Raw genomic sequence first — 57,671 nt, 5'->3', positions numbered from 1 at the left:
CCCAGTCACCATGCTTTCTGGCAAAATCTACATCCGTTGGTTCCAGATCAACTTTAAGTCGGGACAGAAATGCATGCCGGTATTCCTCCGCAACATGAGCTTGATAGAAGTTAACTGGAAGAATATAGGTCGATACAACCGGAGCCAATGCATCGTATTGCCCAAACCGTTTGAACAACTCAAGACACTGTTTCCTGATGGTGAGGAAATCAAATGCTTTCTGATCGTTGGTTTTAGTGGTAGAGGTTGCGCGCTGGTAGTAGGCATAGGAAATACCACCATCAACATATACTTTATTCGCTGTCAGCATCAGGTGAATAGCAAACGGGTGGTCCTCATAGAAGACACCCTGTGCAAATGTAATACCGTGCTCCAACAGGTGCACTCGCTTGGATATCAAGCGCCATGGAGGCGTATTCCAACAAGAAACTGCAGCAAACACCGAAACATCATCTGTCGGATTGATAATAGTGCCAGACAAATGCGAGGGCACAAGACTGGACGGGACAGCCGGATGTCCATCGTAGACAAACTCGAAATTGACCAGCAAAACATCTGGCACTTGCTGCTCAAGGATCCGACTAAGCCTGGACAGCACCGAAGGGAGAATCCAATCATCGCTGTCGACGAACCAGATATATTCACCTCTCGCCTGCGCTATCCCGAACGTGCGCGCCGCTCCCTGACCCGCATTTTCCTGACTGAAGACCCTAACCCGGTCATCTTTAGAAGCAAATGAGTTCAGAATGGACTGGGTGGAATCAGTGGAGCCATCATTAATAACAATGACTTCAAAGTCTGAGAAAGGCTGTTCAAGAATTGAAAAAAGGCACTTTTCGATACAATCTTGAGCATTGTACGCAGGAACGATAAATGAGATTTTCATAGAATGATTATTCAACTAAATAGTGCGGCAATTCGACGAACAATCTGGGAAGCCCGACTAACACCCGGCAGTAATTTCATCTTCCTTCTTATTACCGACTCTATTAGAACCTCACCCTGCCGGGGGTGAAGCCGTAGTGCGTCATTAGCCGCAACCATCAATTGTTTATTATTCGAATGCCGGGACAATACGGATGCCACTTGAGAACCATCAGACCAACCTCGAACAGCTCGAAAGAGAATTTCAGCGTCCTCCGTTGACAACATTGGGAAATTGCCAACAATTACCGCATAGGTCTCCTTCATAATTAGCTCATCATTTGTTGATGAGGTACCACTCAGACTGAAATGAACAATTGTCTTGTCGATATATAAACAACTGCAGCCGAGGCGAATGGAGCGATGAACCCATTCCGCATCTGCACATATGCGATAGTTGATATTATATGGACCGACTGAAGCATAGGCCGCAGACGTTACAAACATGGCATTATGACAAAAGGGAATACCACTCAGTAACGCACCAGGCCCAAACCGCTCGTCCTTTCTAAGCTCACCCTGACCGTCCAGCGCCACTAATAACGCAGGGCCAGCAACGATATCCGCATGCTCCGCCTGCCAGGCATCGTTAACTGCTCGAAATGCGCCTGCGGCGAACTGATCGTCGGAACCAATAACGCAGATCAGTTGCCCGGTGGCCCGTGCCACTCCCTTGTTGATTGCATCATAAATCCCTTTGTCCGGCTCACTAATAACTATGCAGTCTGCGACTGCATTGCGCTCGACCACCGCCAGCGTGTCGTCCGTAGAAACGCCGTCCACGATGACAATCTCAACGTTGGGCCATTGCTGCATGGTGATGGACTCAAGCGTGCGCTGGACAGTCGCAGCAGAGTTGTAAGTCGGGATGACAATGCTGAATCGAGTCGGAGTGTTCAATGCTGGCATTTCAGTTTTCTACTCGGCCATATTGATCACTGAAGCGTACGATGTCGTCCTCGCCAAGGTAATCGCCACTCTGTACTTCAATCAGAACAAGGTCGATCACGCCCGGATTCATCAATCGGTGTTTGTGACCAGCCCGGATGAACGTGGACTCATTGGAGTGGAGCATCAGCTCTTCGGTATCATTCACGACTGTCGCCGTACCGCTAACAACAATCCAGTGCTCGCTGCGGTGATGATGCATCTGCAGTGACAGCGATGCCTTGGGTTTTACAACAATACGCTTGATCTTGAAACGTTCGCCGCTCTCCAACGTAGTGTAAGTTCCCCACGGCCTGTGCACTGTGCGGTGCAGTAAGTGTAGATGATGCCCTTTAGCCTTGAGTTGCCCTACGATGTTTTTCACCTCCTGCGCGTGATCTTTGTGGGCAATGAGCAAGGCGTCAGGGGTGTCAACTACCAACAGGTCTTCGACACCAACCAGAGCAGTAAGACGATCTTCGTTGTTGACGTAATTGTTGCGCGAATCGTGTGAAAGCACTTCGCCCTCAAAACGGTTACCCGACTCATCCGAAGCGGTGAGGTCACTGACAGCAGTCCAGGAACCGATATCGCTCCAGCCGATGTCGCAAGGAATGGTCGCCACCTTGTCGGATCGCTCCATCAAGGCATAGTCAATGGAGATGTCCGGGACTTTGGCGAAGGCTTCGCCGTCGAGTGCAAGGCAACTGTAGCCAGCTGAGCTAGCCCGACGCGAGCTTTCCAGTGTGTGCGCAACTGCTTCCAGGACGTCTGGCGCGTGCTTCTCCAGTTCATCCAGCACAGTGCCGACGCGGAAACAGAACATGCCCGAGTTCCAGAAATAATTGCCGGCGGCAATGTAGGACTCTGCTGTCTTGAGGTCAGGTTTCTCAACGAAACGCTCGACCTTGAGGCCACCTTCAAGGCTTTCACCTTTGGCCGCTTCGATATAGCCGAAACCGGTTTCAGGATACTGCGGCTGGATTCCGAAAGTTACCAGCCAGCCTTGGGCAGCGAGCTCGACAGCCCTTTTGACTGCACCGGAGAAGGCCTGCTCGTCCTGAATCAAATGGTCAGCTGCCAGCACCAGCATGTGGGCATCCGGACCATGGATCTCTTTGAGCTGCAAGGCAGCAGCAGCAACGGCCGCCGCCGTATTACGACCGAAAGGTTCAAGAATGTAACTCTGCGCAAGGCCGCTGCTATTTATTGAGCGATACTCGTCTTCCGTTTTGAACAGAAGTTCGCGATTAGTGACTGTCAGCACTTCCACGACGCCGTCCAGGGCGGACGCTCGCAAGAAAGTCTTTTGGATTAGATTCTGCCCATCAGGCAATGTCATGAATGGCTTTGGATGAGCCTCACGGGAAACTGGCCACAAGCGGCTACCAACGCCACCGGATAGAATTACCGGGATCAATTCCATACTTGAATCCTTAATAGCCACTCTATGATTGCTGAATCATGGAGTTGGCACCAGTCATACTTATGATCGCCATCACCGCAAAGACGCAGCAAAAGCTCTTATACGTGCATGCTCAACGACTTGCCCAGCTACCATTCCATAGGTTTTAAGCGCAAGGACTGCACGTAGAATATCAGAGAATACTCGTCGAGGCTTGCGCCGTCACACGGCACAATAGGTGACATTTGATAGCATTTAACGACAGCGCAATCGTATTGCCTGAGCCGACAATCCATCCTTCTCAAACACTGACATCGTCACAAGCAATTTCGACACATCGCGTAGGAAACAATACCAAGGCTATGAGTGTTCGTTCTCACCCCTCTGAACGAACGCAACCAGACGCTGACCTGTTTTAACTGTATGAGCGGCTGGACGTCAGGAAAAGCACTAACGACAACCTGAATCCGGCGAGAAGCCTGGAAGCGCTACCGCCATTGGCAACACCTTTCCACCTAACCGTTTTTTAGCCTGGGCCGTCGCTTCGCAACGATAAAACCCAGAATCGGCCCCACGACCAACCCCACCAGCAGTGCCATTAGCACAAAAATGGAAACCGGAAGCTGTGGCAACGACCACCCCAAGAACACCAGCGCCACTGGCTGCTGATTTTCCAGGACAAAAAACAGAACCCCGAGAACGACCACGAGGATGAATAAGACACACAGTAACCGCTTAAAGTTCCGCACACGCCACCCCTGCAACAGACGCAATCAAACGTCGTGTTCTTCTTCCTCGTTCACCCGATCCCGCAACTCCTTGCCCGGCTTGAAATGCGGCACGAACTTGCCATCGAGACTGACCGACTGGCCGGTCTTGGGGTTGCGCCCTACCCGCGGTGCACGGTAGTGCAAAGAAAAGCTACCAAAGCCACGGATCTCGATGCGATCTCCAGTCGCCAGGCACTGAGACATCTGTTCAAGCATAGTCTTGATGGCCAGCTCGACATCCTTGGATGAGAGCAGCCCTTGATGGGTGACAATACGTTCGATCAGCTCCGACTTCGTCATATTTTTCCCTTCTTTATCAAGCAGCTAGATCATTGCTTCATTGTTTTTAGCATGACCTGAGGGATTTGAACAGGGTGGTTATTGACTTAATCAAGGTTTCTTGTATTGCCCCTTCAAGGAAAAAACATGGCACTTTGCCTGTAACCTTGCCAAAGCCAGCCAGCACAAGGGTTACAGCGGTAAACGCAACCTAGGACAGCGGCAAATCGCAGGCACAAAAAAGGGCGACCGAAGTCGCCCTTTTTTTGATCCAAGCAGAACTTAGTTCTGTTTGGCCATTGCCTGACGCAGCAGCGCGGCCATGGTGGTATCAGCAGCTTCCGGAGCAGTTTCTTTCAGGCTCTGGATAGCTTCTTTCTCTTCAGCGTCGTCTTTCGACTTGATGGAGAGGCTGATGACACGGCTCTTACGGTCAACGCTGATGATCTTGGCTTCGATCTCTTCGCCTTCCTTCAGGACGTTACGCGCGTCTTCAACGCGGTCACGGCTGATTTCGGAAGCTTTCAGAGTGGCTTCGATGTCGTCGGCCAGGGTGATGATAGCGCCCTTGGCGTCAACTTCTTTAACGATACCTTTGACGATAGCGCCTTTGTCGTTGACAGCAACGTAGTTGGAGAACGGATCGTCTTCCAGTTGCTTGATACCCAGGGAGATACGCTCACGCTCTGGATCTACGGACAGGATCACGGTGTCCAGCTCGTCACCCTTCTTGAAGCGACGTACGGCTTCTTCGCCCACTTCGTTCCAGGAGATGTCGGACAGGTGAACCAGACCGTCGATGCCGCCGTCCAGACCAATGAAGATACCGAAATCGGTGATCGACTTGATGGTGCCGGAGATCTTGTCGCCCTTGTTGAACTGGCCAGAGAAGTCTTCCCATGGGTTGGACTTGCACTGTTTGATGCCCAGGGAGATACGACGACGCTCTTCGTCGATGTCCAGAACCATGACTTCCACTTCGTCGCCGACTTGTACGACTTTCGAAGGGTGGATGTTCTTGTTGGTCCAGTCCATTTCGGAAACGTGTACCAGACCTTCCACGCCTTCTTCCAGCTCTGCGAAGCAGCCGTAGTCGGTCAGGTTGGTAACACGCGCCATGACGCGGGTGCTTTCTGGGTAACGAGCTTTGATAGCAACCCATGGGTCTTCACCCAGTTGCTTCAGGCCCAGGGATACACGGTTACGCTCGCGATCGTACTTCAGAACCTTGACATCGATCTCGTCACCAACGTTGACGATTTCCGATGGGTGCTTGATACGCTTCCAGGCCATGTCGGTGATGTGCAGCAAGCCATCAACGCCGCCCAGGTCAACGAATGCGCCGTAGTCGGTGAGGTTCTTGACGATACCTTTGACCTGCTGGCCTTCCTGCAGCGATTCCAGCAGAGCTTCGCGCTCGGCGCTGTTTTCGGCTTCCAGGACGCTGCGACGGGAAACGACAACGTTGTTGCGCTTCTGGTCCAGCTTGATAACCTTGAATTCCAGCTCTTTGCCTTCCAGGTGGGTGGTGTCGCGCACTGGGCGGACATCAACCAGGGAGCCCGGCAGGAACGCACGGATACCGTTAACGTCGACAGTGAAGCCGCCTTTAACCTTACCGTTGATAACGCCCTTGACCACTTCTTCGGCGGCGAAAGCTGCTTCCAGAACAATCCAGCACTCGGCGCGCTTGGCTTTTTCACGGGACAGTTTGGTTTCGCCAAAGCCGTCTTCGACCGCGTCCAGCGCAACGTGAACTTCGTCACCGACCTTGATGGTCAGCTCGCCAGCTTCGTTGTAGAACTGCTCGAGCGGGATGACGCCCTCGGACTTCAGGCCAGCGTGTACGGTAACCCAGTCGCCGTCGATGTCGACAACGATACCGGTGATGATCGCACCCGGCTGAAGATTGAGGGTTTTCAGGCTTTCTTCAAAGAGTTCTGCAAAGCTTTCGCTCATTTTAATTCCTGTAAATAAGGGCGAAACATACGCCCATCAGCCACATTCCAGACAATGTGGGTTTCGTTCATATAAAGGAAAGCTGACAGGACGTTGACTGGTGCCCCTGCCTGCTTCCCTGGTCATCAGGCGATATCGCGCAGGGCGAGCTCGCTCTTGATGCGTTCCAACACCTGCTCGATGGACAACTCCGTGGAATCCAGCTGAATCGCATCGGCCGCCGGTTTGAGCGGGGCCACTGCGCGCTGGGTGTCGCGCTCATCACGCGCACGAATCTCATCTAGCAGACTCGACAGACTAACATCTTCGCCTTTCGCCTTCAACTGCAAGTAACGACGGCGCGCCCGCTCCTCGGCGCTGGCGGTCAGAAAAACCTTCAAAGGCGCGTCAGGGAACACCACCGTGCCCATGTCGCGACCGTCGGCAATCAGCCCCGGTGCTTCCTGAAACGCCCGCTGGCGTTGCAGCAATGCGTCACGCACAGCGGGCAGCGAAGCAACTACGGAAGCCCCGGCACCTACCGTTTCAGTACGGATGACATTACTGACATCCTCACCTTCAAGAATAGTCTGTTGCAGCTTGCCCGGCTCCGCGGCGATGAACTGCACATCCAGGTGCGCAGCCAGCTTGACCAACAGTTCTTCGTTGGTCAGGTCAACGCCGTGATTGCCGGCAGCGAAGGCCAGCAAGCGATACAGCGCCCCCGAATCCAGCAGCTTCCAGCCGAGCTCACGCGCCAAAATACCAGCAACGGTGCCCTTACCCGAACCGCTTGGACCGTCGATGGTGATGACCGGTGCTTTCATGTTCACGACTTGCCCTCTTCTGCAACACGAATCCCGACTTCAGCGCACAGCGCCAGGAAGTTCGGGAAAGAAGTAGCGACGTTGGCGCAGTCGTGGATACGGATCGGTGCCGAAGCGCGCAGCGAGGCGACGCTGAACGCCATGGCGATACGGTGGTCGCCATGCCCGTGCACTTCACCACCACCGATCGGACCGCCGTCGATGATGATGCCGTCCGGGGTCGGTTCGCACTTCACACCCAGGGTCAGCAGGCCATCGGCCATGACCTGGATGCGGTCGGATTCCTTGACCCGCAGCTCTTCGGCGCCACGCAGTACGGTACGGCCTTCGGCGCAGGCTGCAGCAACGAACAGCACAGGGAACTCGTCGATAGCCAGTGGCACCAGATGTTCAGGGATCTCGATACCCTTGAGCCTCGCGCCACGCACGCGCAGGTCCGCTACAGGCTCACCGCCGACTTCACGCTGGTTTTCCAGGGTGATATCGCCGCCCATCAGCTTGAGGATATCAATCACGCCGGTACGGGTCGGGTTGATCCCGACATGCTCGAGCACCAGCTCCGAACCCTCGGCAATCGAAGCCGCAACCAGGAAGAACGCCGCCGAGGAGATGTCGGCTGGCACTTCGATATGGGTCGCGGTGAGCTTGCCGCCGGACTCCAGGGAGGCAGTCGGGCCGTCAACGTTAACGCTGTAGCCGAAACCACGCAGCATGCGCTCGGTATGGTCACGGGTTGGCGCCGGCTCGGTAACCGTGGTCTTGCCTTCGGCGTACAGACCTGCCAGCAGCAGGCAGGACTTAACCTGGGCACTGGCCATTGGCAGGGTGTAGGTCAGCGCCTTGAGCACATGGCCACCACGAATGGTCATCGGTGGACGGCCTTCAGCGGCAGTCTCGATCACCGCGCCCATTTCCCGCAGGGGATTGGCGACACGGTTCATCGGACGCTTGGACAGCGAGGCATCGCCGGTCAGCACGGTGTCGAACGGCTGCGCAGCAAGCAGGCCGGACAGCAGGCGCATCGAAGTACCGGAGTTACCCAGGTAGATCGGACCCGGCGGTGGCTGCAGACCATTGAGGCCAACGCCGTGAATGGTCACCCGACCATGGTGCGGGCCTTCGATGACCACACCCATGTCGCGGAAAGCCTGCAGGGTCGCCAGTGCGTCTTCACCCTCAAGGAAGCCTTCGACTTCAGTGGTGCCTTCGGCCAGGGAGCCCAGCATGATCGAGCGATGGGAAATCGATTTGTCGCCTGGTACGCGAATTCGGCCAGACAGTTGGCCACCAGGATTTGCCAGGAAAATCAGGTCGTTGGAGTTCATAGCGTCCACATAGGCCCGGCGGGCCAGGATTTTACTGAAATGCTCGCGGGCAACCCGGGCGCGTGTGAAAACGCCCAGCAATTGATGCCCATCCCCTGCATCGACCGCGTCGCGCAAGGCGTCGAGATCGCTGCGAAATGTATCGAGTGTGCGCAGAACAGCTTCGCGGTTGGCGAGAAATATGTCGTGCCACATGACCGGGTCGCTTCCGGCGATTCTTGTGAAATCGCGGAAACCTCCGGCAGCGTAACGGAAGATATCCAGGTTTTCATTGCGTTTGGCCAGGGAATCGACCAGGCCAAAGGCCAGCAAATGTGGCAGGTGGCTGGTCGCAGCCAGGACTTCGTCATGGCGTTCGACCTGCATGTGCTCGACATCGGCCTCCAGCGCACGCCAGAGCCGATCGACCAGCGCCAGAGCCTGCGGGTCGGTTTCAGCCAATGGCGTGAGAATTACTTTATGGCGTCGGAACAAGGCAGCATTGGAGGCTTCCACCCCGCTCTGCTCGGAACCGGCAATCGGGTGCCCGGGCACAAAGTACGCCAGCTGTTCGGCAAATGCCTCACGCGCCGCACGCACCACATTGCCCTTGGCGCTGCCGACGTCGGTGAGCACCGCACGCCCAAGGTCAAGTTGCGCCAGGCGAGCCAGGAGCTTTTCCATGGCCAGGATCGGCACGGCCAGCTGAATGACATCAGCGCCAATACAGGCAGCAGCCAGGTCCTCTTCACAGCGGTCGACCACCCCCAACTCCACCGCCAGCTTGCGCGACTGCGGATCCAGGTCGACACCGACCACCTCGCGGCACAAGCCGCTTTCGCGCAGGCCCTTGGCGAACGAGCCGCCAATGAGCCCGAGACCGACCACCACCAGACGACCGATAAGCGGCTCGACCTTGTTTACCACGACTTCAACCACGGAGCAGGACCCTATTCAAATCTGCATGCACGCCATTCATTGCCTCAGAGTACCGCTTTGGGATAAGACCCCAACACCTTGAGGGCCACGGCTTCCTGGCTGATTTGCTCCAGCACGGCCTTGATCAGCGGATCGCGATGATGGCCGATGAAATCGATGAAGAACACGTAGGTCCATTTACCGCTGCGCGACGGACGGGTCTCGATACGGGTCAGGTCGATACCGTTCTCGTGGAACGGCACCAGCAACTCGTGCAAGGCGCCCGGCTTGTTGCTCATGGAGACGATGATCGAAGTCTTGTCGTCGCCGGTCGGCGGCACTTCCTGGTTACCGATCATCAGGAAGCGCGTGGAGTTGTCCGGACGGTCTTCGATCTTCTCGGCCAAACGCGTGAGCCCATACAGACCTGCAGCCATGTCACCGGCGATAGCCGCCGAGTTCCACTCACCCTTGACCCGCTTGGCCGCCTCGGCATTGCTCGACACCGCAACGCGCTCGACGTTCGGGTAGTGGGCGTCCAGCCATTTGCGGCACTGCGCCAGGGACTGGGCGTGAGAGTAAATGCGGCTGATGCTGTCGGTCTTGGTGTTTTCACCCACCAGCAGGTGGTGGTGAATACGCAGCTCGACTTCGCCACAGATGACCATGTCGTGCTCAAGGAAGCTGTCGAGGGTGTGGTTGACCGCACCTTCGGTGGAGTTTTCCACCGGCACCACGCCGAAGTTGACGGCGCCGGCCGCCACTTCGCGGAACACCTCGTCGATGGCCGCCATCGGCTTGCTGATCACGGCGTGACCGAAGTGCTTCATCGCCGCGGCCTGGGTAAAGGTACCCTCAGGCCCCAGGTAGGCGATCTTGAGCGGCTGCTCAAGGGCCAGGCAGGAGGACATGATTTCGCGGAACAGACGGGCCATTTCTTCGTTGCCCAACGGCCCCTGGTTGCGCTGCATCACGCGCTTGAGCACCTGCGCCTCGCGCTCGGGCCGGTAGAACACCGGCGCCTCGCCTTCAGCCAGGGTCGCGGTCTTGACCCGCGCCACTTCCTGCGCGCAGCGGGCACGGTCACTGATCAGCTCGAGGATTTTCTCGTCGAGGCTGTCAATGCGCACCCGCAGCGCCTTGAGTTCCTGCTCCGACATCAGCCGTGCTCCTTCTCGAATTCCGCCATGTAGGCTACCAGCGCTTCCACGGCGTCCAGGCCCAGGGCGTTGTAGATCGAGGCACGCATGCCGCCCACCGAACGGTGGCCTTTGAGGTTGAGCAAGCCACGGGCATCAGCACCGGCGAGGAAGGCCTTGTCCAGGCGCTCGTCGGCCAGACGGAACGGCACATTCATCCACGAACGGGCATTGACGCTGATCGGGTTGCTGTAGAAGTCGCTGCTGTCGATAAAGCCGTACAGACGGTCTTTCTTGGCGCGATTGCGCTTCTCCATCGCCTCAACACCGCCCTGCTCCTTGAGCCACTCGAAGACCAGGCCCGAGAGATACCAGGAGTAGGTAGCCGGCGTGTTGTACATCGAACCGTTGTCGGCCGCGACCTTGTAGTCGAGCATGGTCGGGCAGCTGCTGCGGGCACGACCGATCAGGTCTTCACGCACGATCACCACCACCAGGCCGCTCGGGCCGATGTTTTTCTGGGCGCCGGCATAGATCAGGCCGAAGTCGGAGACGTCGACCGGACGCGAAAGGATGTCCGAAGACATGTCGACCACCAGCGGCACATCACCGGTCTGCGGCACCCAGTCGAACTGCAGACCACCGATGGTCTCGTTCGAGGCATAGTGCACATAGGCAGCGCCCGGCGTCAGGTTCCACTCGTTTTGACCGGGAATGCTCAGGTAATCGGAAGATTTGGCGTTGGCAGCAACGTTGATGTTGCCAAAGCGACGAGCTTCTTCAATGGCTTTCTTCGACCAGATACCGGTTTCGATATAGTCGGCAGTACCATTCTCAGGCAGCAGGTTCAGCGGAATTTCGGCGAACTGCTGGCTCGCACCCCCCTGCAGGAACAGCACCTTGTAGTTGGCGGGAATGGACATCAGGTCGCGCAGGTCCTGCTCGGCCTTCTCGGCAATGGCCACGTAGTCGTCGCTACGGTGACTCATCTCCATCACGGACAAACCCTTGCCATTCCAGTCCAGCATTTCGGCCTGGGCGCGCTGCAGGACAGCGTCGGGAAGCGCAGCAGGGCCTGCGCAGAAGTTAAAGGCTCGTTTGCTCACATCCACTCTCGCTCTGCTCATGATGTCCGTGGGGCCAGCCGGGCGGCGCGAAGACTGCACCACGCCGGCTACCCCACCAGGGTTACGCTACTGTATAGGTTATTCCTGCGGCGCCTCTTCGTCGCCAGCGGCCTGGGCCTCTGGTGATTCAACGGCGTCAGCATCGGCCTCGTAGTCCTCGTCGCCTTCCTCTTCGGATGGCTCCTGGACCCGCTCCAGACCCACCAGGGTCTCGTCGCTGGCCAGCTTGATCAGGGTCACGCCCTGGGTATTACGACCCAGGCTGGAGACCTCGCCGACACGGGTACGGACCAGGGTGCCCTGGTCGGAAATCAGCATGATTTCCTCGCCGTCCTGCACCTGCACGGCACCGACCAGGCGACCGTTACGCTCGTTGCTGACCATGGCGATAACGCCCTGGCCACCACGCTTGTACTCAGGGAACTCGCCGATTTCGGTACGCTTGCCATAACCACGCTCGGAGGCGGTGAGGATCTGGCTGCCCTCCTCCGGAATGATCATCGAGATCAGCTTCTGCCCTTCGGCCAGACGCATGCCGCGCACACCACGGGCGGTACGGCCCATGGCGCGGACGTCGGACTCTTTGAATCGAGTGACCTTGCCGGCGTCGGAGAACAGCATGACCTCACGCTCGCCATCGGTGATGGCCGCGGAAATCAGCACGTCGCCTTCGTCCAGTTCCAGCGCGATCAGACCGACGCTGCGCTGACGGCTGAAGGACTCCAGCGGGGTCTTCTTCACGGTACCGTTGGCGGTGGCCATGAAGATGAAGTGACCTTCGGTGTACTCCTCGACCGGCAACATGGTCGAGATGTACTCGCCTTCGTCCAGCGGCAGCAGGTTGACCAGCGGTCGACCTCGCGCAGCACGGGAGGCTTCGGGAATTTCGTAGGTCTTGAGCCAGTACACCTTGCCCTTGCTGGAGAACAGCAGCAGCGTGGTGTGGCTGTTGGCGACCAGCAGGTGCGAGATGTAGTCCTCGTCCTTGACGCCGGTAGCCGACTTGCCTTTACCGCCGCGACGCTGAGCCTGATAGGCAGCCAGCGGCTGGGTCTTGGCGTAGCCGCCGTGGGAGATGGTCACAACCCGGTCTTCTTCCGGAATCATGTCACCCAGGGTCAGGTCCAGGCGCGCATCGAGGATTTCGGTGCGGCGCACGTCGCCGTATTCGGCGCGGATCAGTTCCAGCTCTTCGCGGATCACTTCCATCAGGCGCTCGGCGCTGTTGAGGATGCGGATCAGCTCACCGATCTGGTTGAGGATCTCCTGGTACTCGGCCAGCAGCTTCTCGTGCTCAAGGCCGGTCAGGCGGTGCAGACGCAGGTCGAGAATGGCCTGGGCCTGTTCCGGCGACAGGAAGTACTTGCCGTCACGCAGGCCGTACTGCTCGTCGAGGTTTTCCGGACGGCAGGAGTCGGCACCGGCGCGCTCGACCATGACCTGCACGGCACTGGATTCCCACGGCGTGCTGATCAGCGCTTCCTTGGCTTCCGACGGGGTCGGCGAAGCCTTGATCAGGGCGATGACCGGGTCGATGTTGGACAGGGCAACCGCCTGACCTTCAAGGATGTGACCACGTTCACGGGCCTTGCGCAGCTCGAACACGGTGCGACGGGTAACCACTTCGCGACGGTGGCGAACGAACGCCTCGAGCAGGTCCTTGAGGTTCAGGACCCGCGGACGGCCGTCGATCAGGGCAACGATGTTGATGCCGAAAACCGCCTGCAGCTGGGTCTGGGCGTAGAGGTTGTTGAGGATGACCTCAGGTACCTCACCACGACGCAGCTCGATGACGATACGCATACCGTCTTTGTCGGACTCGTCGCGCAGCTCGGTAATGCCTTCGAGTTTCTTTTCCTTGACCAGCTCGGCGATCTTCTCGATCAAGCGCGCCTTGTTAAGCTGGTAAGGCAGCTCGGTAACGACGATCTGCTGGCGGCCACCGACCTTGTCGATATCTTCGATGGTGGAGCGCGCACGCATATAAATGCGGCCGCGGCCGGTACGGTAGGCTTCGATGATGCCCTGGCGGCCGTTGATGATCGCGGCGGTCGGGAAATCCGGGCCCGGGATGAACTCCATCAGTTCATCGACCGTAATGTCGGCGTTGTCGATCAGCGCCAGGCAGCCGTCGATGACTTCACCGAGGTTGTGCGGCGGAATGTTGGTCGCCATGCCCACGGCGATACCGCTGGAACCGTTGACCAGCAGGTTGGGGATCTTGGTCGGCATGACCGCCGGGATCTGCTCGGTGCCGTCGTAGTTGGGCACCCAGTCGACGGTTTCCTTGTGCAGGTCCGCCAGCAGTTCATGGGCCAGCTTGGTCATGCGCACTTCGGTGTATCGCATGGCTGCGGCGTTGTCGCCGTCCACCGAACCGAAGTTGCCCTGGCCGTCGACCAGCAGGTAACGCAGCGAGAACGGCTGGGCCATCCGGACGATGGTGTCGTAGACCGCGGTATCACCGTGCGGGTGGTACTTACCGATCACGTCACCGACCACACGGGCGGATTTCTTGTACGGTTTGTTCCAGTCGTTACCCAGTTCGCTCATCGCATACAGAACGCGGCGATGCACGGGCTTCAAGCCATCACGCGCATCGGGCAGTGCACGCCCGACAATGACGCTCATCGCGTAGTCGAGGTAGGACTGTCTCAGTTCGTCTTCGATATTGACCGGGAGGATTTCTTTGGCCAGTTCGCCCATGAGAAGCCTGATTCCTTTTTCTGGTGAAACCTCGTCACATCCATATGGGACGAACGAAGCTCGCCGCTGCAAAGTGACTCCTTGCAACGACTTACGACAAATCAACGAGTTAAGCCATGGATCTGCGCAGTAAAGACAGCCCTACGGGGCTACCTTGGAAACCGTCGGATGTTACCACAATCGCCCAGACGGTGGGAGTGGGCTGCGGCACTACTACCCTACTGCTCGTCAGTAACGCCCGCCAGCCGCTCCAGCAGGCCGCAAGCGCGAGCCAATGACTCAATGCAAACGCTTGCGACACATCAATTGTGCCATCTTCACCGTATCCGGACGCTCGACGATGCCTTTCTCGGTCACGATCACATCGATCAGATCGGCCGGTGTCACGTCGAATGCCGGATTGACCGCCTCGACCCCGGCACCCAGCGGCTTGCCGTCAACCTCCAGCAGCTCGCTGACGCTCCGCTCTTCGAGCTGGATGTCTTCGCCGCTTTCCAGGTTCATGTCGATACTCGAACTCGACGCCACCACCATGAAGCGCACGCCGTGGTGCATGGCATTGACGGCCAGCTGGTAAGTACCGATCTTGTTGGCTACATCACCATTGGCCGTGATCCGGTCCGCGCCGACGATGACCCAGGTGATGCCCTTGGTCTTCATCAGATGGGCAGCGGCGGCGTCGGCATTGACGGTTACCGGGATGCCTGCCTCGGCCAATTCCCAGGCGGTCAGGCGCGAACCCTGCAGCCATGGCCGGGTTTCGTCGACATAGACCCGCTCGACCATGCCTTCCAGATAGGCGGCGCGGATCACCCCCAAGGCGGTACCGAAACCGCCGGTGGCCAGGGCGCCGGTGTTGCAGTGGGTCAGCAAGGCCTGTTCGTTGCCCTGGTGTTTGCGAATCAGTTCGACACCCAGCTGGGCCATGGTCAGGTTGGCCTCGCGATCACTGTCATGGATGGCAACCGCTTCGGCGGCCATGATTGCCGCAACGTCATCGCCCGCCTTGAGCCGCAACAAGCGCTCACGCATGCGATTGAGCGCCCAGAACAGGTTGGCGCCGGTCGGGCGGGAGTTGAACAACAGCTCGAAATCCTCTTCCAGGGCCATTTCCCAGTCGTCGCCTTCGGCCAGGCGCTGACGCACCGCCATGGCCAGGCCATAGGCAGCACTGATACCAATGGCCGGCGCACCGCGCACCACCATCGAGCGAATGGCTTGGGCCACTGCGGCGACATCGGTGCAGGCTTGCCAGGTCTGTTCGAACGGCAAAACGCGCTGATCGAGCAGGTACAGGATGCCATCACGCCAATCGATGGCTTTCACCTTCTCTGCTGCCAGCAGTTGATCGCGCATGCCTCACCCCATCATTCGGACATCAAAAGCGTACGATTATAGCGAGCCCCTGGCGTAGACGCTCGGGTATACTTCGCCCTCAGCCCAAGTGTCTCAGGGAAATCCCGCCATGCCCAAACCCGCTACGCCGCTCGACCTGCTGCTCCTGCCTAGCTGGCTGGTGCCTGTCGAACCTGCCGGGGTGGTATTGAAGGATCATGGCCTGGGCATTCGCGACGGGCAGATTGTTTTCATCGGCCCCAGGGCCGAGGCCGAGCGCTTCGTCGCCACCGAAACCCGCGAGCTGCCAGGCTGCCTGCTCAGCCCAGGGCTGATCAACGCTCACGGCCACGCGGCGATGACCCTGTTCCGCGGCCTGGCCGACGACCTGCCGCTGATGACCTGGCTGGAAGAGCACATCTGGCCTGCCGAAGGTCGCTGGGTCGATGAAGATTTCGTTCGCGATGGCACCGACCTGGCCATTGCCGAGCAGATCAAAGGCGGCATCACCTGTTTTGCCGACATGTACTTCTTCCCCAAGATCGCCAGCGAACGGGTGCACAACAGCGGCATCCGCGCGCAAATCGCCGTGCCGCTGCTGGATTTCCCGATCCCGGGCGCGCGCAACACCGAAGAAGCCTTGCACCTGGGCATCGAACTGTTCAGCGACCTGCGTCATCACCCGCGCATCACCGTGGCCATGGGCCCGCATGCGCCCTACACGGTGAGCGACGAGAACCTGGAGAAGATCCGGGTCATTGCCGAAGAGCTCGACGCACCGATTCACATGCACCTGCATGAAACCGCCTTCGAGGTCGAGCAATCGCTGGCCACCCGCGGTGAGCGCCCGCTGGCCCGCATCGCCCGCCTGGGCCTGCTCGGCCCGCGCCTGCAGGCGGTGCACATGACCCAGGTCAGCGACGAAGACCTGGCACTGCTGGTAGAAAGCAACACCAGCGTGGTGCATTGCCCGGAATCCAATCTCAAGCTGGCCAGCGGCTTCTGCCCGGTCGAACGCCTGTGGCAGGCCGGAGTCAATGTGGCGGTGGGTACCGATGGTGCAGCCAGCAACAACGACCTCGACCTGCTTGGCGAAACCCGCACCGCCGCCCTGCTGGCCAAGGCTGTGGCCGGCTCGGCCGCCGCGCTGGATGCCCACCGGGCACTGCGCATGGCCACCCTCAACGGTGCCCGGGCGCTGGGCCTGGAGACGCTGACCGGTTCGCTGGAAGTGGGCAAGGCCGCCGACCTGGTAGCCTTCGACCTTTCCGGCCTGGCCCAGCAACCGATTTACGACCCGGTTTCACAACTGATCTATGCCAGCGGCCGCGACTGCGTCAAGCACGTCTGGGTCGCCGGCAAGCAACTGCTCGACGAGCGCCGCCTGACCCGCATGGACGAACAGGCACTGCATGCCGCCGCCTGCGCCTGGGGCCAGCGGATCGGCGAGCGCAGCGAATAACCGGCCGGCAGCCGCGGCTGCCGGCCCGTGACACCTTTAATCAAAGTTTCAGAGGACCGTTCCATGAGCAACGTCGACCACGCCGAAATCGCCAAGTTCGAAGCCCTGGCCCACCGTTGGTGGGACCGAGAAAGCGAGTTCAAGCCGCTGCACGACATCAACCCGCTGCGGGTCAACTGGATCGACGAACGGGTCAAACTGGCCGGCAAGAAGGTGCTCGACGTCGGCTGCGGCGGCGGCATCCTCAGCGAAGCCATGGCCCAGCGTGGCGCCACCGTGACCGGCATCGACATGGGCGAAGCACCGTTGGCCGTGGCCCAGCTGCACCAGCTCGAATCCGGGGTAGAAGTCGAATACCGGCAGATCACCGCCGAAGCCCTGGCCGAAGAAATGCCCGAGCAGTTCGACGTGGTCACCTGCCTGGAAATGCTCGAGCACGTGCCTGACCCTTCATCGGTGATCCGCGCCTGCTACCGCATGGTCAAGCCGGGCGGCCAGGTGTTCTTCTCGACCATCAACCGCAACCCCAAGGCTTACCTGTTCGCGATCATCGGCGCCGAATACATCATGAAGCTGCTGCCGCGCGGCACCCACGACTTCAAGAAGTTCATCCGCCCTTCCGAGCTGGGTGCCTGGAGCCGCGAGGCCGGCCTGAACGTCAAGGACATCATCGGCCTGACCTACAACCCGCTGACCAAGCACTACAAGCTGGCCAACGACGTCGACGTCAACTACATGATCCAGACCCTGCGCGAGGAATGAGCATGCGCCTGAGAGCAGTACTTTTCGACATGGACGGCACCCTGCTCGACACGGCGCCGGACTTCATTGCCATCTGCCAGGCGATGCTCGCCGAGCGTGGCCTGCCTGCCGTCGACGACCAGCGCATCCGCGACGTGGTGTCTGGCGGTGCCAAGGCGATGGTTTCGGTCACTTTCAACCTCGATCCCGAGGCTGCGGAGTTCGAAGCCTTGCGCCTGGAGTTCCTTGAGCGCTATCAGCAGGGCTGCGCGGTACACAGCAAGCTCTACGACGGCATGGCCGAGCTGCTGGCCGATATCGAGAAAGGCAACCTGATCTGGGGCGTGGTGACCAACAAGCCGGTGCGTTTCGCCGAACCGATCATGCAGCAACTGGGCCTGGCCGAGCGCTCCGCTCTGTTGATCTGCCCGGATCATGTGAAGAACAGCAAGCCGGACCCCGAGCCGCTGATCCTCGCCTGCAAGACCTTGAACCTGGATCCGGCCAGCGTCCTGTTCGTCGGTGACGACCTGCGCGACATCGAGTCTGGCCGCGATGCCGGCACCCGTACTGCAGCGGTGCGCTACGGCTATATTCATCCGGATGACAACCCCAACAACTGGGGTGCGGATGTGGTGGTCGATCATCCGCTGGAGCTGCGAAAGGTGCTTGATAGCGCGCTTTGCGGCTGCTGATTTCGACAAGGATCGCGGGGCAAGCCCGCTCCCACCGAGGTCATGTAGAACCTGTGGGAGCGGGCTTGCCCCGCGAAAAAAGTCACCCTATTTTCACGAGGTAACCCCATGTTCGATTACTCCGCCCGCCCCGATCTGCTCAAAGGCCGGACCATCATGGTCACCGGCGCTGGTCGCGGAATCGGCGCAGCGGCCGCCAAGGCCTACGCCGCCCATGGCGCGACCGTGCTGTTGCTGGGCAAGACCGAAGCCAACCTGAGCCAGGTCTACGACGAGATCGAAGCGGCCGGCCATCCAAAGCCTGCGGTCATCCCGTTCAACCTGGAAACCGCCCTGCCGCATCAGTACGACGAACTGGCAGCGATGATCGAAAGCGAGTTCGGCCACATCGACGGCCTGCTGCACAATGCCTCGATCATCGGCCCGCGCACGCCGCTGGAGCAGTTGTCCGGCGACAACTTCATGCGCGTGATGCAGATCAACGTCAATGCCATGTTCATGCTCACCAGCACCCTGCTGCCGCTGCTCAAGTTGTCCCAGGATGCGTCGGTGATCTTCACCTCCAGCAGCGTCGGACGCAAAGGCCGGGCCTACTGGGGTGCTTATGGGGTGTCGAAGTTCGCTACCGAGGGTCTGATGCAAACCCTCGCCGACGAACTCGAAGGCGTGGCGCCGGTGCGCGCCAACAGCATCAACCCGGGCGCCACCCGCACCAGCATGCGCGCCCAGGCCTATCCGGGCGAAAACCCGGAAAACAACCCGCTGCCCGAGCAGATCATGCCGGTGTACCTGTACCTGATGGGCCCGGACAGCACTGGCATCAACGGCCAGGCGTTCAACGCCCAGTAAGCTCAGCCCTCGACCAGTTCCGCCTGGACACGGGCGGGCTGGCGCTGTTCCAGCTGCATGCAGCGCTCAAGGAACAGGTACATGTAGTCGTAGCTCTTGCACACAGCCCGGCGCAGCTCAGCCTGCAACGCCTGCGACGGGTTGTTACCGGCCAGGGTACAGACGATTTCCAGCGCCTCCCACGGGTGGGCGTCGTCGTACTGGGCATGCATCTTCAGCCACTTCATGGCGCGCTTGCGACCTTCCTCTGGAAAGCCCTGGGCATAGACGCCCGTCGAGCACACCACCGCCGACCATTCACCGGTTGCCCCTTCGATTGCGTAGTTGGTCGCTGCGACGGCCACCACCAGTGAATCCGCTGCACAGGTATGCCAGCACCAGTCGCTCAGGGCGTTGAGTTCGGTCGGTACGTCCTGGGCCTGCAGGTCCTCGAGGCTGACGCCATGGGCCTGGCTCCAGTACAGCCAGTAGTCGGCATGATTGAGCTCGACACGGATGTTGCGCATCAACCAGCGCCGCGCCATGTCTTCGCCGGGATGGCGTGCGTAGCGGGTCTTGGTCAGGTTCTTGGCCATGTACAGGGAGAACTGCTCGACCACCGGCCAGCCGCCAATCAGGTACTGGCGCATGGTGCGAGCACTGAGCCGGCCATCGCGCATGCGCTGATAAAGTTCGTGTTCGACTACCCGGCGCTTGCTCTCATGACAATCCTTGATCAGCTGCTGGGCCCAGAGCGGGTAACTGGTGGGGTCCATCAATGGACCGGTACGGATAAACGCGTCAATCACTGTCAGCTCCTTGTTCCTTGTGATTATCGTGCGGATCGTCAGCGAAAGGTCCCGGGGGCCTTGAACAGCAGGGGCCTGGCCGTAATCCGTTGGCGTTGCAAGCTGTCGCAGGTGAACACCTGCGGCCGCTCGATCAGGTACCCCTGGGCGTAATCGACGCCGATTTCCTGCAGGGCCTGTTCGATCAACGGCGTTTCGACGAACTCGGCAATGGTGCGTTTGCCCATGACATGGCCGATGTGGTTGATGACTTCAACCATAGCCCGATTAACCGGGTCGTCGAGCATATCCTTGACGAAACTTCCGTCGATTTTCAGGAAGTCTACGGGTAAATGTTTCAAATACGCGAACGACGACATCCCGGCACAGAAGTCATCCAGCGAGAACCGGCACCCCAGGCTTTTGAGTTCATTGATGAAGCGTATGGCGCTGCCGAGATTGGCAATTGCACTGGTTTCGGTGATCTCGAAACAGATCATCTGGGGCGGAATGGCAAACTCACCAAACAGCCGCCGCAGGTAATCGAGGAACTTGTCGTCACCGATACTGCTGCCAGACAGATTGATCGCGCACATGGCCAGCGGGCCGTCGCGCTGCTCGTCGAGGCACTGGCGAATGACCGTGAACACGCTACGCACCACCCAACGGTCCAGCGCGGTCATCAAGCCATAGCGCTCGGCGGCCGGAATGAAACTGTCCGGAAGAATGATCCGCCCGTTTTCATCCTGCAGGCGCAGGAGGATCTCGATGTGACCGGCACCGTCATCGGGCCCGAGGGCGGCGATTTCCTGGGCATACAGACAGAAGCGGTTTTCTTCCAGGGCCACATGCAGGCGTTGAATCCAGGCCATCTCGCCAAAGCGCATGGACAACTCGCTGTCGTCGGCATGGTACACCTGCACGCGATTACGGCCCTTCTCCTTGGCCATATAGCAGGCCATGTCAGCGGCCCGCAACGAGGCTTCAAGGGTGGTGGGCGCCTGAGCGATGTGCACCAACCCCAGGCTCACGGTGGTCATGAACGGCCGCCCTTTCCAGACGAAATGCAGGCTCTGAACGGCCTGACGCAGGCTTTCAGCGATACGCTCGGCCTGTTCCTGCGGGCAATTCTCCAGCAGGATGCCGAACTCGTCACCGCCCAGCCGCGCCAGGGTGTCACCTTCGCGCAGTCCGGCCTGGAGCACGGCACAGATGTGGCGGAGCAGCTCATCACCGGCCGCATGCCCGCAGGTGTCATTGACCAGTTTGAATTGATCGAGATCGAGGAACATCAAGGCGTGCCGCGCCGGTTTACGCGCCAGGGTATTGAGCGCCAGCTCCAGGCGATACTCAAACTCGCGGCGGTTGGCCAGGCCAGTGAGCGCATCATGGGTCGCCTGCCAGGACAGGTTGGCGATGTACTGACGCTCCTGGGTCATGTCATGCAGGACCAGGACGATACCGCTGATCTTGCCGTCTGCCATGATCGGCGCGCCCACCAGGGTCACCGACACGGTACTGCCATCCAGGCGCTGGATCAGCTTGGTGTGTTCGCTGCCGCCTTTGAGGCCACCGCTGAGGATGCGCTCGACCAGAGTCAGGCCGTCTTTCTCGGCATTTTCGTCAAGCAGGCTGAACAGTGCCGCCAACGGCAAGCCATGGGCCTGGGCGGCGTGCCAGTGGGTCAGCTGTTCGGCTGCCGGGTTCATGTAGGCGATGCAGCCTTCGACGTCGGTGGTGATGACGCCGTCGCCAATCGACTCCAGGGTAATTTGCGCCCGCTCCTTTTCCACCTCCAGGGCGTTGGCAAAGGCCTGGCGCTGGGCCAGCAACTTGCTGGAACGCATCCAGGCCAGGGCAATCAGGAACAGTGCAGTGGCCAGGTTGGTCACCAAAAGCACTCGCAACAGCATCCGCGAACCTTCTCCCAATGCGTCGCTGAACGCCCGGGCGGCCGGTGTTACACCGTCGTTGATGGTGGCAATGCGCGCTTTCCATTCGGCTACGTCATCAGCATCAGCGGTGCCCGAGCGAAAGCCTGCGTGCATCTGCCGGGCGACCTCGTCGAGCTGGCTGAGGAAACCATCGCCCACCGCCCACAGCTCAATGGCTTTTTCCAGGTAGCTGACCTGGCGAAAGTTCAGGTACAGCCAGATGAGGCTGGAAACGTCGTCAGGGTGGTTGCCGCCCTGAAGAATGCCTCGTCGTGCAGCCTCCAGGTCCGGGACAGGCAAATCCAGGGCCGCGCGCAATTCATGCCCGCCCTGCGGTACGGCAAAGGATTTCTGATACTTCTGGAAGACGGCCTGGTCGCGGCTATCGGCGTACAGGTTGAGGTAGTAGATCGCGTCTTTCTGTCCCTTGGACCAGAGGCTCTCCCCCGCCACATAACCACGCACCGCCGACAAGGCGTACAGGCTGATCCCGCCCAACAATGCCTGAAACAACACCACGGCCACAAATGGCCAGATGATGCCCAACAGGTTCGGGGCTTCGAGAGTCCGTTTTCGCTTCATGAGGTCCCTTGCACACAGAGCCGAATGAATCTCTATTCTTATAAACGCACAGCCTAGGCTATTTGCTCTCAATACTGGAGAGCTTTTCTCAATTACTCAGCACTTTGCCTTCAACTCTGTTGCAAATGACCATACAACTTGGCGTACAAACCGCCATCGGCAATCAGTTGCTGATGGTCGCCATCCTCGGCCACATGCCCGCCATCGAACACCAGCACCCGGTCGGCCTGCTTCACTGCAGACAGGCGGTGGGCAATGATCAAGGTGGTACGCGCACTGAGGAAACGCGCAAGGGCCTGATGCAAGTTGTATTCAGTGGCCGCGTCCAGCGCCGAGGTGGCCTCGTCGAGAATCACCACCTTGGGCTCGGCCAGCACCATCCGCGCAATCGCCAGACGCTGGCGCTGGCCTCCGGACAGGCGTACGCCCGAGCGACCGACCACGGTGTCCAGGCCGCGCGGCAATGCGGCAATCGTGCTTTCGAGCTGGGCAATGCCCAGCGCCTGCCAGCAAGCTTCGTCGCTGCAGTCGCGGCCCATGGTCAGGTTGGCGCGTACCGTGTCGTTGAACAGCGACGGATGCTGCAGCACCACCGCGACATGCTCGCGCAGGGTTTCCAGGCCGATCTCCTGCAAGGTCGAGCCACCGAAGCGAATGGTGCCGGCCTGCGCGCTGTAGAGCCCGAGCAGCAACTGCACCAGGGTGCTCTTGCCACCACCGCTGGCGCCGACGATGGCGACTTTTTCGCCCGGCGCGATGGACAGGTTCAACTGATCGAGCACCGGCTCGTCGGCATAGGCAAAGCGCAATCCCTGCACTTCGAGGCCCACTGTGTCACGCCCTTTGAACGGATCGACACCACCGGGGTACTGCGGCTCGTCGGCACGCGCCAGCAATTCGTTGAGCCGGCTCAGCGCACCGCCCGCGGCATAAAAGGCGTACTGCAGGTTCAACAGTTGCTCGACCGGGCCGATCATGAACCACAGGTAGCTGAACACCGCCAGCATCTGGCCGATCGACAGGTCGGAGAACAGCACGGTCAGCATCGCCGCAGCGCGGAAGATATCGATGCCGAACTGGAACAACAGACCACTGGCACGGCCACTGGCATCGCTCTTCCACTGCGACGCCACCGCATAGTTGCGCACTTCCTGGGCACGCAAACCGAGGCGGCCGAGGAAATAGCCCTGGCGATTGCTGGCACGAATTTCCTGGATTGCGTCGAGGGTTTCGGTCAGCGCCTGGGTAAAGCGTGAGGTGCTGTCGTTTTCCAGCTTTTTCAGGTGTTTGACCCGCTTGCCCAACTGCACCGTGGCAAAGACCACAACGGGGTTGAACAACAGGATCAGCAACGCCAGCTTCCAGTGCATCCACATCAGGATCGCCGCTGTGCCGGTCAGGGTCAGCATGGCGACCAGGAACCGGCTCAGGGTCTCGCCGACGAACTTGTCCAGGGTGTCCAGGTCGGTAACCAGATGCGTGGTCACCGTGCCGCTGCCCAGGCTTTCGTATTCCTTCAGGGAGATGCGCTTGAGCCGCTCGATCAGGCGGATGCGCAGGCGATAGACGATGTCCTTGGCCAGGCCTGCGAACAGTTTGGCCTGCACCACGTTGAAGGCCAAGGCAGCACAACGCAGGCACAGGGTCAGCACCAGCATCAGGCCGATGTAACCGGCCGCCACTTGCCAGTTGTCCGGCAGCAGCTGATTCATCCACTTGAGCGCGGCATCGCCATGCCCGAGCAAGACTTCATCGACCAGCAACGGCAGCAACAAGGGGATCGGCACGCTGCACAGCGCCGCCAGCACCGCAACGCCGTTGGCGATCCACAGGGCTTTTTTATGGTGCAGGGCCAGGCGGCGGATTTCCGCCCAGCTCAGGCGATCGGCAACAACCGGGGCAGGCCCCGGCACAGGGTCGGGTGACCCAGGCAGATCAAGCACAGGCGGCCTGCTGCAGCCAGCGGCCGAGCAGCGGGCTTAACGCGTCGAGCGACTGGTAGCCGTTGGTCAGCAACGCCAGCTGGCCGTTACGCTCGGCCAGCAAGGTCGGGAACCCGGCAATCCCCAGATCCTGTACCCAGGTGAAATCGGAGGCCGTGGCCGCGCGCACTTCGGCACTGGCAAAACGCTCGGCAAACGCCGACCGCTCAAAGCCGACCTGCTCGGCCAGCTCCACCAGTTTAGGCGCGCGGGTGACATCTTCACCGCCCTGGTAGAACGCCTGCTGGATCGCTGCGAGCAACGCCCAGGTACGTTGCCGGTCAAGCCCACGGGCCGCTACCAGGGCGCGGCAGGCAGGCTCGGTGTCATAGACAAAACCGTCCGGCATCGCCCCTTCGAGGGTGAAGGGCTGGCCAGTGGCTTGGTTGACCGCTTGCCAATGCTCAAGGATGTAGCCGCGGGTCGAGGCGTCCAGCGCGCTGCTGCCGGTGCGCAAGCCACCGGGCACCAGCTGGGTGTCGATCCCGGCTTCGTGCGCCTGTTGAATCAGGGCTTTCGCTACTGGCGCAAAGCCCCAACACCAGGAGCACATCGGGTCCATCACATAGAGCAAGCGTGCGGACATCTATCAGGCCTCGGCAGCTTTGCGGTAGTTGTGGCCGATCGGGTGCGGCATGTTGCGGGCCTTGGCCAGCTCGATCTGTTTCTGCCGGTCGATGGCACTGCGCCGGGTCTTTTCGCTCAGGCTGTCCCAGCAATGCGGGCAGCTGATACCAGGCGAATAGTGCTCGGACGCACGGTCTTCGACGCTGATCGGGGTACGGCAGGCATGGCACTGGTCGTAGTCGCCTTCGGTCAGGTCGTGACGCACAGTGACCCGGTTGTCGAACACGAAGCAGTCGCCCTGCCAGCGGCTTTCGTCCTGCGGTACCTCTTCGAGGTATTTCAGGATCCCGCCTTTAAGATGATAGACCTCTTCGAAACCTTCACCGAGCATGTAGCTGGAGGCTTTTTCGCAACGGATGCCGCCGGTGCAGAACATCGCGACTTTCTTGTGCCGCGCCGGGTCGAAGTTGGCCTTGATGTACTCGGGGAACTCACGGAACGTCGTGGTTTTCGGGTCGATCGCGCCTTCGAAGGTGCCAATCGCCACTTCGTAGTCGTTGCGGGTGTCGATCAGCAGCACCTCGGGATCGCTGATCAGCGCGTTCCAGTCCTGCGGCTCGACATAGGTCCCGACCTTGTAGTTCGGGTCCACGCCCGGCACGCCGAGGGTGACGATCTCTTTCTTGAGCTTGACCTTGGTGCGATAGAACGGCTGTTCGTCGCAGTAGGATTCCTTGTGGTCGATATCCACCAGGCGGGCATCGCTGCGCAGCCAGGCCAGCAGGCCGTCGATACCTTCACGGGTACCGGATACAGTGCCGTTGATGCCCTCTTCGGCCAGCAACAAAGTGCCTTTGATGCCGTTGGCCATCATGCTTTCGAGCAGCGGCTCGCGCAGCTCGACGTAATCTTTCAGGGTGACGAATTTGTACAGCGCCGCCACGACGATAGCTTGGGTCATGCAGTAAATCTCCAGGTGGTCACCCTCGTAAAGGGCGGACCGGATGACAATAAAAAACGCGCCGACGAGCGGCGCGTTGCACATTCTAACAAAAACCTGACGATGAAATCAGTGTTTGCTGCCACCTGCGCAGGTGGGTGAAGCTGGCGCTGCGCCGACCTTCTGCCACTCTTCGGGGGTATAGGTGTGCAGGGCCAGGGCATGGAACTGCCCCATCAGCTCACCCAGGGTGGCGTAGACCTTCTGGTGACGCTTGACGCTGTTCAGGCCTTCGAACTGTTCGCTGACCAGCACGGCCTTGTAGTGGGTTTCTTGCCCACGGCTGTGCATGTGGCTTTCGTCGAGCACCGAGAGGTGCTGCGGCGCCAGCGCGGCCAGGCTCTGTTCAATCTTTTGCTGCATGGACATGGACGGCTCCGCGTATTACTTCTTCGCTGGCGCGGCAGCCTTGCCAGCGTTCGGGTCGAGTTCCTTGGTCATGTCAGCCAGCAGCTTGTTGACCACCGGTACAGCGCTTTCCAGCTTCTGCTGGGTCAGCTGGGCCGACTGCTGGGTAACCTGCGGCATTTTTTCCAGGACTTTCTTGCCCAGTGGCGACTGATAGAAGGCTACCAGGTCCTTGAGCTCGCTTTCGCTGAAGGTACTGGTGTAGAGCTTGACCATGTCGGGCTTGAGCTTGTTCCAGCCGATGGCCTGGTCGAGGGCCGCGTTGGCCTTGGCCTGGTAGCTGTCGAGCACGGATTTTTTCGAGGCCGGGGCCTTGGTCTGCTCGAAACGCTGGGCAAACATCTGTTGCACCTGCATGTAGACCGGGGTGCCAAGCTTGTCAGCGTGCGCCATCATGAGGAATTTTTCAGCACTGGCGTTGTGGCTGGCGGTATCGGCAAGCACCTGGCCGCTGGCGCAGACCAGCGCAACAGCAGTGCAAAGGGCGCGAAGACGGGTCATCGTAATTCCTTCATTAGACAGACGAGGTAGTACCCCAGAGTAGAGCATTCTGCGCCGACTCGGGCACAGCACTCAAGTGGGTCGACGAGCGTTGGAACCGCTGCGACAAAAAGGGACCTAAACTGCGAATTCAGACCACAAGGGAGTGTTCACAGCATGAGCCGTATCGAAACTGACAGCCTGGGGCAGGTCGAAGTTCCTGACCAGGCCTACTGGGGTGCCCAGACGCAACGCTCACTGATCAACTTTGCCATCGGCAAGGAGCGCATGCCACTGGCTGTCCTGCACGCTCTGGCGATGATCAAAAAAGCCGCTGCACGGGTCAACAACCGCAACGGAGACCTGCCGGCGGACATCGCCCGGCTGATCGAACAGGCCGCCGACGAGGTACTCGATGGCCAGCTGGATGATCAATTTCCACTCGTCGTCTGGCAGACCGGCAGTGGCACCCAGAGCAACATGAACGTCAATGAAGTGATCGCCGGGCGCGCCAACGAACTGGCGGGTAAAGGCCGGGGCGGCAAGAGTCCGGTGCACCCCAACGATCATGTCAACCGCTCGCAGAGTTCCAACGACTGCTTCCCGACCGCCATGCACATCGCTGCCGTCCAGGCGGTCCAGCACAAGCTGCTGCCGGCCATCGCCGAGCTGTCGTCGGGGCTGGCGGAACTTTCGGTGCGTCACCAGCACCTGGTCAAGACCGGCCGCACCCACATGATGGATGCCACGCCGATCACCTTTGGCCAGGAACTCTCGGCCTACGTGGCGCAACTTGACTACGCCCAGCGCGCCATCCGCTCGGCCTTGCCGGCGGTGTGCGAGCTGGCCCAGGGCGGTACCGCGGTCGGTACCGGGCTGAATGCCCCGCACGGTTTTGCCGAGGCCATCGCCGCAGAGCTGGCCGCCCTCTCCGGCTTGCCTTTTGTGACTGCGCCAAACAAGTTCGCCGCCCTTGCCGGGCATGAGCCGCTGACGACCCTGGCGGGCGGTCTGAAGACTCTGGCAGTGGCCCTGATGAAGCTGGCCAATGACCTGCGCCTGCTCGGTTCCGGCCCCCGCGCCGGGATTGCCGAAGTGCGTCTGCCGGCCAACGAGCCGGGCAGCTCGATCATGCCCGGCAAGGTCAATCCGACCCAGTGCGAGGCGCTGTCGATGCTGGCCTGCCAGGTGCTGGGCAATGACACGGCTATCGGCTTTGCCGCCAGCCAGGGTCACCTGCAATTGAACGTGTTCAAGCCGGTGATCATCCACAACCTGCTGCAGTCCATCGAGCTGCTGGCCGACGGCTGCAGCAACTTCCAGCAGCACTGCGTGGCAGGCATCGAAGCGGATGCCGAACAGATGGCGGCGCACCTGGAACGCGGGCTGATGCTGGTTACCGCGCTCAACCCGCACATCGGCTACGACAAGGCCGCGGAAATCGCCAAGAAGGCCTACAGCGAAGGCCGCACGTTACGCGAGGCGGCCCTGACCCTGGGTTACCTGACCAACGAAGAGTTCGACCAGTGGGTACGCCCGCAAGACATGCTCGAACCCGGCAAGAAAGGCTGAGTCACCGGGCCTAATGCTGTTCATTTAGGTGGGAGCGAGCTTGCCTCGCGATGCGATTTGCCTGACAAAACGCAATCGCGGGGCAAGCCCGCTCCCACCGGGCTTGTCCCGCTTCCCTTAAGTGAACAGCATTAGAGTCACCGGGCCAGGCGTATGCGCCTGGCCCGCCAGCCGGCCATGATCGACGGGCCCAGCGCGGTCAGCGCCGAGCCCAGTACCACCACCAGTGCGCCGATGTAACCCAGAGTATTGATCTGTTCGGCGTGCACGTAGTCAGGCCAGAACCAGGCCGCCAGGGCTACGGCAACAAAGGTAATCAAGTGCGTGATCGCCAGGGTGGCGCTGACCTTGGAAGCTTCCCAGTGGGCCAGCGCTTCGGCGAAGGCGCCATAGGCCACCAGGGTATTGAGGCAGCAGGCGAGCAACAGCCAGCCTTGCAGCGGCGTCAACTGCAGCGCTTCCAGCGGATGCACCCAGGGCGTCAGAAGCACGGCGCAGCACAGGTAGATGACCATCATCACCTGCATCGAATTCCACACCGTCAGCAACTGCTTCTGGCTCAGGGCGTAAAACACCCAGATGGTGGTTGCCAGGACAATGGTCAGCACCCCCGTGGTGTAGACGCTCAGAGAGGTCAACAGCTCGTCCAGGCGCTGGTTGAAAAACAGGCCGAAGCCCAGCAGCAGGATAACCAGACCTACCCCTTGGCCGAGGCTGAAGCGCTCCTTGAACAGGAACACGCTGGCCACCAGCAGCAGTACCGGCCCAAGCTGCACAACCAGTTGCGCCGTGCCGGGGCTGAGCAGGTTCAGGCCCATCAGATACAGCACATAGTTGCCGACCAGTCCGCCGGTGGCCAATGCCACCAGGCCCCAGCCCTTGCGCCCGAGCTTGTTGAACGACGGCAAGCGCTTGCTTGCCGCGAGCCAGGCCAGCAGCAGGCCACCAGAGACCGACAGACGAAACCAGGTCACGGTGATCGGGTCCATCACCTGCAGCACCTGTTTGAGCTTGATCGGCAGGATGCCCCAGAGCAACGCGGTCAACAGCGAAAGTGAAAGGCCATAGACCCAGCGTCCGGAAGAAATATGCATACCAGCCTCAAAAGCCCTGTGGTGGGGGGAGACTGGATTCTACGGGCTGGGTGGCCGGGGCCGACAGGTACAATTGCGGAAAAGATTTCGGTATTTCATTCCTTTTCCGCGGGGCAAGCCCGTTCCCACCGGGATCTCACCCCTCCGGTGGGAGCGGGCTTGCCCCGCGATCGGACCTTACTTCTTGTCCTTCTTGAACGCCGCCTCCAGCGCATCATTGATGGTTCGCAGCACCTTGACCCGGGCCCAGCGCTTGTCGTTGGCTTCAACCAGCGTCCAAGGCGCGATCTCGGTACTGGTGCGGTCGACCATGTCGCCCACCGCTTCGGCGTACAGCCCCCATTTTTCGCGATTGCGCCAGTCTTCTTCGGTGATCTTGAAGCGCTTGAACGGGATCTGCTCGCGCTCCTTGAAGCGCTCGAGCTGGGTTTGCTCATCGATCGACAACCAGAACTTGACCAGCACCACCCCGGCATCGGTCAGCTGTTCTTCGAAGTCGTTGATCTCGCCATAGGCACGCATCCAGTCAGCCTGACTGCAGAAACCCTCGACCCGTTCGACCAGCACCCGACCATACCAGGAGCGGTCAAACACGGTGAACTTGCCCCGCGCCGGAACATGCCGCCAAAACCGCCACAGGTATGGTTGCGCACGCTCTTCTTCAGTGGGCGCGGCAATCGGTACGATGCGGTATTGACGTGGGTCCAGCGCCGCGGCCACGCGGCGGATGGCGCCGCCCTTGCCCGCGGCATCATTGCCTTCGAACACCGCCACCAGGGCATGACGACGCATGCGTTTGTCACGCAGCAAGCCGGCCAGACGTGCTTGCTCGGTGATCAGTTGCTCCTGGTAGTCGTTCTTGTCCAGGCGCAGGGTCATGTCCAGGCTGCCCAACAGGCTGCGCTGGTCGATGCTCTGGCCCAACGGTGCAATATTGGCCTGGTGAACCGGCGCATGCTGGACCTTGAGCGCCGCCTGCAGGCCCTCAAGCAAAATGCGTCCGACCGCCAGGCTGCGGTAATGCGGGTCCACCCCTTCGATTACATGCCAGGGCGCGTAATCGCGGCTGGTCTGGCGTAGCACCCGTTCGCCGAAGCGCACGAAACGGTCGTAGGTTTCCGACTGCTGCCAGTCCAGCGGGCTGATACGCCAGCTGTGCAACGGGTCGTCCTTGAGCGCCTTGAGCCGGGCTTTCATCTGTTTCTTCGACAGATGGAACCAGAACTTGAAAATCAGCGCGCCTTCGTCACAGAGCATTTCTTCCAGGCGCTCGGCACCGCGAATGGCCTGGTCGAGTACGGCATCCTTGAACTGGCCATGCACCCGGCCTTGAAGCATCTGGCTGTACCAGTTGCCGAAAAACACGCCAATCCGCCCCTTGGCCGGCAGTGCGCGCCAGTAGCGCCAGGCCGGTGGCCGGGCAAGCTCCTCGTCGGTCTGCTGGTCGAAGGTGCGCACTTCGATCAAGCGCGGATCCATCCACTCGTTGAGCAGCTTTACCGTCTCGCCCTTGCCGGCGCCTTCAATGCCGTTGATCAGCACAATCACCGGGAAACGCGCCTGCTGCTTGAGTTCGAACTGCGCCTCGAGCAAAGCCTCACGTAGCGCTGGAACTTCAGCGTCATAGGTTTCTTTGTCGATGGCGTGACCAATTTCAGCGGATTCGAACATACCAGGCTCCCTACTTGGATAAGCAAGACTAGCGGATCCGGGTAGACTTTGTCCGGGTAAGCTAAAATGCCGCTCTAGACATGCCTGAGCCGACCATGACCGAAGTTACCCACTACGCCCAGATCGACTGGGACGACCAGGGCCGCCCCCACTCACGCCAGTTCGATGACATCTATTTCTCCAAGGACCAGAGCCTGGAAGAAACCCGTCATGTGTTCATCGACCAGAATGACCTGCGCCAGCGCTTCAGCGCGATGCTGCCCGACCAGTGCCTGGTGATCGGTGAAACCGGCTTCGGCACTGGGCTGAACTTTTTCTGTGCCTGGCAGCTGTTCAGCGAATGCGCCGCCCCTGACGCCCGCCTGCATTTCGTCAGTGTCGAAAAGTACCCGCTCAGCCGCGCCGACCTCAGCCGCGCCCTGGCCCTGTGGCCGGAACTGGCGCCGTTCAGCACGCAGCTGCTGGCGCAATACGTGGCGGTACATGAAGGTTTCCAGAGCTTTGTCTTCGAGCACGGCCGGGTACGCCTGACCCTGATGATCGGTGATGTCCTCGAGCAATTGCCGCAACTCGACGCCGCCATCGACGCCTGGTTCCTCGACGGTTTCGCCCCGGCGAAGAACCCGCAGATGTGGACCCCGGAGCTGTTCACCCAGATCGGTCGCCTGTCTGCCGCCAATGCCACCCTGGGCACCTTCACCAGCACCGGCTGGGTGCGCCGCGGGCTGATCGCCGTGGGCTTTGAGATGAAGCGCATTCCTGGCATCGGCAAGAAATGGGAGGTGTTGCGCGGGGTCTTTCGTGGCACGCCCGAAGCGCTTGCAGCACCGGCTCCGGCCGCGCCCTGGTTCGCCCGCCCCGCCGCCCTGCCCGGCCCGCGCCAGGCCCTGGTGATCGGCGCCGGCCTGGCCGGTTGCGCCACCGCCGCGAGCCTTGCCGCCCGCGGCTGGCAGGTCAGTGTGCTGGAGCGCCATGCGACGCCGGCGGCCGAGGCCTCGGGTAACCCGCAAGGGGTGCTCTACCTCAAACTTTCGGCCCATGGCACAGCCTTGTCGCGGCTGATCCTCAGCGGTTTTGGCTACACCCGACGGCTGCTTGAGGCCCTGCAGCGTGGCCGTGACTGGGACGGATGCGGCGTTTTGCAGCTGGCCTTCGACGCCAAGGAAGAACAGCGCCAGGCGCTGCTGGCCAATGCCTTCAACCCGCAGCTGCTGACGCCGCTGGACCGCGAACAGGCGCAAGCGCTGGCCGGCGTCGCACTGGCCAGCGGCGGCTTGTTCTACCCGGAAGCCGGCTGGGTGCATCCGCCAGCGTTATGCCAGGCACAACTGCAGCACCCGAACATTACCTTGCTGACGCATCATCAGGTGCTGCAGCTGCGCAAGGTCGATGGTCTTTGGCAGGCCTGGGAAAGCGAAAAATTCCTCGCCAGCGCACCGCTGGTGGTACTCGCCACCGCTGCCGAGATCCAGCGTTTCGAGCCCTGCGCGAACCTGCCGCTCAAGCGCATACGCGGGCAGATCACCCGCCTGCCCGCGACCGCGCAAAGCCAGTCGCTCAATACCGTGGTCTGCGCCGACGGTTACGTCGCGCCCGCGCGTGGCGGCGAACATACCCTGGGCGCCAGTTTCGACTTTCACAGTATCGATCTGACCCCTACCGCCGGTGAGCACATCGGCAACCTGCGCCTGCTCGAAGAGATCTCCAGCGACCTGGCCGAGCGCCTCGACACCCACCGCATCGACCCGCACACCCTGGAGGGGCGGGCAGCCTTTCGCTGCACCAGTCCCGATTACCTGCCCATCGTCGGCCCGCTCGCCGACCAGCAGGCATTCAATCAGCACTACGCAGTGCTGGCCAAGGACGCCCGCCAGGTGCCCGAGACGTCCTGCCCCTGGCTTGAAGGCCTGTACATCAATAGCGGCCACGGCTCGCGCGGGCTGATCACCGCGCCGTTGTCGGGTGAATTGATCGCCGCCTGGGTCGACAACGCACCGCTGCCGGTACCGCGCAGTGTCGCTGAAGCCTGTCACCCGAATCGGTTCATGCTGCGCGAACTGATCAGGGGCAAGAAAGGCCGAAGCTGACCCCGAACTATCCCACTCGGCCAGGACAGGTTTCGCGTAACATAGCTGCACACTTCACCGAACCTGTCCTGCATATGCTGATCCCCTACGAGCAACTGGAAGCCGAAACCCTCACCCGCCTGATCGAGGATTTCGTCACCCGCGACGGCACCGACAACGGCGACGACACCCCGCTGGAAACCCGCGTGCTGCGCGTGCGCCAGGCCCTGGCGAAAAAGCAGGCGTTCATTCTTTTCGACCTCGAAAGCCAGCAGTGCCAACTGCTGGCCAAGCACGACGTACCGAAAGAACTATTCGACTGATCAGCCCGCATCCTTGGCCAGTTGCTCGACGATGCGCCGATAGATTTCTGCCCGGTGCACTTCGATTTCGCGGGGTGCGCTGATGCCAAAGCGCACCACATTGCCCTCCACCGAGAGCACCTTGACCTTGATGTGCTCATCAATGGCGATGACTTCGCCTACTTCGCGTCCGATTACCAACATGCTCCGATCCTCCACAACGCTGAGAATTCGGAGACTGCACGGGGTGTCAGAGCGCAGCAATGCTCCGCCAGTCAAATAGACCGATCCCACTAAAGCCGACGAATTTGCCTACAGATTTTCGTCGTTTTCACATACTCAGGCGCTCTGCAACCGCGGCCCCAAGACAATGATGCTGGCCCCCAGCACACAGAGCAGCGCGCCGATCCAGTCGCTGCCCAGCGGTCGCGCCCGTTCGACCAGCGCCAGCCACAGCAACGAGGTGACGATGTAGATACCGCCATAGGCGGCGTAGGCGCGCCCGGCATAGGCGGCCTCGACACGGGTCAGGATCAGCGCGAACAGGGTCAGACTGAGCAGCGCCGGGGCAATCCACCAGCCGCTCTTGCCCAGCCGCAACCACATGTAAAAGGCATAGCAACCGGCGATCTCGAAGACCGCCGCGAGGAAAAACCACAGGTAATTGATCACGCCAGAGAGCCCGTTTTACATGAAAAGGGGCCTAGGATAGCGGATCAACTGTTGATGGGTGCGAGCAACTGACCCCGGTGGGAGCGGGCTTGCCCCGCGATCGCGGTGTGTCAGGCACATCGTATCGCGGGGCAAGCCCGCTCCCACCGGAAAATCTGTTTAAGCCTGCGCCGGTTTCGCCTTGGCGCGCATTTTCTCGGCCATGCTGGCCATCTCGTCGTAGATCAGCTGCGGGTTGCGTTGCTTGAGCTGCCAGGCTTCACGGCCCTGCTCATGGGGCAGGATCAGGAACTGACCTTCTGCGACCTGCTGGTAGATATAGCCGGCAATATCGGCGGCGCTGATCGGCGAGCTTTCCAGCAGCTTGCCGACCTGGGCTTTCATCGCCGGCGTCGGGCCACGGAACGAGTCCAGCAGGTTGGTCTGGAAGAACGATGGGCACACCACGTGCACCGCCACTTGCTGTTGGCGCAATTCAATCAACAGGCTTTCCGAGAGGGCCAGAACACCCGCCTTGGCGACGTTGTAATTGCTCATCGCCGGCCCCTGCATCAAGGCCGCCATCGAAGCGATGTTGATGATCCGTCCCTTGCTGCGTTCAAGCATCGGCAGGAACGCCTTGCAGCCCTTGACCACGCCCATCAGGTTGATCGACAACTGCCACTCCCAGTCTTCCAGCGACAGTTCACCAAAGAAACCGCCAGAGGCCACACCGGCATTGTTGACGATCACATCGATGCCGCCGAACTTCTCTTCGCAGGCCTGGGCCAGGGCGGTCAGCTGGCTGTAGTCGCGTACGTCACAACGCTGCACGAAACCCTCGCCGCCAGCCTCGCGCACCAGCGCCAGGGTTTCGCGCAGGCCTGCCTCGTTGACATCAGCCAGGGCCAGACGCCAGCCCTCGCGCGCCCAGCGCAGGGCGATCTCGCGGCCCAGACCCGAGCCGGCTCCGGTAATCATGATGCGGTTGTGCATGGTGGCACGCCTTGTTCTGCCAGTGGATATGAGCGGCAGAATAGCCGAGCCGACGGCCACCCTGAGCAACGATCAAGGCGCTGAATGAGCAGGCATGCGCACAGGCTTCAGTGGGAGCGGGCTTGCCCCGCGATTGCGTTTTGTCAGTTACATCGCATCGCGGGGCAAGCCCGCTCCCACCAAGTGAAGACAACTGCTGACGGAGCCCGGCCGCACAGCGATGAAATTGAATCTTTGCACCGCTGCATTGGTCGCAACTGTAAGCGGCCAGCATTGAGGCCCTTATCCTCGAACCACTGAAGGATTCAACCATGACCACGATCCTCATCATCATTCTGATCCTGCTGCTGGTCGGTGGCTTACCGGTCTTCCCTCACTCGCGCAGCTGGGGCTACGGCCCGTCCGGCATTATCGGCGTGGTACTGGTGGTCCTGCTGGTGTTGCTGCTGCTAGGGATGATATGAACCCGGCGGATCCGTTGCGATCCGCTCGGCCAGCTGCGTTTCCAGGCGTTGCAGGGCTACCCGCAACGCCTGGACATCGCGGCGCAGGTGCGCGGCCTCCAGCGGTCTGGATTCGCAGGTAAGTTCCACTTGCTGACAAGCCCTGATCACGCCTTCGGCACGGGCAATCCTCGCGCCCCCCTTGATCCGGTGCGCCAACTGCGCAAGTGCCGGTGGATCATTGACCAGTGCTTCCAGGCGCCGCAGGTCTTGCTGGTTGCTGCTGCGCAAATCGGCAAGCAGCGCCTTGAACGCCGCCTGGTCATTGCCGACCAAGCGCAGAAGATGGCGCAGATCCAAGAGCTGCATAGCCTCCTGTGGCGTAGTTTCAGGCTGATACAGCGCCAGCGCTCGCACCAGCTCATCCAGCCCGAGCGGCTTGAACAGGCAGTCGTCCATGCCGACCGCAAGGCAGCGCTGACGCTCGCTCTCCAGCGCATTGGCGGTCAGGCCGATGAGCCGGCACGCCGGCCTGCGGTTGCGTCGCTCATGCAAGCGGATCGCCCGGGCCAGGGCATGGCCGTTCAGGCGCGGCATGTTGCAGTCACTGATCACCACATCAATGTGTTCCTTGAGCCACAGCCGCAAGGCCTGGGCACCGTCTTCGGCGACCCGTGCCTGGTGCCCCAGGTACTCCAGCTGCTGTGCCAGCAACAGGCGATTGGGCGGGTAATCATCGACCACCAGTACCCGCAGGCGCACGCCCGCCGTAGCCACTTGCGCCGCTGGCAGCGCCTGCCCCTGGTGTCCGGCGGGCGGACGCGCGAGGTCGAACAGGATCTCTACCCGTGTGCCCTGCCCCAGCACACTGTGCAGCGCCATCCGCCCGCCCATCATCTCGCACAGGCTGCGGCTGATACCCAGGCCCAGCCCGGTGCTGCAGCGCGGCGACTGACGCTGGTTACTGGCCTGGCGAAACGGTTGACCAAGCCCGGCCAGCTCGGCCTCGGCGATGCCAATGCCGGTGTCCTCGACCTGTAGCTCGACAGCCAATCGCTCACCCACCGCCTGCGCGTGCAGACTGACGCGAACATGACCCTGAGGGGTGAACTTGATGGCATTGCTCAGCAGATTGGCCAGCACCTGCTTGAAGCGCACAGGGTCGAGCATCACCTCGGCATCCACCGCGCCGTCGGCCTCCAGACGCAGCGCCAGGCCTTTGCTGCGCGCCTGCTGCTCGAACAGTTGCACCACCCGCGCCACTTGTTCGCGCAGACGCACCCGCTGGGGTGCCAACTGCAACTGCCCGGCCTCGATGCGGGTGATGTCGAGCACATCGCCAATCAACTCCAGCAGACCACCCGCCGCATCGGCCGCCACCTCAATCGCCAGGCGATCAAGTACGCCCTGCTCGGCCTTGCGCTGAGCCAGTTCAAGCATGCCCAGCACGGCATGCAAGGGGGTGCGGATCTCGTGGCTCATGGTGGTGAGAAACTGCGTCTTGGCCTGGTTGGCCGCATCAGCCTCAGCCTTGGTGCGCCGCAACTCGACCTGCAGACGGCGCAGGTAGCGGATCCACAGCGAGGCCAGGAGCAGCAGAGCCAGCACCACAGCGAAGCCCAGCAGGATCCGCTGGCGGTAGCGCTGCCAGTCGCCATCGGCAACGATCAGCGGATTGCGCCAACGCCGCATCAGCACATCGGTCTCACGCGGCGTGAGGCTGAGCAGGGCCTTGTTGAGGATCGACTGCAGCTCGATCGCTCCACTGTTGCTGGCCAGGGCGAAGTGCGCCGGTGGCAGGGCCAGGCTGGCACTGACCTGCAAACGCCCAGGGTACCAGCGGGCGATCAGCGGGCGGGCGGCGTCGAGGCTCAACACGGTGGCTGCCGCCTCACCGCGGGCCACCGCCTTGAGAGCGGCCACCGGGCCAGCCACGGGCAATTGCTGGATCTGTGGATAGCGCTGGCGCACAAGCTCGGCCAGGGCACTGCCGTTGACCAGCGCCAGCGTGCGGCCCTGCAACTGCTCCAGGCTGGTCGGCGCCTGAACTTCATCGCGGCTGACCAGCACTCTCGAGGCACTGAGGTAAGCACGGCTGAACACCAGTTGCTGCTCACGCAGCGGACTGTGAGGCAGGCCGGCGATCACCTGCGCCTTGCCCTGGTGCAGTTGCGCGATCATCCGCTCGACACTGCCACCGGTCCGCACCTCGAACTGCAGGCCGGTACGCCGAGCAATCAATTGCAGGACATCCAGGCTCAACCCGCGCAACTGGCCCTTGCCATCGCGAAAGCTCAGCGGCAGCAACTGTTCGTCGACCAGCACCGTCACCGTCGGATTGTTGCGCAGCCAGCGTTGCTCGGCGGCACTGAACTGCAGCGGCTCGGGCTTGTGCCCGGTGCCAGCCATCGGGCTCCAGCGCTCGCCGATCCGCGCCTGCTGGCGCTCGCTGAGGCTGGCCAGCGCCGCGTCCACCAGGCGTGGCAGCGGCCCGCCGTCTTCAAGCATGGCAAAGCCTATGCCTTGGCTTGGCAAGGCGGCATCGCCGATCTCCTCGACAGCCGCCAACTGGCTGCGGCCCAGCACGTAGCGACTGCCCAGGGCATTGCCGAGAAAGACATCGGCATGGCCAAGCGATACGGCAGCCAGGGCGCTGAAGCGCGACGGATGCAGTTGCAGGCGGGCCAGCGGGAACTGCTCGCGCAGCTGCTCAGGGGAACGGTAGCCTTCGACCATCGCCAACCTGAATTCGTCCTCGCGCCCAATAAGCGTGCCCCCTTCCTCCTGGGCAATCAGCAACGGACGATCTTCGGCGTAGGCGCGCGACAGGTGCAAACCCGCCTCCAGCGCCTGTTGTGCCGACACCGAGCCGAGCAGGTCGATCGCCCCCGCGCGCAAGGCCGCTACCGCCTCGGCGAAAGAGGCGTAGGCATGCACCTCGACCTGCAGGTGCAATTGTTCGGCGATCAGCCCGGCATAGTCGGCCGTCAGGCCCTCGAACACCTGGCCGGTGCCGAGGATGTCGAACGGCGGGTTGTCCCGCTCGATCACCCCCAGGCGCAGTTGCCGCCGCTCCCATAACCAGCGCAGTTCGGCGCCGTCCGGCTCCGGCCGCGGGCTATCGAGCGTAGCCCGTGAGTGCAGGATCGGCGCAGCCTGGCCTGGCGCCGGCACCAGGCCGCACAACAGTGCCAGCAGCAGGACACGCGTCAACACGAGCCGACGCGGCTTATATGAGCAGGTTGCGGCGAGCGAGGTCAGCCAGGTCGATCAACGAACTTACCCTGAGTTTTTCCAGCAGGCGACTCTTGTAGGTGCTGATGGTCTTGTTGCTCAGCAGCATGATTTCGCCGATGGCTTTATTGCTCAGTCCGCGTGCCAGGTGCTGCAGGACCATCAGCTCGCGGTCGCTGAGACGGGCAATGCAATGCGCCTCGCTGGCGCGCAGGTCCTGGTGATGCACCGAACTCAGGGCCACCTCGGGAAAGTAGGTGTAGCCGGACATCACCGCATGCACCGCCTTGCACAGCTCGCCGAGGTCGTCGGTTTTCGACACGTAGCCCACGGCACCGGCCTGCATGCAGCGCAGCGAATAGGCTTCGGCCAGTTGTGAAGTCAGCACCAGGGCTTTGGCCGGACGTGGCATGGCCCTGATCCTGGCGATCACCTCGAGGCCGTCCAGCCCGGGCATGGCGATGTCGAGGATGATCAGGTCCGGGGCCTGCTCACGCGCCAGGCGCAGCGCATCGATGCCGTTGTCGGCCTGGCCGACCACCTCCAGCTGCTCCTGGCGCAGCAGCATGCAGACCGTGGAACGGATGAAGGGGTGGTCGTCGACCACCAGGGTTCTATACATGGCTGGCCTCGTGTGGACTAAAGCTCGGCATCGAACACCACCGTGACCTGGCCGGTGTAGGTGCTGCCGGCGTGGGCGAGCATGGCGCGCACGTCGTCCTTGCCGACTTCGAAATGCAGTTGGCCGGGGCGGTTGAGGGTAGTTGTCACCGCGTCGAACTGCAGAGCCTGTACACGTCCGGTGGGCAGAGGCAAGCGTTCGACCGGCCTGCCTTGATACTGAATACCTGCGGGCAGGCTCAGGGCGAGCTGAACCGGTACTTGATCGCCATTGTCCGTCCGTAACCCACACAGCATGCCCACGTCGTACTGGCATAATTTGTAGACCTTGAACGGCCCGGTCGACGACAGCTTGAACGGCAGGTCGCGATACAAACGTTGCGGGACTGCGCCCCCCGACAACCAGTTCTGCCACCCACCACGTGGCTCCAGCACGGCGCGGTCCGAGCCGGGAGGAAAATCAAAGAAAAAAGCGTGCTGGACATCAAGCACGAAATTTATGGTCAAGCTATTGCCGTTGAGCTGACTGACGCCATTGCCGAAATCGAAGTCTCCTCCCGGGCCGATGGTGTAGGTTGCACTGCCTCGGTAGATGCCAGGCTTCATTCGATAAGGCGCTGGCATGATCAGGTTATAGGACACCCCCATGTCGACAGCGGTGACAACTGCGTGGTAGTCAGGCTGGGCACGGGTGTTCCTTGAGTAACAGGCAGCGGGAGATTGAGGCGTTGTCACCTCCCATATAAAACCCACCCAAGGCGGATTCGCAAAAGTAGCCGCTTTGGTGCAGCCGCCCGCCAATACTGAATTGTATACCGGGCTGTTGGAGTACGGTGGGCCGCTGGTTCTCTGGCTCACCGCAGTGAATTCGAAATCCAGGGTATGAGACTCCCCGCCTTGATCACGAAAAACATCGACCTGCCGTCGGCCGGGAAGCTTCATGTAATACTGGTCGCGTATATCGGCTTCAATCACATCCTTGACGTAAGTGATAGGCAGGTCGACCACTTCACGATTCCTGCAAAAGCTCGCCCATCGTTCACAGAAGGCTGCTGGAGGCGTGGTGTTTTCGAATTTTGCTGAAGCTCCTCCCACGTACCGCGCCGAAATGGTTGCCTCCAGTGCGTCAGCGGCAGGCACCATCAGCATCGTCACTCCGGCTAAAAGCATGCACCGGAGCTGCTTGAAGCAGTTCATCGAGCTCATCCTTCCACCACCATATCCTTGCGCTCGCCACCCTCATGCAGCTCGAACTGATGCACCTTGCCCACCTGCCCCTCGAACTGCCGGCTGCGTCCTGGCAGCAAGTGGTGCTTGGTCGCCGGTTCACAGCCTTGGGCCGGCGCCTGACACTGGCGGAAATGGTCGAGCACCACGGTGCTATTGCCTTCATTGACTACCGTCAGCTGGCCAGCCTGGCGGCGCACCGGGGTCTGGAAGCGGCTCTCGGCAGGCCGCACGAACAACAAGGTGCCATAGCCCGCCAGCAGGTTGACCCCGGCCTTGAGGCTGTCGCGGTACTGCTCGGCTTCCTGCTCGTTGACGGCAAAGCCATCGCCGGTTTCCGGCAGCACCGGTATAAAGCGCAAGCGAAAGTAGCGCTCGCTGTCACGCGGGCCGCGATACAGCAGGCGCACGGCCTGCATGCCCTGGGCCGGGACGATCAGGCGCGCCGGGCTGGCAATCAGACCCCGCTGCTCCAGGGGCAGGCCGTCGGTGTCGACTTCGCGGGCCACGCCGTTGGCGTCGTAGACCAACTCGGCGACGCTGACCTTGACGAAGGCCGTGCTGTTACCGCCGTTGCGCACCCGTTTGAGCAGGGTGCTTTTGCCGCCGTCCAGGTAGTCATGCAAGGCGCCGACATTGAGTTCCGGCGCCGCATGCAGGGCCAGTGGAGCGGTCAGTAACGCCAGGGCAATCAGGCGAAGGATGTTCATCTTGTCAGTCTCCTTACAGACACAACGAGAGTAGTGACACGGCGCGGTCTGTGGCTATGCCTGCAGTCGCGGGACTTTTCCTAAAACAGAAGAGGATTTTTCCTAAGTTTTTTTTTGCCGCTGCCGGACTCAGCCTCGACCTTTGGCCAGGTCCCCCTCTGCCCTTGCCAGGCTGTTTGCATTGCAGATCTGGTCCCCGGCCAGCAGCACGTTGTCCTCGCGTTCAAGCCGCTGCGGGTCCAGGGCCAGCAGGCAGACCGGCGCACCTTGCTGGCGGATCTCCAGGGTCGGCGTCGACTCGCTCATCTCCACCGCGAAAAAGCCATCGGCTTCGCTGACCGTGCGGCTGGCGTGGTTGATCACCTGGGCACCGCGCATGGGCCGGCCCTGGCTGTCAAACAGGCGGCCAATCACCGTCACCGTGCGCAACACGCGCAGCTGGCGATACTCGATGCCGCCGCGGTTGAGGTGATAGTCCACGCTGGAAGGCTGGATCACCGCCGCAGTGGCCTCGCTGCCGTCGAAATCGAACTGCACGTGGCCGGCCTTGTAGGCGCCAACGGGGATGACATTGCGCCCTGGGTGCAAGGTCGCAGAGCTGCCACCGGTGCTGTCGGCACGTAGCTTGAGGTCGTCCAGGTCGGTCTCGACGTCGACGATCAGCCCGGCCTGGTGCGGCAGGTACTGCCCACTCACCGCCGCCTTGCCAGCCCCCACCGCAAGCAGGCTTTCAAGGTTCACGCCGCCGTTGAACGCGCCGTTGTAGGACGAGCGCTGCACATAGGCATCGCCATGCAGCACCTGGCTTTCGAACTGGGTGTCGCCGCCCAGGCCGACGCCATAGCGGTCGGCACTGGCGCTCATGCCGACGTTGCGCAACGCCCCGAGGTCGACATCCTGCTGGTAGGCCAGCGAGGCATTGAGGTCGCGCCCGCCGTCACGCGAGGTGCGGCTGCCGAGACTGGCGGAGAGCCGTCGCCCGCTGCCGCCGCCGAGGCTCATGCTCATACTCAGGTTGACCCCACGGCTGCGCGCGTCACCGGTGCCAGCGGTGCCCGGGCGGTCGAACAGCGACAGGCGCCAGTTAGCGTCCGAGCCGAGCAGGCGGCCGTAGTACGACCAGCCCAGGTCGATGCCCGTGCCTTCGCTGGCGCCGCTGCTGTGCGACAGGCGCAAGGACGCGCTATTGCGCGGGTCGAGACGGTGATTGAGCGACAGCGATGACTGACTCAGGCGCTGCTGGAACGACGTATCCTGAGCCGTGCGCGGGGGTGCCAGCCAGGAGCGGCTGTGGCTGGCCACCAGCGAGCCGTTGTCGTAGCTGTGGATGGCCTGCAGGTCATAGCCGTTGCCATGGCCCTGAGCCTGGAACAGGTTGGCGTAAAGCTTGAAACGGTCACGCACGTCCCAGTCCAGTGAGGTGCCGTACTGCATGGCTTCATCGATGCGCTGGGCGGACAGGCCGAGAATCGCCCGGGGATGCACCAGGTAGTTGGCCAGCACGCCAGCGCTGAGGCTGTCGTCATGGTCGCGGTCCCAGTTGCTCAGCAGGCTGCTCTGGCGGCCAAAGAACAGGTTGTAGCGCCACGGCGCATCGGTACTGCGCCAGTTGCTGGGTTTATAGATGAAGGCTTGGCTGCGCGAAGTCACCTGGCTGTCCTCAACCAGGCGGATCTCGACTTCATAGATACCGCCGGGCAGTACCGTGGTATCCAGGGTCTGCAGACCCGGCTGCACTGCCTGACTGTTGATCAGCACGCCATTGCGGTAGATCTCGGCCACGGCCGGGCGATCGGGGGTGACGTAGATCGGCGTGGCGCTGGGCGCGCCGCTGTCGACCATCAGGCTGTCGCTGCTGCCGAACATCACGCCCAGGGTGGTGTCGGCGCTCGCCCCCATCAATCGCGGCTGACGGGTCAGGCCCTGGGCGCTGGGGGTGAAGTAGCCGAGACGGTAGAAATGTTCTTCGACCAGGCGCTCGGTGTACAGCTGGTCGAGGTGGTAACGGGTGTCTTGCTGGCTGTCGCTGCCACGGTCGAGCTGGCCGTCGGCCAGGGTTGTCCAGTTGCCCAGGCTGCCTTGGCCTTGCAGGGCGTAGCGGCCACTGGTGCCGCGTTCGTCGCTGACCAAATTGAGCTGGTTGCGCAGCAGCAGGCCGTAGCTGCCCTGCTCGGGCAGACGATGAAAGCGCTCGCCCAGGCCACCGGCCTCGGCGCTGTCGGTCAACAGCGACAGCTGTGAATTGACCAGGCTGTAGTGCACGGCGCGCAGGCCGTCCGGGCAATCCTGCAGGCAATCGCCCAGTGGCCGCCCGGCGAGCAGGCGTTCGCGCCAGCGGCGGCGCAGACTTTCGGGTTCGAGGCTTTCCTGGGTCTCAGTGAATTCGAGTAACTGCACGCGCTGATCGCGGCTCAGCACGACCATGGCATCGCCCAGGTAGCGACCGTCCAGGTCGACCCGCACGGCCAGCGGCACGTCGAAAAAATGTGCTTCGAAATCCCGCGGCAGCCCCTCGATCCGTCCCAGGGTGCCTGGCACGGGGTTGGCCAGCACGGGCAGCGCGGCCAGGCAGGCAGCCACCGACAGCCAACGGCGCAACGAAGCGGTGATGGTGTGATTGTTCAACATGAGCGTCGCTTGCATGGGATACCCACCCTCCCCCGGCAAGCGCCAGGGGCAAGGGCAGGCAACAACGGATGGGCTAGCTGAGGGTGACGCCTATCAAGGCGCGGTTTCGAAGATCATGCTGACCAGCCCCTGATAGCTACCGGGCTCATAGCCGGTGCCGGGTGCCGCCTGGGCCTCCACCTGGAAGCCGATGGTCGCGCCGGGCGCGGCCTGGGCAGCACTGACGACTTCGGCACTGGTGGTGCTGAGCACGGTATCGCCGACCTTGACGTTCAGGCCGATGTTGTGGGTACCGCTGGCGATGACCGCAGGCGACACCAGGTAGGCGGTGATCGGGCCGACGGTGCTCTTGACCTGCAGTTCCTTGCGGATCGGATCGAGTTTGGCCTGATACGAGTTCCAGGCCATCTCCTGCGGGTCGTTCATCCAGTTGCCGCCTACCGGCTCGACGAAGAAGGCATCGGTCGGCACCTGGGCGGTGACCTGCACCTGTTTCTCGATCGGGTCGATGGCATAGGCCGAAGCTGCGCACAGCACAGTCAGGGGAAGGGCAAGTAACGTACGTTTCACGAATGAATTCTCCTTGAAGGGGTCGATACCTGACCGGTGTTGCCCGGTCAGTGAGGAGAATTATTCGGGGTTGGCTCGTTTCGAAGAGTAAGACCGGTCCGAGCGATCTTCGGAAATTTCCCAGCGACAGCAGAGGGCCATTAGCTGGTGTGATCAACTGGAAAACGATCGCGGGGCAAGCCCGCTCCCACCGGGACCGGTGGGAGCGGGCTTGCCCCGCGATTTGTACTCAGTTATCAGTGCGAGACTGCGCCACTGGCCCCCAAACCGGTCTGCGAGCGAACGAACTGCGGGAAGAACAGCGCACGTTCTTTATCAGCCGCCTGGGACTTGTCAGTGATCGAGAAGAACCAGATCCCTGCGAAGGCAATCAGCATCGAGAACAGCGCCGGGTACTCGTACGGGTAGATGGCTTTTTCGTGACCAAGGATCTGTACCCAGATGGTCGGGCCGAGCACCATCAGTGCCACCGCACTGACCAGCCCCATCCAGCCGCCGATCATGGCGCCACGGGTGGTCAGCTTCTTCCAGTACATCGAGAGCAGCAGTACCGGGAAGTTGCAGCTGGCGGCAATCGAGAACGCCAGGCCGACCATGAAGGCGATGTTCTGGCTTTCGAACAGGATACCCAGACCGATCGCCAGTACCGCCAGGGCAATGGTGGTGATCTTCGAGACGCGGATTTCATCCTTCTCGTTGGCCTTGCCTTTCTTGATCACGCTGGCGTACAGGTCGTGGGACACCGCCGAAGCACCGGCCAGGGTCAGGCCGGCCACTACTGCCAGAATGGTCGCGAAGGCTACCGCCGAGATGAAGCCGAGGAACACGCTGCCGCCGACGGCATTGGCCAGGTGTACCGCAGCCATGTTGTTGCCGCCGATCAGGGCGCCAGCAGCGTCCTTGAACTCAGGGTTGGTGCTGACCAGCAGGATTGCGCCGAAGCCGATGATGAAGGTCAGGATGTAGAAGTAGCCGATGAAACCGGTCGCATACAGCACGCTTTTACGGGCTTCCTTGGCGTCGCTAACGGTGAAGAAGCGCATCAGGATGTGCGGCAGGCCAGCGGTACCGAACATCAGCGCCAGGCCCAGGGAGAAGGCCGAGATCGGGTCTTTGACCAGACCACCCGGGCTCATGATCGCTTCACCTTTAGGGTGAACATCGATGGCCTGGGAGAACAGCGCGTTGAAGTCGAAGTTGACGTGTTTCATCACCATCAGCGCCATGAAGCTGGCACCGGAGAGCAGCAGCACGGCCTTGATGATCTGTACCCAGGTGGTGGCCAGCATGCCGCCGAACAGCACGTACAGGCACATCAGGATACCGACCAGGATCACCGCGACGTGGTAGTCCAGACCGAACAGCAGCTGAATCAGCTTACCGGCGCCGACCATTTGCGCGATCAGGTAGAACGCCACCACCACCAAGGAGCCGGAGGCCGACAGGGTGCGGATTTCTTTCTGCCCGAGACGGTACGAGGCAACGTCGGCAAAGGTGTATTTACCCAGGTTGCGCAGGCGTTCGGCGATAAGGAAGAGAATGATCGGCCAGCCGACCAGGAAGCCGATCGAGTAGATCAGGCCGTCGTAGCCGGAGGTGAACACCAGGGCGGAAATACCCAGGAAGGAAGCTGCCGACATGTAGTCACCGGCAATCGCCAGACCGTTCTGAAAACCGGTGATACGCCCGCCGGCGGCATAGTAGTCGGAGGCGGAGTTGTTACGTTTGGACGCCCAGTAGGTGATGCACAGGGTGGCACCGACGAAGGCGACGAACATGAGGATCGCCGCGACGTTCAACGGTTGTTTGTGCACCTCGCCGGTGAGGGCGTCGGCGGCCCACACGGCAGGTGCGAAGATGCCGAAGGCCAGGGTTGCCAGAAGACGCCGGATCATTGCTGTGCCTCCTTGAGAATCGCTTTGTTCATCTCATCGAACTCACCGTTGGCGCGACGCACGTAGATCGCAGTCAGCACGAACGCCGAAAGGATCAGACCGACACCGAGGGGAATCCCCCAGGTAATCGACGAGTCAGGGCTGAGCCTGGTACCCAATACATGCGGACCATAGGCGATCAACAGGATGAAAGCGGAGTAGAGGCCGAGCATGATCGCCGAGAGAATCCAGGCGAAACGTTCGCGTTTTGACACCAGCTCCTTGAACCGCGGGCTGTTTTGTATCGAGAGATAAATGCTGTCGTTCATTGTTTTTGTCCTCGCAGCACAGATTAGGTAGTACGGACTCCACTTTATGCTGCCTTTGGACGCACTCCAGACGACCTTAGTCTTAGATGCAAAACTGTTTTACCGATTCGGTAATAGCCAGAAACGACAAGGGCCGCAGCACCGTTTCTGGTGCTGCGGCCCTGGAAGGTGCCAGATAGAAGCCTTAGGCCATTATTTGGTGGTCCACTCGGCGACGCGCTCAGGGTGTTTGGCTACCCAGTCCTTGGCTGCGGCCTCGGGTTTTGCGCCCTCTTGAATGGCCAACATGACCTCACCGATTTCATCCTTGGACTGCCATTGGAACTTCTTCAGGAAGTCCGCCACTTCCGGTGCCTTGCTTGCCAGTTCCTTGCTGCCGATGCTGTTGACGGTTTCTGCCGCGCCGTACACGCCTTTGGGGTCTTCAAGGAACTTGAGTTTCCACTTGGCGAACATCCAGTGCGGCACCCAGCCGGTGACGGCGATCGATTGTTGCTTGGCATAGGCGCGGCCCAGTTCGGCGGTCATCGCCGCGCCGGAACTGGCCTGGAGTTTGTAGCCGCTGAGGTCGTAGTCCTTGATGGCCTGATCGGTCTTGAGCATGACCCCGGAGCCGGCGTCGATGCCGACAATCTTGTGCTTGAAGCTGTCGTCGCTCTTGAGGTCGGCCAGGGAGTTGGCCTTGACGTAGTCGGGGACGATCAGGCCGATCTTGGCATCCTTGAAGTTAGGGCCGTAATCGACGACGTTATCTTTGTTCTTGTTCCAGTAATCGCCATGGGTTACCGGCAACCAGGCCGACATCATCGCGTCGAGCTTGCCGGTCGCCACCCCCTGCCACATGATCCCGGTGGCCACGGCCTGCAGTTTGACGTCGTAGCCGAGCTTCTGCCTGATCACTTCGGCCGCCACGTTGGTGGTCGCCACACTGTCGGACCAACCATCGACGTAGCCGATGCTTACTTCCTTGGCCATCGCCTGCGCAGCGCCGATAGCCATTGCCAGGGCGGTGCCCACCCCCAGGAGTCGTCGCATTTTCATCAAAGCTTCCCCTCGTCACGTCACGGAACCTGCATCATCAACCGCTGATGCCCGCTGACCTGCTCTGGCAACGACCTCCAGGCATCGACAAGCGACATCACATCGCCAGCTAGCTGTGCAGTTACATGAAGCAACATCCAACCCGGGTAACTTTGCCTGCCGAGGCTTTAGCCCGTGCCATTTGCAGGTACTATTGGCGGCTTTGCTCCCTGACGGTCCGATCCATGTCCCCGACTGCCCGCTTCCCGCTGCTGCCCTATCTGTTCGCCTGCCTGCTCGGCCTGTTTGCGCTGGGAGGGCTCTGGTATGGGCTGGGCAAGCCGGTGGTGCTGCCGGATGCGGCCAGTGCCTCGCATAAACTGCAGTGCGCTTCCTACACGCCGTTCGACAAGGACCAGTCGCCGTTCGACCAGCCGTTCCAGCTGCGCCCAGCGCGCATGGACGCCGACCTGGCCCTACTGGCCCAGCGCTTCGAGTGCATCCGTACCTATTCGATGACCGGGCTGGAGATGATCCCGGAGCTTGCACGCAAGCATGGTTTGAAAGTCATGCTCGGCGCCTGGATCAACGCCAACCCGGTGGACACGCAAAAAGAGGTCAAGGCCCTGATCGCCTCGGCCAATGCCAACCCTGACGTGGTCAAGGCGGTAATCGTCGGCAACGAAACCCTGCTGCGCAAAGAGGTCACCGGCCCGCAACTGGCGGCGTTGATCAACCAGGTAAAAAGCCAGGTCAGCGTGCCGGTGACCTATGCCGATGTCTGGGAATTCTGGCTGCAGCACCCGGAAATCGCCCCGACCGTGGATTTTCTGACCATTCACCTGCTGCCTTACTGGGAAGATGATCCCAAGAGTATCGACGACGCCCTGGTGCATGTCGGCGAGATCCGTCAGGTGTTCGGCAACCGCTTTGCGCCCAAGGACATCGTCATCGGTGAAACCGGCTGGCCCAGCGAAGGCCGTCAGCGCGAAACTGCCCTGCCCAGCCGGGTCAATGAAGCACGCTTCATTCGCGGCTTTGTCGCCATGGCCGAACAGCACGGCTGGCACTACAACCTGATCGAAGCATTCGACCAGCCGTGGAAGCGCGCCAGCGAAGGCGCGGTCGGCGGTTACTGGGGCTTGTACGACGCCGACCGTGAAGACAAAGGCATTCTTGAAGGGCCAGTCAGCAACCTGGCGCTCTGGCCGCAATGGTTGATTGCCTGTGGTCTGCTGTTTGTCGCCACCCTGGTGCTTGCCGGCCGTGTACGCGGTACGCGGTCTGCCTTGCTGTTGCCGCTGCTGGCTGCCCTGGGTGCCGCGAGCCTGGGCTTGTGGGGCGAGCTGGTGCGGATCAACAGCCGCTTTGCCGGTGAGTGGATCTGGGCGGTGCTGCTGGGCGGATTGAACCTGATCGTCCTGGCCCACGGTGCCCTGGCGCTGGCGCAACGTGACGGCTGGCGCGAGCGGGTCTTCGCCTGGCTTGAGGCGCGGGCTGGCTGGTGGTTGCTGGCGGCGGGTTTTGCCGCCGCGGTGAGCATGCTGGCGCTGGTGTTCGATCCGCGTTATCGCAGCTTCCCGAGCGCCGCACTGCTGCTGCCTGCGGTGGTCTACCTGCTGCGCCCGGTACGCGGCCCGCGGGCCGAGATCGGCCTGCTGGCGTTCATTGTTGGTGCCGGCATCGCACCGCAGCTGTTCCGCGAGGGCTTGAGCAACCAGCAGGCGCTGGTCTGGGCGGGGGTCAGTGTGCTGATGGTGGGGGCGTTGTGGCGTAGCCTGAGGGTGGGAGCGGGCTTGCCCCGCGAGGCGATTTGACTGACACACTGCAATCGCGGGGCAAGCCCGCTCCCACAGGTAGTTGCTCCCACCGGCAATCAGCGCGCCTGCCGCACCAGACGCAACCCGGCCAGCACCACGGCAAATACCGCGATACTGGCGCTGTACAACACCAGCGCCGGAATCGCGAACACCAGCGCCAGCACTGCCAGACGCCAGCCCGCTCGCGCCGGCAGCAACTGGGCCAGCAATGCCAGGCCCAGCGCGGTCCAGGCAATAACCCTGAAGTGGATCATCAAACCCAGTACCGAACGCGCCTGGCATTGCCACACTTGCGCCTGTTCGGCGCAGACACCCACCCACTGTGCGTCTTCCATCAGGACATAACGCACCCCGTAACTGGCCGCCAGCCACAGGGGCAGAAACAGCAACAAGGTGATCAGCGGCAAACGGCGGGACATGGAACGCTCCGGAATCATCGAAATCGGCGCCCAGCATAAAGCTCCGGGCTGTCTATGCAAGGCAAAAGCGCCAGCCTCGACTACTTTGAACAGAAGATAAATGGAACCAATTGTTGCCGCGCCACCGGTGAAAACGGCAACATCAGGAACGATAAATGCCGGAGCGCCAGGCAACTTTGCCGGGGACACGATGGTCCTAGCCTGCGTAACGCACTTTGCTGCAGCTTTTGGGGATCCGTCATGCTTCGATCAATACGCCTCACCGCCCTCTTGGGCGGCCTAATCCTGAGTGCGTCCGCTTCGGCGCAAGATATCGACGCCGCCAGTTACGGCTACCCGCTGACCAACCCGTTCGAGGCGACCATCGCCACCACGCCGCCGGACTTGCGCCCGGAGTTGCCCAGCGACGATGACATCACCCAGTCCGACTACAGCCTGAACATGCGCCCGGAGCGCGCTTTCACGCTCCCCGACAATTTCTGGGCGGTAAAACAGCTCAAGTACCGTATCGCCAGGCAGGACCACCCGGCACCGCTGATCTTTCTCATTGCCGGTACCGGTGCGCCCTACTCCAGCAGCATCAACGAATACCTCAAAAAGCTGTTCTACAAAGCCGGCTACCACGTGGTGCAACTGTCCTCGCCGACCAGCTTCGACTTCATCACCTCGGCTTCACGCTTCGCCACCCCCGGCGTCACCAGTGATGACGCCGAAGACCTGTACCGGGTCATGCAGGGCGTGCGTGCGCAACATCCACGCCTGCCGGTTACCGAGTATTACCTCAGCGGCTATAGCCTCGGCGCCCTAGATGCGGCGTTCGTCAGCCATCTGGACGAAACCCGGCGCAGCTTCAACTTCAAGCGTGTACTGCTGCTCAACCCGCCGGTCAATCTCTACACCTCGATCACCAACCTCGACAAACTGGTGCAAACCGAGGTCAAGGGCGTCAACAGCAGCACCACGTTCTACGAGCTGGTCCTGAACAAGCTGACCCGCTACTTCCAGCAAAAAGGCTACATCGACCTCAACGATGCCCTGCTCTATGACTTCCAGCAGTCGCGCCAGCACCTGACCAACGAGCAGATGGCCATGGTCATCGGTACCTCGTTCCGCTTTTCGGCCGCCGACATCGCGTTCACCTCCGACCTGGTCAACCGCCGTGGGTTGATTACCCCGCCCAAGTACCCGATCACCGAAAGCAGCAGCCTCACGCCGTTTTTCAAACGGGCGCTGCAGTGCGACTTCGATTGCTACATTACCGAGCAGGTCATTCCCATGTGGCGCGCCCGTACCGACGGTGGCAGCCTGCTGCAACTGGTTGACCAGGTCAGCCTGTATGCCCTCAAGGACTATCTGCAACAGAGCCCGAAAGTTGCCGTGATGCACAACGCCGACGACGTGATCCTCGGCCCCGGCGATATCGGTTTTCTGCGCAAAACCTTTGGCGAACGCTTGACCCTTTACCCCCACGGCGGCCATTGCGGCAACCTCAACTACCGCGTCAACAGCGACGCCATGCTGGAGTTTTTCCGTGGTTAAACGCCTACTGATTGCGACTGCACTCCTTGCCAGTGGACTGGCCCAGGCCGAAGAACCCGCTCCGCGTGCCAGTGTTGTCGAAGCCGATGGCTTCACCCAGCCACTCAAAGAACTCAAATTCAATCCGGGCCTGGACCAGCGTGAGTTCGAGCGTTCGACGCTCGCCGCACTGAATGTCTATGACCCGCTGGAGTCGATGAACCGGCGGATCTACCACTTCAACTACCGCTTTGACCAATGGGTATTCCTGCCGGTGGTCGATGGCTACCGCTATATCACCCCGGGTTTTGTCCGTAGCGGCGTGAGCAACTTCTTCAGCAACCTGGGCGATGTCCCCAACCTGCTCAACAGCCTGCTGCAGCTCAAGGGCAAGCGTTCGATGGAAATCACCGCGCGCCTGTTGCTCAACACCACCATTGGCGTCGCCGGCCTGTGGGACCCGGCAAGCAAGATGGGCCTGCCGTACCAGAGCGAGGACTTCGGCCAGACCCTGGGTTTCTATGGCGTGCCGGACGGCCCGTACCTGATGCTGCCGATTCTCGGCCCGTCGAACCTGCGCGATACCGGTGGACTGGCGGTGGACTTCGCCGCCGAGAGCCAGATCAACTTCCTCAACGTTGCCGAAGTCAGCAGCAATCATCCGGAAGTGGTAGTGCTGCGGGCGGTCGACAAGCGTTACACCACCCGTTTCCGCTACGGTCAGCTGAACTCACCGTTCGAATACGAGAAGGTCCGCTACGTCTACACCGAAGCGCGCAAGCTGCAGATCGCCGAGTGATCACGGTAGGAGCGGGCTTGCCCCGCGATAGCGATTTGTCAGCTACATCGCTATCGCGGGGCAAGCCCGCTCCCACAGCAGGCCTGCTCGCGCCGGCTACAAGCCGAGGAAGTTGCACAACTCCCGACGCTTGGCCAGGGCGTCGCGGCGGCCCAGCTCGATCAACTCGCTGCAATAACCGGCTTCGAACAGCAGGTAGCTGAGCACCCCGGCGCCGCTGGTTTTGGTCGCGCCCGGGCCGCGCAGGAACAGGCGCAAAGCCGCGGGCAGCTCACGCCGATGGCGGGCGGCGATTTCATCCAGTGGCTGGCTTGGCGCAACCACCAGCACGTCTACCGGTGCCAGGCCCAGGCGCCGGCGCTCCAGATGCTCGGGCATCAGGTGGCTGAGATGGTTGAGGCGCTGCAGCAACTCGATGTCGTCTTCCAGGCTGTCGATGAAGGTGCTGTTGAGCATATGCCCACCGATCTGTGCCAGGCTCGGCTGCTGGCCGCTGAAAATCCGCGGACGCAGCTCGCCCTCGACCGGACGCTGCGGGTTACCACTGACACCGACCACCAGCACCCGGCTGGCCCCCAGGTGCAGCGCCGGGCTGATCGGTGCCGACTGGCGCACCGCGCCGTCACCGAAGTACTCCTCGCCCAGCTTGACCGGCGCGAACAGCAGCGGAATGGCTGAGCTGGCCAGCAAGTGCTCGACACTCAAACGGGTGGGCAGACCGATGCGCCGGTGGCGCAACCAGGGATCAATGGCGCCGCGGCCTTGATAGAAGGTTACCGCCTGGCCGGACTCATAGCCGAAAGCGGTCACCGCCACGGCATGCAGGTGCTGCTGTTCGAGGGCATGGCCGATGCCGCTCATGTCCAGGTTCTGGTTAAGCAGATGACGCAGCGGCGAGCTGTCGAGCAAGGCCACCGGTACCGGTGATCCAAGACCGAGCAAACTGTGGCCGACGAAGCGGCTGGCCTGGCGAATCACCCCCGGCCAGTCGCTGCGCAGTACCTGATGGCTGCGAAAGCCCTGCCAGAAGCTGGTCAGGCGCCGGATCGCATCGGCAAAGTGCGTCGCGCCGCAGGCCAGGGTCACGGCGTTGATGGCACCCGCAGAGGTACCGACGATCACCGGAAACGGATTGGCCGCGCCAGGCGGCAGCAGGTCGGCAATCCCGGCCAGCACACCGACCTGGTAGGCGGCGCGGGCGCCACCGCCGGAGAGGATCAATCCTGTGATCGGTGCTGACATACTGCCTTCCTGGGAGAATGTGGTGAATTCATCGCGGGGCAAGCCCGCTCCCACAGAGGTTGCATGGCTCTGTGGGAGCGGGCTTGCCCCGCGATCGCCTCAACGCCGTTTTTTGTAGAGCTTCGGCGCCCCCGGCGGACGCGACTTGAAGCGCCGATGCGCCCAAAGATACTGCTCCGGGCACTCGCGCAATGCCACTTCAATCCATTGGTTGATACGCAGGCAATCGGCTTCTTCGGTCTCGCCCGGGAAATCCTCCAGCGGCGGATGAATCACCAGCCGATAGCCGCTGCCGTCCGCCAGGCGCTGCTGGGTAAAGGGAATCACCCGCGCCTTGCCCAGTCGGGCAAACTTGGTGGTGGCGGTGACTGTCGCGGCCTGGATGCCGAACAGCGGCACGAACAGGCTCTGCTTGGCGCCGTAGTCCTGATCCGGTGCGTACCAGATCGCACGCCCGGCGCGCAGCAGCTTGAGCATGCCGCGCACGTCCTCACGCTCGATGGCCAGCGAGTCAAGGTTGTGCCGCTCGCGGCCACGGCGCTGAATGTAGTCGAACACCGGGTTGCCATGCTCACGGTACATGCCGTCGATGGTGTGCTCCTGACCGAGCAGGGCCGCACCAACTTCCAGGGTAGTGAAGTGCAATGCCATCAGGATGGCCCCCTGGCCATCACGCTGAGCGGCCTGCAGGTGTTCCAGGCCTTCGATGTGCGCCAGGCGCGCCAAACGGGCCTTTGGCCACCACCAGCTCATGGCCATTTCGAAGAAGGCGATGCCAGTGGAGGCGAAGTTTTCCTTGAGCAGGCGCTTCCGTTCGACGGACGGTAGCTCCGGAAAGCACAGTTCCAGGTTGCGCGCCGCAATATAGCGGCGCTCACCGGCTACCCGGTACATCAAGGCCCCCAGCACACGGCCGATCACCAGCAATACCCGGTATGGCAGCTGCACGATCAGCCACAACAGCCCCAGGCCCAGCCACAGCGGCCAGAAGCGCGGGTGCAGAAAGTAACGACGAAAACGCGGGCGATCCATTAAAGATTCCGGAAAGACAATGGCCGGGCATTCTACAACGGTTCGGCACGGGTTGCGGCTAACCGGCGTTCTCGTTATAAGTCTGGGCACTTTTTCGTAACAAGCCGCCCTATGCAGACCATGAGCCAAACCCAAACGCCAGACCAAGACCCTGTGTTCCAGCTCAAGGGCAGCATGCTCGCCATCACCGTGCTCGAGCTCGCCCGGAACAACCTCGAAGGCCTCGACCGGCAGTTGGCGGCCAAGGTTGCCCAGGCACCGAATTTTTTCAGCAACACGCCGCTGGTGCTGGCCCTGGACAAGCTGCCGGCGGGTGAAGGTCCGATCGATCTGCCCGGGCTGATGCGCGTCTGCCGCCATCATGGCCTGCGCACCCTGGCCATTCGTGCCAGCCGCATCGAAGACATTGCCGCGGCCATCGCCATCGACCTGCCGGTGCTGCCACCGTCCGGCGCGCGCGAGCGGCCGGTCGAACCCGAGCCTGAGGTGAAGAAGCCAGAGCCGCCACCGGCCCCGGTTCCGCCGCCGGAACCGGCGATCAAACCGACCAGGATCATCACTACGCCAGTACGCGGTGGCCAGCAGATCTACGCCCAGGGTGGCGATCTGGTCGTGGTGTCGTCGGTCAGTCCGGGCGCGGAACTTCTCGCCGATGGCAACATCCATGTGTACGGTGCCATGCGTGGGCGGGCGCTGGCCGGAATCAAGGGCAATACCCGGGCACGCATTTTCTGCCAGCAGCTGACTGCCGAAATGGTCTCGATCGCCGGCCAGTACAAGGTCTCCGAAGACCTGCGCCGTGATCCGTTGTGGGGCACCGGCGTGCAGATCAGCCTGTCTGGTGACGTGTTGAACATCACCCGTCTTTAACGGATACTTGCCGCCATTTTCTGCGCAACTTATTTCGATGTTGCCGTTTTTGTATTTTTTGGGACTCAACGTCCTTTTTCATTAGGGGTGAAACACCTTGGCCAAGATTCTCGTGGTTACATCCGGCAAGGGTGGTGTGGGTAAGACCACCACCAGCGCCGCTATTGGTACCGGCCTCGCACTGCGTGGTCACAAGACGGTCATCGTCGACTTCGACGTCGGCCTGCGTAACCTCGACCTGATCATGGGCTGCGAACGCCGCGTGGTGTACGACTTCGTCAACGTGGTCAACGGCGAAGCCAACCTGCAGCAGGCGCTGATCAAGGACAAACGCCTTGAGAACCTCTTCGTGCTGGCCGCCAGCCAGACCCGTGACAAGGACGCGCTGACCCAGGAAGGCGTGGAAAAGGTCCTGATGCAGCTCAAGGAAGACTTCGAATACGTGGTCTGCGACTCCCCGGCCGGTATCGAGAAAGGTGCCCACCTGGCGATGTACTTTGCCGACGAGGCCATCGTCGTGACCAACCCGGAAGTCTCCTCGGTACGTGACTCGGACCGCATGCTCGGCCTGCTGGCGAGCAAATCGCGCCGCGCCGAACGCAACGAAGACCCGATCAAAGAACACCTGCTGATCACCCGCTACCATCCAGAGCGCGTGAGCCAGGGCGAAATGCTTGGCGTCGAAGACGTCAAGGAAATCCTCTCGGTCGCCCTGCTGGGCGTGATCCCGGAATCCCAGGCGGTGCTCAAGGCATCCAACCAGGGCGTACCGGTGATTCTCGACGACCAGAGCGATGCCGGTCAGGCCTACAGCGACACCGTCGATCGCTTGTTGGGCAAAAATGTGGAACATCGGTTCCTTGATGTGAAGAAGAAGGGATTCTTCGAGCGCCTGTTTGGAGGCAACTAACCAATGAACCTTTTTGACTTCTTTCGTGCCAGCAAAAAAGTAAGCACCGCCTCGGTCGCGAAAGAGCGTCTACAGATCATCGTGGCGCACGAGCGCGGTCAGCGCAGTACTCCGGACTACCTGCCAGCCCTGCAGAAGGAACTGGTGGAGGTGATCCGCAAGTACGTCAACATCGGCTCCGATGATGTGCAGGTCGCTCTGGAAAACCAGGGCAGCTGCTCGATCCTGGAACTCAACATCACCCTGCCCGATCGTTGATCGGCGCCTACGGGTAACCTGCCACGGCGTGTGGGAGCGGGCTTGCCCCGCGATGCGATTTGACAGACAGATCGCTATCGCGGGGCAAGCCCGCTCCCACACGCCGTTGGCGTTTGCAGAGAACACGCAATGCCGCTGTCCAATGTTCACGTCCTCTATGAGGATGACGCGATCCTGGTGATCAACAAACCGACCCTGCTGCTGTCTGTGCCCGGGCGCGCCGACGACAACAAGGATTGCCTGATTACCCGCCTGCAGGAAAATGGCTATCCCGACGCCCTGATCGTCCATCGCCTGGACTGGGAAACCTCGGGGATTATCCTGCTGGCCCGCGATGCCGACAGTCACCGCGAGCTGTCCCGACAGTTCCATGACCGTGAAACCGAGAAGGCCTACACCGCCCTGTGCTGGGGCCAGCCGGAACTCGACAGCGGCAGCATCGACCTGCCCCTGCGCTACGATCCGCCGACCAAGCCGCGTCATGTCGTCGACCACGAGCAGGGCAAGCATGCGCTGACCTTCTGGCGCATTCTGGAGCGCTGTGGCGATCACTGCCGGGTGGAGCTGACGCCGATTACCGGGCGCTCGCACCAGTTGCGCGTGCATATGCTGTCGATCGGCCATCCACTGCTGGGTGATCGTTTGTATGCCTACCCTGAAGCCCTCGCCGCCCATGAGCGCCTGTGCCTGCATGCGAGCATGCTCAGCTTTACTCACCCGGTGTCCGGG

At 61.3% G+C, this 57,671-nt stretch carries 51 protein-coding genes (2 of these 51 running past the window's edge); 15 read left to right on the top strand and 36 right to left on the bottom strand.

Annotated elements, in window-relative coordinates:
* The 12 genes from PSAKL28_RS26445 to mtnA all read right to left on the bottom strand — a co-directional run.
* On the bottom strand, positions 1-886 hold the start of the coding sequence (locus PSAKL28_RS26445; protein WP_051939202.1) for a glycosyltransferase. It extends 1,550 nt beyond the left edge of the window; only the first 886 of its 2,436 coding nucleotides appear in the window; the start codon lies at positions 884-886; its stop codon lies off the left edge, out of view.
* 11 nt (positions 887-897) lie between these two features.
* Entirely contained in the window at positions 898-1,833 is a 936-nt protein-coding gene (locus tag PSAKL28_RS07070) for a glycosyltransferase family 2 protein (RefSeq protein ID WP_038608318.1), read from the bottom strand.
* A gap of 1 nt (position 1,834) precedes the next feature.
* Complete coding sequence (locus tag PSAKL28_RS07065; protein ID WP_038608315.1) at positions 1,835-3,277, bottom strand: mannose-1-phosphate guanylyltransferase/mannose-6-phosphate isomerase; 1,443 nt, start codon at positions 3,275-3,277, stop codon at positions 1,835-1,837.
* A 494-nt stretch (positions 3,278-3,771) separates the two neighbouring features.
* Complete coding sequence (locus tag PSAKL28_RS07060; RefSeq protein WP_038616293.1) at positions 3,772-4,005, bottom strand: lipopolysaccharide assembly protein LapA domain-containing protein; 234 nt, start codon at positions 4,003-4,005, stop codon at positions 3,772-3,774.
* Between the two features lie 24 nt (positions 4,006-4,029).
* Complete coding sequence (gene ihfB, locus PSAKL28_RS07055) at positions 4,030-4,326, bottom strand: integration host factor subunit beta (RefSeq protein ID WP_038608312.1); 297 nt, start codon at positions 4,324-4,326, stop codon at positions 4,030-4,032.
* A gap of 261 nt (positions 4,327-4,587) precedes the next feature.
* Complete coding sequence (gene rpsA, locus PSAKL28_RS07050; protein WP_038608311.1) at positions 4,588-6,264, bottom strand: 30S ribosomal protein S1; 1,677 nt, start codon at positions 6,262-6,264, stop codon at positions 4,588-4,590.
* A gap of 125 nt (positions 6,265-6,389) precedes the next feature.
* Positions 6,390-7,070: a (d)CMP kinase gene (gene cmk / locus PSAKL28_RS07045; RefSeq protein WP_371261993.1), complete on the bottom strand. Its 681-nt coding sequence runs from the start codon at positions 7,068-7,070 to the stop codon at positions 6,390-6,392.
* A gap of 2 nt (positions 7,071-7,072) precedes the next feature.
* A complete protein-coding gene (locus PSAKL28_RS07040; protein ID WP_038608307.1) occupies positions 7,073-9,313 on the bottom strand; it encodes a bifunctional prephenate dehydrogenase/3-phosphoshikimate 1-carboxyvinyltransferase in 2,241 nt (746 codons plus the stop codon).
* 44 nt (positions 9,314-9,357) lie between these two features.
* Positions 9,358-10,452, bottom strand: coding sequence for a prephenate dehydratase (gene pheA, locus PSAKL28_RS07035; protein ID WP_038608305.1), 1,095 nt, complete (start codon positions 10,450-10,452; stop codon positions 9,358-9,360).
* Positions 10,452-11,537 carry a 3-phosphoserine/phosphohydroxythreonine transaminase gene (serC, locus tag PSAKL28_RS07030; RefSeq protein WP_038616290.1) on the bottom strand — a complete coding sequence of 362 codons (1,086 nt, stop codon included), beginning with the start codon at positions 11,535-11,537 and terminating at the stop codon, positions 10,452-10,454. Before serC ends, pheA begins: the two co-directional genes overlap by 1 nt.
* 99 nt (positions 11,538-11,636) lie before the next feature.
* Entirely contained in the window at positions 11,637-14,264 is a 2,628-nt protein-coding gene (gene gyrA / locus PSAKL28_RS07025) for a DNA gyrase subunit A (RefSeq protein ID WP_038608303.1), read from the bottom strand.
* A 279-nt stretch (positions 14,265-14,543) separates the two neighbouring features.
* Positions 14,544-15,620: an S-methyl-5-thioribose-1-phosphate isomerase gene (gene mtnA, locus PSAKL28_RS07020; RefSeq protein WP_038608301.1), complete on the bottom strand. Its 1,077-nt coding sequence runs from the start codon at positions 15,618-15,620 to the stop codon at positions 14,544-14,546.
* A gap of 109 nt (positions 15,621-15,729) precedes the next feature.
* On the opposite strand from mtnA, the gene PSAKL28_RS07015 reads away from it, so the two are divergent.
* The 4 genes from PSAKL28_RS07015 (at position 15,730) to PSAKL28_RS07000 (ending at position 19,346) form a co-directional block, all read left to right on the top strand.
* Positions 15,730-17,061: a TRZ/ATZ family hydrolase gene (locus PSAKL28_RS07015; RefSeq protein WP_038608299.1), complete on the top strand. Its 1,332-nt coding sequence runs from the start codon at positions 15,730-15,732 to the stop codon at positions 17,059-17,061.
* 63 nt (positions 17,062-17,124) lie between these two features.
* The gene (gene ubiG, locus PSAKL28_RS07010) at positions 17,125-17,823 is read left to right on the top strand and encodes a bifunctional 2-polyprenyl-6-hydroxyphenol methylase/3-demethylubiquinol 3-O-methyltransferase UbiG (RefSeq protein ID WP_038608297.1); all 699 of its coding nucleotides are present in this window, start codon (positions 17,125-17,127) and stop codon (positions 17,821-17,823) included.
* Between the two features lie 2 nt (positions 17,824-17,825).
* Entirely contained in the window at positions 17,826-18,497 is a 672-nt protein-coding gene (gene mupP / locus PSAKL28_RS07005; RefSeq protein WP_038608295.1) for an N-acetylmuramic acid 6-phosphate phosphatase MupP, read from the top strand.
* A gap of 108 nt (positions 18,498-18,605) precedes the next feature.
* A complete protein-coding gene (locus PSAKL28_RS07000) occupies positions 18,606-19,346 on the top strand; it encodes a YciK family oxidoreductase (protein ID WP_038608293.1) in 741 nt (246 codons plus the stop codon).
* Positions 19,347-19,348: 2 nt separating this feature from the next.
* Here the strand turns inward: PSAKL28_RS07000 and PSAKL28_RS06995 are convergent, their stop codons facing one another.
* From PSAKL28_RS06995 to PSAKL28_RS06965, 7 genes are all read right to left on the bottom strand, one after another.
* Positions 19,349-20,101, bottom strand: coding sequence for an iron-containing redox enzyme family protein (locus PSAKL28_RS06995; RefSeq protein ID WP_371261992.1), 753 nt, complete (start codon positions 20,099-20,101; stop codon positions 19,349-19,351).
* 71 nt (positions 20,102-20,172) lie between these two features.
* Positions 20,173-22,629 carry an EAL domain-containing protein gene (locus PSAKL28_RS06990; RefSeq protein ID WP_038608289.1) on the bottom strand — a complete coding sequence of 819 codons (2,457 nt, stop codon included), beginning with the start codon at positions 22,627-22,629 and terminating at the stop codon, positions 20,173-20,175.
* A 110-nt stretch (positions 22,630-22,739) separates the two neighbouring features.
* On the bottom strand, positions 22,740-24,572 hold the full coding sequence (locus tag PSAKL28_RS06985; protein ID WP_038608287.1) for an ABC transporter ATP-binding protein: 1,833 nt from the start codon (positions 24,570-24,572) through the stop codon (positions 22,740-22,742).
* On the bottom strand, positions 24,565-25,197 hold the full coding sequence (locus PSAKL28_RS06980; RefSeq protein WP_038608285.1) for a DsbA family protein: 633 nt from the start codon (positions 25,195-25,197) through the stop codon (positions 24,565-24,567). Before PSAKL28_RS06980 ends, PSAKL28_RS06985 begins: the two co-directional genes overlap by 8 nt.
* 3 nt (positions 25,198-25,200) lie before the next feature.
* Positions 25,201-26,139: an oxygen-dependent tRNA uridine(34) hydroxylase TrhO gene (trhO, locus tag PSAKL28_RS06975; RefSeq protein ID WP_038616289.1), complete on the bottom strand. Its 939-nt coding sequence runs from the start codon at positions 26,137-26,139 to the stop codon at positions 25,201-25,203.
* A gap of 108 nt (positions 26,140-26,247) precedes the next feature.
* On the bottom strand, positions 26,248-26,547 hold the full coding sequence (locus PSAKL28_RS06970) for a BolA family protein (protein ID WP_038608283.1): 300 nt from the start codon (positions 26,545-26,547) through the stop codon (positions 26,248-26,250).
* Positions 26,548-26,562: 15 nt separating this feature from the next.
* A complete protein-coding gene (locus PSAKL28_RS06965) occupies positions 26,563-27,087 on the bottom strand; it encodes a DUF2059 domain-containing protein (protein WP_038608281.1) in 525 nt (174 codons plus the stop codon).
* A 156-nt stretch (positions 27,088-27,243) separates the two neighbouring features.
* On the opposite strand from PSAKL28_RS06965, the gene PSAKL28_RS06960 reads away from it, so the two are divergent.
* Positions 27,244-28,638: a class II fumarate hydratase gene (locus PSAKL28_RS06960; RefSeq protein WP_038608279.1), complete on the top strand. Its 1,395-nt coding sequence runs from the start codon at positions 27,244-27,246 to the stop codon at positions 28,636-28,638.
* A 137-nt stretch (positions 28,639-28,775) separates the two neighbouring features.
* Here the strand turns inward: PSAKL28_RS06960 and PSAKL28_RS06955 are convergent, their stop codons facing one another.
* Both PSAKL28_RS06955 and pap read right to left on the bottom strand, forming a co-directional pair.
* Positions 28,776-29,732: a DMT family transporter gene (locus PSAKL28_RS06955; protein ID WP_038608277.1), complete on the bottom strand. Its 957-nt coding sequence runs from the start codon at positions 29,730-29,732 to the stop codon at positions 28,776-28,778.
* A 177-nt stretch (positions 29,733-29,909) separates the two neighbouring features.
* Complete coding sequence (pap, locus tag PSAKL28_RS06950; protein WP_038608275.1) at positions 29,910-31,403, bottom strand: polyphosphate:AMP phosphotransferase; 1,494 nt, start codon at positions 31,401-31,403, stop codon at positions 29,910-29,912.
* 95 nt (positions 31,404-31,498) lie between these two features.
* Here pap and mnmC point away from each other — a divergent pair, with 95 nt between their 5' ends.
* Positions 31,499-33,490, top strand: a complete 1,992-nt coding sequence (mnmC, locus tag PSAKL28_RS06945) for a bifunctional tRNA (5-methylaminomethyl-2-thiouridine)(34)-methyltransferase MnmC2/FAD-dependent 5-carboxymethylaminomethyl-2-thiouridine(34) oxidoreductase MnmC1 (protein ID WP_038608273.1) — start codon at positions 31,499-31,501, stop codon at positions 33,488-33,490.
* A 74-nt stretch (positions 33,491-33,564) separates the two neighbouring features.
* Positions 33,565-33,792: a YheU family protein gene (locus PSAKL28_RS06940; RefSeq protein ID WP_028943652.1), complete on the top strand. Its 228-nt coding sequence runs from the start codon at positions 33,565-33,567 to the stop codon at positions 33,790-33,792.
* On the opposite strand, the gene csrA is transcribed toward PSAKL28_RS06940, so the two are convergent.
* The 3 genes from csrA to PSAKL28_RS06925 all read right to left on the bottom strand — a co-directional run bounded on the left by csrA (position 33,793) and on the right by PSAKL28_RS06925 (position 35,418).
* Entirely contained in the window at positions 33,793-33,975 is a 183-nt protein-coding gene (csrA, locus tag PSAKL28_RS06935) for a carbon storage regulator CsrA (RefSeq protein WP_038608271.1), read from the bottom strand.
* Between the two features lie 135 nt (positions 33,976-34,110).
* Positions 34,111-34,443 (bottom strand): YnfA family protein, encoded by a 333-nt coding sequence (locus PSAKL28_RS06930; protein WP_038608269.1) that lies wholly within the window; start codon positions 34,441-34,443, stop codon positions 34,111-34,113.
* A 159-nt stretch (positions 34,444-34,602) separates the two neighbouring features.
* Positions 34,603-35,418 carry an SDR family oxidoreductase gene (locus PSAKL28_RS06925; RefSeq protein ID WP_038608267.1) on the bottom strand — a complete coding sequence of 272 codons (816 nt, stop codon included), beginning with the start codon at positions 35,416-35,418 and terminating at the stop codon, positions 34,603-34,605.
* Between the two features lie 311 nt (positions 35,419-35,729).
* Here PSAKL28_RS06925 and PSAKL28_RS26745 point away from each other — a divergent pair, with 311 nt between their 5' ends.
* Complete coding sequence (locus PSAKL28_RS26745; RefSeq protein WP_038608265.1) at positions 35,730-35,882, top strand: DUF3309 family protein; 153 nt, start codon at positions 35,730-35,732, stop codon at positions 35,880-35,882.
* Here the strand turns inward: PSAKL28_RS26745 and PSAKL28_RS06915 are convergent.
* The 9 genes from PSAKL28_RS06915 to PSAKL28_RS06875 all read right to left on the bottom strand — a co-directional run bounded on the left by PSAKL28_RS06915 (position 35,868) and on the right by PSAKL28_RS06875 (position 48,095).
* Complete coding sequence (locus PSAKL28_RS06915; protein ID WP_038608263.1) at positions 35,868-39,077, bottom strand: transporter substrate-binding domain-containing protein; 3,210 nt, start codon at positions 39,075-39,077, stop codon at positions 35,868-35,870. The two genes, PSAKL28_RS26745 and PSAKL28_RS06915, sit on opposite strands and share 15 nt — an antisense overlap.
* 13 nt (positions 39,078-39,090) lie before the next feature.
* Positions 39,091-39,717 carry a response regulator transcription factor gene (locus PSAKL28_RS06910; protein ID WP_038608261.1) on the bottom strand — a complete coding sequence of 209 codons (627 nt, stop codon included), beginning with the start codon at positions 39,715-39,717 and terminating at the stop codon, positions 39,091-39,093.
* 17 nt (positions 39,718-39,734) lie between these two features.
* Positions 39,735-40,913: a hypothetical protein gene (locus tag PSAKL28_RS27965; protein ID WP_038608259.1), complete on the bottom strand. Its 1,179-nt coding sequence runs from the start codon at positions 40,911-40,913 to the stop codon at positions 39,735-39,737.
* Between the two features lie 5 nt (positions 40,914-40,918).
* Positions 40,919-41,653, bottom strand: a complete 735-nt coding sequence (locus PSAKL28_RS06900) for a fimbrial biogenesis chaperone (protein ID WP_038608257.1) — start codon at positions 41,651-41,653, stop codon at positions 40,919-40,921.
* A gap of 129 nt (positions 41,654-41,782) precedes the next feature.
* Complete coding sequence (locus PSAKL28_RS06895) at positions 41,783-44,296, bottom strand: CS1-pili formation C-terminal domain-containing protein (protein ID WP_257011862.1); 2,514 nt, start codon at positions 44,294-44,296, stop codon at positions 41,783-41,785.
* Between the two features lie 78 nt (positions 44,297-44,374).
* Positions 44,375-44,851 (bottom strand): CS1 type fimbrial major subunit, encoded by a 477-nt coding sequence (locus PSAKL28_RS06890; RefSeq protein ID WP_038608253.1) that lies wholly within the window; start codon positions 44,849-44,851, stop codon positions 44,375-44,377.
* Positions 44,852-45,087: 236 nt separating this feature from the next.
* On the bottom strand, positions 45,088-46,746 hold the full coding sequence (locus tag PSAKL28_RS06885) for a cation acetate symporter (RefSeq protein WP_038608251.1): 1,659 nt from the start codon (positions 46,744-46,746) through the stop codon (positions 45,088-45,090).
* Positions 46,743-47,054 carry a DUF485 domain-containing protein gene (locus PSAKL28_RS06880; RefSeq protein ID WP_038608249.1) on the bottom strand — a complete coding sequence of 104 codons (312 nt, stop codon included), beginning with the start codon at positions 47,052-47,054 and terminating at the stop codon, positions 46,743-46,745. The genes PSAKL28_RS06885 and PSAKL28_RS06880 overlap by 4 nt, the downstream gene beginning before the upstream one ends.
* Before the next feature lie 192 nt (positions 47,055-47,246).
* A complete protein-coding gene (locus PSAKL28_RS06875) occupies positions 47,247-48,095 on the bottom strand; it encodes a glycine betaine ABC transporter substrate-binding protein (RefSeq protein WP_038608247.1) in 849 nt (282 codons plus the stop codon).
* A gap of 224 nt (positions 48,096-48,319) precedes the next feature.
* Here PSAKL28_RS06875 and PSAKL28_RS06870 point away from each other — a divergent pair, with 224 nt between their 5' ends.
* A complete protein-coding gene (locus PSAKL28_RS06870) occupies positions 48,320-49,891 on the top strand; it encodes a glycoside hydrolase family 17 protein (protein ID WP_038608245.1) in 1,572 nt (523 codons plus the stop codon).
* Between the two features lie 59 nt (positions 49,892-49,950).
* Here PSAKL28_RS06870 and PSAKL28_RS06865 read toward each other — a convergent pair whose 3' ends face one another.
* A complete protein-coding gene (locus PSAKL28_RS06865; RefSeq protein ID WP_038608243.1) occupies positions 49,951-50,313 on the bottom strand; it encodes a hypothetical protein in 363 nt (120 codons plus the stop codon).
* 240 nt (positions 50,314-50,553) lie between these two features.
* On the opposite strand from PSAKL28_RS06865, the gene mlaY reads away from it, so the two are divergent.
* Both mlaY and PSAKL28_RS06855 read left to right on the top strand, forming a co-directional pair.
* Positions 50,554-51,852: a lipid asymmetry maintenance lipase MlaY gene (gene mlaY / locus PSAKL28_RS06860; protein ID WP_038608241.1), complete on the top strand. Its 1,299-nt coding sequence runs from the start codon at positions 50,554-50,556 to the stop codon at positions 51,850-51,852.
* A complete protein-coding gene (locus PSAKL28_RS06855; RefSeq protein WP_038608239.1) occupies positions 51,845-52,630 on the top strand; it encodes an MlaA family lipoprotein in 786 nt (261 codons plus the stop codon). The genes mlaY and PSAKL28_RS06855 overlap by 8 nt, the downstream gene beginning before the upstream one ends.
* Positions 52,631-52,726: 96 nt before the next feature.
* Here PSAKL28_RS06855 and PSAKL28_RS06850 read toward each other — a convergent pair whose 3' ends face one another.
* Together PSAKL28_RS06850 and PSAKL28_RS06845 are read right to left on the bottom strand one after the other, a co-directional pair.
* A complete protein-coding gene (locus PSAKL28_RS06850) occupies positions 52,727-53,872 on the bottom strand; it encodes a patatin-like phospholipase family protein (protein WP_038608237.1) in 1,146 nt (381 codons plus the stop codon).
* Positions 53,873-53,971: 99 nt separating this feature from the next.
* Entirely contained in the window at positions 53,972-54,904 is a 933-nt protein-coding gene (locus tag PSAKL28_RS06845) for a lipid A biosynthesis lauroyl acyltransferase (RefSeq protein ID WP_038608235.1), read from the bottom strand.
* 111 nt (positions 54,905-55,015) lie between these two features.
* Between PSAKL28_RS06845 and minC the strand changes: the two genes are divergently transcribed.
* From minC to PSAKL28_RS06825, 4 genes are all read left to right on the top strand, one after another.
* Positions 55,016-55,774, top strand: coding sequence for a septum site-determining protein MinC (gene minC, locus PSAKL28_RS06840; protein WP_038608233.1), 759 nt, complete (start codon positions 55,016-55,018; stop codon positions 55,772-55,774).
* Between the two features lie 97 nt (positions 55,775-55,871).
* Positions 55,872-56,684, top strand: a complete 813-nt coding sequence (minD, locus tag PSAKL28_RS06835) for a septum site-determining protein MinD (protein ID WP_038608231.1) — start codon at positions 55,872-55,874, stop codon at positions 56,682-56,684.
* A 3-nt stretch (positions 56,685-56,687) separates the two neighbouring features.
* Positions 56,688-56,942: a cell division topological specificity factor MinE gene (minE, locus tag PSAKL28_RS06830; RefSeq protein ID WP_010224188.1), complete on the top strand. Its 255-nt coding sequence runs from the start codon at positions 56,688-56,690 to the stop codon at positions 56,940-56,942.
* A gap of 129 nt (positions 56,943-57,071) precedes the next feature.
* Positions 57,072-57,671, top strand: the 5' portion of a protein-coding gene (locus PSAKL28_RS06825) for an RluA family pseudouridine synthase (protein ID WP_038608228.1). It continues 36 nt past the right edge of the window; only the first 600 of its 636 coding nucleotides appear in the window; the start codon lies at positions 57,072-57,074; its stop codon lies beyond the right edge, outside the window.

Origin of the sequence: Pseudomonas alkylphenolica, from assembly GCF_000746525.1 — a bacterium.
Taxonomy (GTDB): Bacteria; Pseudomonadota; Gammaproteobacteria; order Pseudomonadales; family Pseudomonadaceae; genus Aquipseudomonas; species Aquipseudomonas alkylphenolica.
This window is presented reverse-complemented; position numbering and strand designations above follow the sequence as displayed.

Coding starts and splice junctions, on each gene's coding strand:
- PSAKL28_RS06880 (WP_038608249.1), bottom strand. CDS start 47,054: ATGAACGACAGCATTTATCTCTCGATACAAAACAGCCCGCGGTTCAAG.
- PSAKL28_RS26745 (WP_038608265.1), top strand. CDS start 35,730: ATGACCACGATCCTCATCATCATTCTGATCCTGCTGCTGGTCGGTGGC.
- PSAKL28_RS06850 (WP_038608237.1), bottom strand. CDS start 53,872: ATGTCAGCACCGATCACAGGATTGATCCTCTCCGGCGGTGGCGCCCGC.
- PSAKL28_RS06910 (WP_038608261.1), bottom strand. CDS start 39,717: ATGTATAGAACCCTGGTGGTCGACGACCACCCCTTCATCCGTTCCACG.
- ihfB (WP_038608312.1), bottom strand. CDS start 4,326: ATGACGAAGTCGGAGCTGATCGAACGTATTGTCACCCATCAAGGGCTG.
- rpsA (WP_038608311.1), bottom strand. CDS start 6,264: ATGAGCGAAAGCTTTGCAGAACTCTTTGAAGAAAGCCTGAAAACCCTC.
- PSAKL28_RS07015 (WP_038608299.1), top strand. CDS start 15,730: ATGCCCAAACCCGCTACGCCGCTCGACCTGCTGCTCCTGCCTAGCTGG.
- minE (WP_010224188.1), top strand. CDS start 56,688: ATGAACCTTTTTGACTTCTTTCGTGCCAGCAAAAAAGTAAGCACCGCC.
- mupP (WP_038608295.1), top strand. CDS start 17,826: ATGCGCCTGAGAGCAGTACTTTTCGACATGGACGGCACCCTGCTCGAC.
- PSAKL28_RS06990 (WP_038608289.1), bottom strand. CDS start 22,629: ATGAAGCGAAAACGGACTCTCGAAGCCCCGAACCTGTTGGGCATCATC.
- PSAKL28_RS06965 (WP_038608281.1), bottom strand. CDS start 27,087: ATGACCCGTCTTCGCGCCCTTTGCACTGCTGTTGCGCTGGTCTGCGCC.
- PSAKL28_RS06960 (WP_038608279.1), top strand. CDS start 27,244: ATGAGCCGTATCGAAACTGACAGCCTGGGGCAGGTCGAAGTTCCTGAC.
- PSAKL28_RS06875 (WP_038608247.1), bottom strand. CDS start 48,095: ATGAAAATGCGACGACTCCTGGGGGTGGGCACCGCCCTGGCAATGGCT.
- PSAKL28_RS06900 (WP_038608257.1), bottom strand. CDS start 41,653: ATGAACATCCTTCGCCTGATTGCCCTGGCGTTACTGACCGCTCCACTG.
- PSAKL28_RS06955 (WP_038608277.1), bottom strand. CDS start 29,732: ATGCATATTTCTTCCGGACGCTGGGTCTATGGCCTTTCACTTTCGCTG.
- trhO (WP_038616289.1), bottom strand. CDS start 26,139: ATGACCCAAGCTATCGTCGTGGCGGCGCTGTACAAATTCGTCACCCTG.
- mtnA (WP_038608301.1), bottom strand. CDS start 15,620: ATGCGCGATCAACTGCTGGCAGCAGAGAAGGTGAAAGCCATCGATTGG.
- csrA (WP_038608271.1), bottom strand. CDS start 33,975: ATGTTGGTAATCGGACGCGAAGTAGGCGAAGTCATCGCCATTGATGAG.
- mlaY (WP_038608241.1), top strand. CDS start 50,554: ATGCTTCGATCAATACGCCTCACCGCCCTCTTGGGCGGCCTAATCCTG.
- minC (WP_038608233.1), top strand. CDS start 55,016: ATGCAGACCATGAGCCAAACCCAAACGCCAGACCAAGACCCTGTGTTC.
- mnmC (WP_038608273.1), top strand. CDS start 31,499: ATGACCGAAGTTACCCACTACGCCCAGATCGACTGGGACGACCAGGGC.
- ubiG (WP_038608297.1), top strand. CDS start 17,125: ATGAGCAACGTCGACCACGCCGAAATCGCCAAGTTCGAAGCCCTGGCC.
- PSAKL28_RS06980 (WP_038608285.1), bottom strand. CDS start 25,197: ATGTCCGCACGCTTGCTCTATGTGATGGACCCGATGTGCTCCTGGTGT.
- PSAKL28_RS07070 (WP_038608318.1), bottom strand. CDS start 1,833: ATGCCAGCATTGAACACTCCGACTCGATTCAGCATTGTCATCCCGACT.
- PSAKL28_RS06995 (WP_371261992.1), bottom strand. CDS start 20,101: ATGGACCCCACCAGTTACCCGCTCTGGGCCCAGCAGCTGATCAAGGAT.
- PSAKL28_RS07065 (WP_038608315.1), bottom strand. CDS start 3,277: ATGGAATTGATCCCGGTAATTCTATCCGGTGGCGTTGGTAGCCGCTTG.
- PSAKL28_RS06925 (WP_038608267.1), bottom strand. CDS start 35,418: ATGCACAACCGCATCATGATTACCGGAGCCGGCTCGGGTCTGGGCCGC.
- PSAKL28_RS06870 (WP_038608245.1), top strand. CDS start 48,320: ATGTCCCCGACTGCCCGCTTCCCGCTGCTGCCCTATCTGTTCGCCTGC.
- gyrA (WP_038608303.1), bottom strand. CDS start 14,264: ATGGGCGAACTGGCCAAAGAAATCCTCCCGGTCAATATCGAAGACGAA.
- PSAKL28_RS06845 (WP_038608235.1), bottom strand. CDS start 54,904: ATGGATCGCCCGCGTTTTCGTCGTTACTTTCTGCACCCGCGCTTCTGG.
- pap (WP_038608275.1), bottom strand. CDS start 31,403: ATGTTCGAATCCGCTGAAATTGGTCACGCCATCGACAAAGAAACCTAT.
- cmk (WP_371261993.1), bottom strand. CDS start 7,070: ATGAAAGCACCGGTCATCACCATCGACGGTCCAAGCGGTTCGGGTAAG.
- PSAKL28_RS06865 (WP_038608243.1), bottom strand. CDS start 50,313: ATGTCCCGCCGTTTGCCGCTGATCACCTTGTTGCTGTTTCTGCCCCTG.
- PSAKL28_RS06940 (WP_028943652.1), top strand. CDS start 33,565: ATGCTGATCCCCTACGAGCAACTGGAAGCCGAAACCCTCACCCGCCTG.
- pheA (WP_038608305.1), bottom strand. CDS start 10,452: ATGTCGGAGCAGGAACTCAAGGCGCTGCGGGTGCGCATTGACAGCCTC.
- PSAKL28_RS06970 (WP_038608283.1), bottom strand. CDS start 26,547: ATGTCCATGCAGCAAAAGATTGAACAGAGCCTGGCCGCGCTGGCGCCG.
- PSAKL28_RS06895 (WP_257011862.1), bottom strand. CDS start 44,296: ATGCAAGCGACGCTCATGTTGAACAATCACACCATCACCGCTTCGTTG.
- PSAKL28_RS07000 (WP_038608293.1), top strand. CDS start 18,606: ATGTTCGATTACTCCGCCCGCCCCGATCTGCTCAAAGGCCGGACCATC.
- PSAKL28_RS27965 (WP_038608259.1), bottom strand. CDS start 40,913: ATGAACTGCTTCAAGCAGCTCCGGTGCATGCTTTTAGCCGGAGTGACG.
- PSAKL28_RS06885 (WP_038608251.1), bottom strand. CDS start 46,746: ATGATCCGGCGTCTTCTGGCAACCCTGGCCTTCGGCATCTTCGCACCT.